This is a genomic window from Embleya sp. NPDC005971 (assembly GCF_040629175.1).
Taxonomy (GTDB): Bacteria; Actinomycetota; Actinomycetes; order Streptomycetales; family Streptomycetaceae; genus Embleya.
Genome location: NZ_JBEXUX010000036.1, coordinates 1 through 57,142, shown reverse-complemented (window position 1 = coordinate 57,142; position 57,142 = coordinate 1). Strand labels below are relative to the sequence as shown.

Here is a 57,142-nt window from a genome sequence, read left to right as displayed (position 1 = left end):
GGGGTGCGCGAGCACACACCGACCTCCTGTAAGCTTCCGCACGGAGGATTCGCCTAGTGGCCTAGGGCGCACGCTTGGAAAGCGTGTTGGGTTCACACCCTCACGAGTTCGAATCTCGTATCCTCCGCACTCGCCCACCTGGGCAAACGTCAGCCCGGACCACTTCGATGGTCCGGGCTGACGTCGTTTTTGGTTGCAGTTCTGGTTGCATTTATTTCGGATATATACGGCTAAATGCATCTCCGCAGCTCTGGTCTTCGTCCCACACGCCTCGAACCGGCAGCACATTCAGAGATCCGCAAAGCCTTCAAGTGCCACCTCGGCAAGAAGGCCCCGCCCCTGGTCATCTGAGTGGCGTAGTGCTGCCTCCAGGTGCGTGAGCAGCCGATCGCGCGGCTCACCCCATCGACGGGTGTGCGGTGCGGGAAGCCCCGGCAGCCGTCGCCGGCCCCACGCGGTCACATCAGCGCGCGGGCCCGGCGCTCCCAGTCCGCGATCCGGGACATCACGCCGCTGACCTGCTTGACCGCGGCCGAGATGTCCCGGCCGGGCGCCCGCAGCGCCCGGCTCATCTTCGCCACCCACCGCATGCCGACCTCGAACTCGCCGAGCACGCCGACCACCTCGTGGGTGGACTCGGCGATGCTGACCATCTGCTCCAGGAAGCCGGTCGCCGAACCGGCGCGCTGCTCGGATGGCATCGCCGCGATGACGTCGAACGCAGTCAGGACCGCCGCGTCCATCTCCACCATCTGCCCGGCGAAGCGGGTGCACGCCTCCCGGAGACCGGAGGCCGGCGCGGCCATCGCCTTCCCCAGTTCGGCCATCGCCGGCAACCACGCGCTCATCGGCGCCCCGGGCTGGGAGGCCCGCTCCATCACCGGACCGATCTGCACGGCGACTTCGGCGATCACAGTCATAAATCCAGCAATCGCCTCTGTGGTCTCGCCCATCGCCTCCATCTGCTCCTCCACCCGGGCGAACCGGTCGATCAGCCCGGGGGCCTCCGGGTCGTCCGGCTCCGCCTCAACCACGGCCGGCAGCGGCGCCGCCGGGAGCCCGAACAGGATCCGCGCCGGGGTCAGCGGCTCGAATCTGTTGTTCAGGGCACCTTCCAGCGCACTCTCCAGGTCCCGCCGCGCCTTGACCAGTCCGCTCCGGCTGCGCTTGAACATGATTGTCCGGATCAGTGATAGGTCGAACGGCAGTTGGCCACTCTCACCGATGTGGATGATGGGCTTTCCGGTCAGGTGCCGGATCCCGATCTCATAAGTGACATTGGCGTTGCCCCCGGTGAGGTCAGCGATCACGATGTCGTCCTGCAGCACGTGACGGCAGATCTGGTCGGTGATCTCGCCCGACTCGGCGATCCCGTCCGCCCGGACCGGGACGATGCCGTGCCTGGCGCAGGCGGGCAAGATCACCGTCTCGTAAATCTCCAGGTTCTCCTCGAACGCCAGGAGCTCCGGACTCCCATCCTGGGCGTGCTCGTTCCCGATGGGCGCGATGACGAAGCAGGTCGTCATCGGCACCTCCTCGGGCTCCGGAGCGGCGACGGCCACGATACTCATGCGTAGTCCTCCGTTTCGAACTGCGTTGCAAGATCGCGCTGTTCCGCGAAATCGGCACCGGCTCGCACGTCGGCCGGGTAGACGGGGCGCTCCTCGATCCCAAGCGCGCGAAGCAGGCCGGCGGTGGGGATCCGGTACTGCCATCCGAGGCGCAGGACCGGGCAGGGGAAACCGCCCTGGTGGATGAGCTTGTAGGCGGTGCCGGGACAAAGTCCGAGCGCCCGGGCGGCGGTGCGCAGGTCGACGACCAGCGGCAGGTCGAACGCCTCGCCGAACGACAGCCAGGTACCGGAGCGTGGGATCATGGTCGTCCTCCGGCCGGACGCAGAGATAGGGTGCCGATCCGGCTGCCTTCGCTTGGGCGCCGCGCCCGGTGCACTATGTCTCCGAGGCCCAGGTGGCCTGCCAGCTCGCCCAGTCGGAAGCTCTCCAGCCGCTCCGGTGCGACGCTGAAACGCACCGTCGCCGACAGGCCGTCAGGCCGGGCAGGCGGCGACACGTGTAGTTCCCAGCCATCCTGCCAATCGCCGACCGGCGACTCCGCAGGCGCCTCCACGGCGAGGTGGGTGGCGACCAGCGCCGCGATGTCCGCCACCGGCCGCTCCCGGACGCGGGCCCTGGCGAACGCCCAGACCCGGTTGATGGCTGGGCGCAGCAGTGCGGAGCCTGCCTCTTGGGCCTGCAGGTCCACGTCTGCGAGTGCCGCCAACAGGGCGAGCAGTGCTTCCGATTCGAGCTCCCGCCGGTCGATCGGCCACCGGATCGCGATCCGGTGAAGGGTGCGCCGCATTGCTGGCAGCGCCAGCCAGAGCGCCAGCAGTCGGTCCGGGCCGGCCGCGGTGGTGTCGCGCTGCGCTGCGCCGACGGCCTTGCGCCAGATCTCCTCTCGGAGCTGCGGGTCCGCCGACCTGCTGTACAGCGCCCGCCGGGCCGCGAGGGTGGAGAGCCGAGCCGGGCCCTCGGCCGTGGTGACCGGGAAGGGCAGGTCGGCGAGCCGGAGCCGGTGCTCCAGCACGTCGAACACCCGGTTGTAGGGGATCAGTCCCATGGTGCGCCTCCCGAGTCGTCGGTGTCGTCACGCAGGTCGTCCACGATGCGTGAGCAGGCCCGGATGATCCGGTGCAACTCCTCGCGCAGCGTCTCGTAGGGGGCCGGTGAGAAGCCGGCCACGCGCCGCCGCGCGCTTGCGATGGGACGGTGGTCGCCAGCGGCGTAGTAGTGCACGTCGCCTGTCCGGCCTTGGACCGAGAGGCCCTGGGTGCCCTGCTGGCGGTTGCTGCCTGCCGCGTTCCCGCAGGAGGTGCAGCCTCCGGCGGGCGGGTCGTCGCTCATCGGCCTGCCCGACCCGGCACCGCCTCGTGAACGACGGACCCGTGGATCACGCCGGCCTGGATGGCGGTGCCGTGGACGCCGTGCTGCACGAAGGTCGGCTGCTCCCGCTCCGCCGCTCGCGCCGGGGGTTGTGGCCCGCCCTCCGGCCCGCCCGGCCATGGCTCCTGCGCGTCCTGCGGGTCCGCTCCGGGCAACCGAACCCAGCCGTACCCGGCGAACCCCTTCTGCTGCACGTGGATGCGGCGGTACTGCTCCGGGTCGAGTCCGTAGAACCGCGAGCGCACCACGTCCTGGTAGAGCCGGTCAGAGACCACCACGGCCAGGCTCTCCGAGCCGGCGGCCGCCAAGGCCTGTTTCACCTCGGGGGCGTTCAGGTAGCGGGCCACCGCAACCGGGGCAGGACCGGAAAAGCCAAGAGCGGCCGTGGCGGCCACGCCGGTATCGATGGCCAGCCGAAGCCGCATCCGCCCAGCGGGCCGGCGGGTGGCGTTGTAGCCGCCGAGCTCGGCTGCCAAGTGCGTGACGTACTCGCCCAGCACCAGTTGCTCGGGAGTGCCGGGCGGGAGTACCGCGAACTCCAGGTCGCCCTGCGGCTGGGTGGACCACTTGCTGTGGTCCAGCCCGCTGCGTTCGGCTGCCGCCCTCAACACCCGGGCGAGTTGGGCTTGTGCGGCCCACTGGTCCGGGGTGTCGAAGCGACTGTACTGCTCGATGTCCGCCGCCAGGCAGAGGCGGCGGGTGAGGTCCGGCCGGGACTTGTCCCAGGGCCGTGCGGTCGGATGCGACGTCATGTGAACCATCACCTGCTCGATGAGAGTGGACAGTTGGCTGCGATCGACGCCAACTGTGCGGCCGGCGGGCCGGAGCCTCGGAGCAAGCCGCAAAAATGCGGGTTCCTAGGCGGTGTCAGCCACCGATCGTCGGCAGGCGTCCGATCATCCGGAGGCGGTCCGGCTTGATCACCTCCATCCGGCGGCTGCCGGTCGTGATGATCCCCTCGGCGCGAAAGCCCGCCAGCGCCTTCTGCACCGTCCTCAGCTGCGATCCGATGAACCCGGCGAGTTCGGTGTGCGTGAGGTCGACGCAGATCAGGGTGTGCGAGCGGACGGCCCGGCCGTAGTTTTCCGCCAGCTCGGTGAGCGCCCGGGCCAACCGCACTCGAGCCGGGAACTCACCGAACGCGATGCGCCGGGAATTTGCTGCGCGCAGGCGGCGGTTGCTGAGGCGCACGATCTGAATAGCGGCCTCGGGACACTTGTCCAGGAAGCTCCGCATCGCTCGGCCTTGGACAACGTGAGCATCGACGTCGTCGCACGCCGTTACTGTGGCCGACCTGGGCACGTCGTCGATCACGGCCATCTCCCCGACCACGTCTCCGCCGATCCGAATGGCGACCAGGGCTTCGTGCCCGTTGCCGAGCCTTCCGGTGACTTTCACGCAGCCGGTCTTCAGGAGCACCAGGTAATCGCCCAGCGCCCCTTCGACGAGGATCTTCTCCCCGAGCGGATACTGCTCTGGGGAACCGATGCTCAACAATTCCTCCCGAACCGGCGCCGACAGGCTGCCCAGGAACCGGTCGGGCCGTCGCTGACCGATACCGTCCGTCCCTCGCCATGCTGTCCGCTGGGTTACGTGCTCCATACACCACCTCATGGTCGAACCCGAGTGCCTTCCCGGTCAGGAAATCAGGCCAGGATTCGAGCCAAAAGAGCGTGCGAGGAGTATCCGGTGTGCGCGCGTGCATGGAGCGCGTCGGCGCCCTCACTGGCGGAATGCTCGAGCCGACGTCGGTCGTTGGGCCTGCGTGTAGTCCATGGTCTTCAACGGTGCTCGCTGGGCACTTCAGCCCGTACAAATTCGCCCCGGCCCCGGTCGGCACGACCGTGGCTTCGCAGCGTTTGCTCGGGTCAACCAACGACTCACGAACCGCAGGTCAAAATGCTGTTCACCGCGATGGAGCGCATCGGCCAAGTCCACCCCTTCGCCAAGGGCATGGCCATCACGGCACCGCAGATCGGGACCAGCCGGGCCGCCGCCATCGTTCAGTCCGCCGACCCTGCCACACCACCGATCGTGCTGCTGAACCCACGCATCACCGAGCGCGCCGACGAGACAGACGAGCAGTTCGAAGGCAGCCTGTTCATCTTTGACGTCTGCGGCCTGGTCCCCGCCCGCTGCGGAACACCGTGGAGAGCACCAACCTGGACGGCCAGGCGATGATCGCCACCTACGAACGGGGCCCCGCCCGCCTGATCCACCACCAGATCGACCACCTCGACGGCCTGCTGTACCGGCGCGGATGCGGACCCGGTCTGCACGCTATCGGCTGCGCCGCTTCCTGCCGGTGCGTGGCCGCTTGCGTGCGGAGGGCGGGCGCGGGTCTCTCCAGCTGGCTATGGACGCGGCCAGGGTTCCTTCGGCGAGCGCTTCCTGGAAACACCTGGCTGTGCTGACGGGCGAGGACAGGATGGTCTGGCTCCGGAGGGGCTCGCCGAGAGCGAACGCGTAGCAGGCAATGACCAGAGCCCTGCCGCGCCGCTGGACGGCCTTTTGCCAGGCAAGGTTGGGCCTGGCGTATATGCGGGTCACTACGCCCTCCTTGCTGTCGAGCAGGAGCAAGGAGGTCCCGCCGGGGCGCAGAGTCAGGTCTGCGCTCGAGGGAACCGCCTGGAACCCCCACAGACGGCGTAGTCCGTGCGCGCAAAACCAATGAAGTTGCGCGTCGACCATGGTGCCGTCGGCAGCACGAACCAGGTGCCGAGTTTCTGGTTCCAGCAGCACCAGAGGGAGCGGGCCGGACAAACCCGGGATGTTAGGGTCCAGCAGGTCGATGTTGCTGCGGAACCCGAGGGCGGCAAAGGCCGGATCGGTCGACAGGCCGAGGTACCCCAGCGTGGGCGTCTCACGAAGCGCCACATCGAGTTGCGCCGCCATTGAGGGTGGCAGCTCGGCAAGCGCTGCGCTCTCATGGGAGTGGATCCGGCCATGCATTGCTTCGCCGAAGCGGACAGTCAATCGGGTATGCAGTCCCCCGAAAATTACCTCCCAGGCGTGTGCGCGCAGCGGCGCATCCGCGAACGGCAGGGTAGCGATCTGCGACAACAGGGTCACGAACTCAGCAGGGCGCGCCGCTCCCGGGATGGTGGGCTCGTCGAGCTTGACGACCTCGTGTGCCGCGGCGTGTACGGCGCGCAGAAGTTGGAAGCGGGTGCGGTCATAATCGTTCTCGGCGAGATGGTCGTGATAGGAGCCGGTGTCCTCGACCAATCGGTCGAGTAGGGCGAGGGCTGCGTCGTTACCGGTGAGGACCCACATCATCGCGGTGCACTGACCGAGGTTGTGGACGAGGTAGTTCACCGTGAGGCGGTGCAGAGTCCGTGAACCGAGGTAGCGCCGGAATCGGGTGTACTCGGCGTCGGCCTGCTCCCATTTGTGTTGAAGGGCCAACGCTTCGATCAGCAGCCGACGGGCCTCTGCCGCCTGGCTGGTCCAGAGCGAGCCGATCAGGTCCAACGCTCTGATGGCGGCCTGCTCCGCATCGCTTGCTCGCCCTTCCTCCATGAGGGCGCCGAGAGAGACGAGTTGCTGCATGGCACGGATCGTCGGTGTGTCCGGCAGGGGATCGGCCAGTTCCTGAAACCTTGCCAGGAGCTGATCGATGACGATGCTGCGGGAAGTACGGCGGGATGCACGCTGCAGGAGAATCAGAGCCTGCGTGATCACATCGGCGTAGTTGCGGCGGTCCGCCGCAGGCAGAGCAGCGAGGTGATCCAGGACAGGGACGAGTAGGAGAACAGTCTGTTCGTCGCCATCCGCAGGGGCGGTTAGGTCAACCAGTGAAGCGAGTTGGAGCCGTGCCTGCGCAGCGACTCGATCCGCGTGGACACGGCCGCTGGCGAACCACTCCAGCTCACACTCCAAGAGCCGGCGGGCCAGATCATAACGGCCGTGATCGCTCTGGAACGCGGCGAGATTACCCAGCAGGAGTGCCGTGTGGAGTGTCGCGATATCGCTGTTCTGCACCTGATCAGCGAGGGCGGCGGCGTGCTGGGCCAGATCCCATGCCCGGTCGCTCTGACCGTCGTCAACTGCCTGGGCCAGCCACGCGTTGGTGTGGGCGCAGGCCCATTGCAGAATCTGGATTTTGTTGGGGCACTGGCTCAGCAGACGGTTCAGCACGAACTGGAGCACCGTATTCATCGACACGGTCTCGTCGCCACCGGGCACCGCATCGCGCAGCTCGTTGGAGGGCAACAGGGTATCGGGGCGCACGAAGGACAGCGCGAATAGTTCACGCAGGATGTCGCGCAGCGGTGAGGCCGCCTCATCGAGCATCAACTGTACTCGGGTGTTGGGCAGCTCCGTGTCTGGCACGATCGTACTCACGAATGCAAGGTGTACCGGAATGCGCTGGGCCGCGAAGCAGCAGAACGACAGCAGCAGGCCCTGGCACCCGACCAAGATCTCCGGGCTGCGACGGGCACTTTCGTACAGTCGTTCCAAGCTCAGGGTCACGGCGGCAACCAGTGTCCTCGGGTAGCCGGGCGGCAGCACCGTCTCGTCGTCCAGCGCGACGGAGAGCAACCGCGACTGGTATTCGCCGACCCGTTCGGGGCTGAGCCGGCTGTCCACGAGGTAGCCTGCGGCAAGTTCGATTGCCAGCGGCCACCGCCCCAATGCCTCCACCAAGCCGGTCAAGGCCTCTTCGTGATCGGTGTCCTGGTCGTCGCGCAGACCTAGGCGGAGCCGAAGCAGGCCAAGGGCCTGAGGCGGGTCCAGAGCGTCCACCTCCACCAAGCCCAGGGCGCCGCGCCACCGGCGGGAGATAGAAGTCACAAGCACCTGGCCCCGCCCTAGCGGAGGCAGCCACTCCTGCAGCATCCCGGGAGAGGCGTCATCGAAGACCAGCAGCCAGGGCCCCGGCGTCCGCTGCAGCAGAACATGCACTCGCTCCCGGACCAAGGCCGGGTCCTGCGCCGCATCGTTGGGAGCGCCCAAATGCGCGAGCAGCCGTGCAAACGCACCCGCCAGAGTCTGCGGAGTGGAGGCATCCATCCAGAACACCATGTCGTAGCGGTACGCCTGCGCCGCCACATATCCCGCTGCCACGCTCGACTTTCCGATCCCGGACAAACCGCTGAGGACACAGACGGCGACGCCTGTAGCAGGAGCAGCCGGGTGGAGCACCGCAGCGACCTGTTCCATCAGATGCGGACGGCTAATGTCCGGGACCGGCGGCAGCGGGCCGGCCACGACGCCGAAGTCCTGTCGGCCCAGCGCCGTCACCAGGACGTCGTCGTCAACCCGCACGCACGCCCGGAAGTCCTCCAGGTCCCACCCACTCGATGGCGGGTTCGCGGCCCGCCGAAGTACCTCAGCCACCAGGAAGCCCAGGACCAGGCCGGCAGAGCGGACGGACATCCCCCGTTCGCTGCCGTGCCGCAGCGCGCACAACCGATTGTGGAGATCAACGCGCAGGCCGTCCTCGTCCCGTGTGTCGAACACGATCCGCGCCGTCGCCAGCCGTTGCCACCGCTCCGGAGTCAGCGTTGCGAAACGTCGCAGCGAAGCCGGCGCCGCACTGAAGAAGTCCTCCAACGCCTGGCGCAGCCCTACCGGATCGCCATTCAGCGTCGCCAACATGTCGGCCAGGCGTGCGCATCGCTCATCGGGCCGGGCGTTGGTGATCAGTTCGTACCGCTGCGAGGCCAGGCCGGACACCAACTGGACGAGCACTTCCAGAGCCCGCGGCGCGCTAAGTGCCCGCCCTTGGCCGGAGCTCTTGACCTGCGCAGCCACCAACGAGCGGCCTGCGGCGTCCGCCAAGTCGAAATCGACTGCATCTACCTCGTGGAGCGAAGTGGCGGCTACTGGTCCCTCGATCCGACACGAAGCCACCGCCGACTGATCGGTCATCGAAGCAAGCAAGGCCTCCAAGGTCCGCAGATACTGGTACTGGAATCCCCGGGCAGCAATCCGCCCACCGTCCGAATCCGCACCCACTGCAACCCCCACCCCCGCGCTGGATGCCCGCGGTCAGGGCAACCGGTGTCGGCTGCCGCTGCTGACCATGGAGCGCAGCCTCCCCAAGTCTCGCCGCACGGAAACGCGGTGGGCCAGCGAGTTGCACGGGCCCCGACCGCGAGCTGCGGTCGGGCCCGCCGTCGTCTTGGTCTCAGTCCATGGCCGAGCGACGCCACTGCGGTGCTCGGGCATCCCCTTATCCGTCATCGTTCGCGCAAGTTCGCCAAACCGTTCCGCCCCGCGTCGCAAGTTGAGCAGGCCTGCTTGCGGCAGGTGCTTGAGGGTTGACCAAACATCATCCAGGTTTCACTACGCGTTGCTTCGGTGACTACTGACAGAACCCGGGTCGCCAACTGGGGTGGTCTTCGAGCCAGTTCAGGATCCCTCGAGCGTCCTTGATCACTTTCGTAGACGTTCCGTTCTGACCGTCGTCGTCCTGGTACTCGCAGTGCTCGCGGATGCCGACGTCGTCGATGAACGTGTAGGTGAACGTCTCGCGTCGTGTGTATCTCCCATCGGAGCTCCAGCTGTCATGGCTCGTGGTGCGGGTGTCCGTGCGGCCCTTGTAGATCTCCTCGTACTCGTCGAGGAAGTCGCTCAGGAACGTCGCCTCGTCGTCCGTCAGGCGCGTGCTGGAGACGTCCAGATGCTCGCCGATGTAGTCGCGGAGCCGCTTCTTCTCGCGTCGATCCACGTGTCCCTCTCTGTTCCCGGTCCGGTGGTCCGAAGGGATATTCGGAACGATGCCGATCAGGCCAGGCTCCAAGTCCAGCAGATCGAGCTGTGTGACAGTCTCCAGGACCTTCGGGAAGACCGTCAGCGGTTCGCAGTAGCGGACGCTGAGGATCTTCCAGAGGAGTACCAGAGCCGCCGCTTCACCTCGTGGTCGCGCTGGGTCACCCTGGCCATGCTTGCGCCACGCCTCCCTCACGGTCGTCCGGGCCGACGAGTACGCCAGCCGCCCCTCGGCAGCGATGACGATCGTGGCGTACCAATGTCCGTTGCGCAGAGCGAACTCCAAGCCAGGGCTTGTCAGCGCCGAGGTAAGGCACTTGGCGATCGGTGCTTCGGCCGGGCATGGCCTGTGCCAGCTTCCAGGTCAACCCGATCCCTGACCAGCGCAAATGCAACCGATACGCGAGCCATCTTGGTTGCAGTTCTGGTTGCATTCATAAGCGTACGGCGACGTTCAGAAATCCGGCAGCCGACTCCCTAGCTGCAGGTCAGGACATCGATGGCGCCAGCCGAACGGGCAGACGACCCCTTGGAAAGCGTGTTGGGTTCACACCCTCACGAGTTCGAATCTCGTATCCTCCGCCTTCACGAAGGCCCGGACCGCTCAGCGGTCCGGGCCTTCGTCGTTTCCAGTCTCAGGTCATTCGGTCGCGCTGGCGTGGAGGACCGCTCCAGCCGTGCGCTGAAGCCAGATGTCAGTAGCGCACGGCAGAATACGAGGACAACGCCGCCTACGGAACTCACGCGGGCGGATGAGAACCTCCGGAGAGACGGGCATGCCGAAGATCCCGAAGGGCCGGCGTGTAGGCCAAGCGGCCGTGAACGCGGTACGCGCCCTCCTCGAGGAGCACGACCACATCGTCCAGGAAATATCCGGACAGAACGACTTCGGCGAGGACCTCTACGTCACGTTCGTCGAGAACGAACACGTGACGAGCGACGTCATCAGGGTCCAAGTCAAGGGCGGGGACAAATGGCGCCGGGCCAACGGTTACGCCATACCTGTCAGCCACCACGGCGACACCTGGGCAAACGGGAACATCCCTGTCTACTGCGTGGTGTACGACCCGGACGGCAAGAAGCTCTTTTGGGCAAACGCAACGCAACAGCTCCGCCGATCCGGCCCGCTCAACCGCCCGAAGGTAATCGGTGTCAGTCCAAACGCGGTGCTGGCCGACACAACGATGAAGTCGTTCGTCGCGCAGGCCCGTCGCTACGTCGGACGGTACCGAGGCAGGCAGGCCGTCCTCACTCACCTGGGAGAGATGTCCGGGGTCGAATTCGACCCGACGGACCACGTGTTGCACTTCGTCAACGGCTACGACGAAGACCTCATCTTCTGGCGACGCTCGGGGGCCGAGTTCGCCACCCTGTTGCACAGCGCACTCGATTGGGAGCCGTATCTCGTCAGCCTGGCGTCCCTGATGCGCTCCGAGATGCCACCTCCGGACGTCGAGGTGGTTGGTGAAGCCGCAATTCGTCTCTGGAATGACCTCGACCTCTCGTCGGCCGAAGACTTGGAGTTGAGCCGGCCGGAGATGATGTGGGTGGCCTCCTGCTTCATGTCCACTCGGCAGGCAGACGAGGAGTCGGAGGCCATCTTCGGCTCTGACGAGTGCGCAGGGTGCCCAAGTTGTACGGGCGAGGACCCTCCGGAGCACGCCAACATCGCAGCAGATGTACTCCACCGATACGTCATCGACCGCATTATCGACCGAATCGAGGCCGAGCCGGACCTGCTCCAGCGCTCAATCTCGGCCCTGCGCGAGGATGGCAGCCTCGAGCCGGGAATTGTGGCAGAACTCGGGCCCCTCGAAGCCGATCCGCGCATCGTCCGGCAGGTGGCGAAACTGCACCGCTCGACCGTGGACAACCTTGAGCCGGAAGCACTCCGATTGGCCTTCCTGTACCTGATCCATCGTATCTACGTCGGCGCTCCCTCACTCCCCCTGGACGAGCAGGTCCAAATCATTTGGCGCATCCCCGAGCCCTGAGGCGAGACATCCGTCGAAGGCTGTTGAATCCGGCTTGACGAACGCCTCCGAACCTCTGTCCACCAAGGCGAACAAGTGACCTGCTGCCGGTGCCACAGCCCGCGTGGGTCGCCGGCACCTACTGCACCCCCGCGGCGGTGGCCTCGTGACTGTGCTGGAATCCGATTCTGAGCCTGCCGGGTAAGCGTGCGGGCATCCTCCCGGCCCCTGCGCCGTTGCCCAAACGGCCCCTCTGGTCTCAGTTCTGGTCTCATTCGCTCCAGTCCACCAGCGTTCGCAACGCCGCCCCAGATCCGCAACACCCCAGGCCAGGGCACCAGCACATCGTCCCGAACGCCCAAACGGCGACTGGTGGGTGACGTGTCGTCGGCTCGAGCGCGTCGGCAACTCGCGCCGGCGACCGATTCTCATGACGAAGTCGTGGTCGCAGAGCCACCATGGCTCTGCGACCACGACTGACCGAGAGGCGCCCTACGTCCGATCCGCTCACCACAGGCGCTTGTCGAGCTTGGCGGCAGTGTCGCGCGGCAGAGGATCGGTGACGTGCCGATGGCGCTTGGCCATCGTGGTCGAGGAGCAGCCCACAGATCGGTTGGAGTCGGGCTGCGGCAGCCGGACCCATTGCCATGGGCCTCGTCACCGAGCTTGGGTTTTTGGGATGGCCTCCCCCGCATGGTCGGCAATCGGTGCCGGAATCGCGCGCATCCACAGCGTCAGGGCCGAACAAAAGGGAAGGCCGTAGCGGCCACGGATACGCCCTCGGGGGATCAGTAAGCCTTTTGGAGTTCTTCCACAGCGCCCGTTCCGTCGAAGACCGGTCACAGGGCATCGAGGACATGCGGGCGATCTTCGGCTGGGTTCCGATCGACGATCGCCCTACACGCGTGCCTGTCAGGTACAGGAAGCGCTGACCAAGTGGGGCAGCAGCGCAGCGCGGGGGGAAGGGCGACGCGGATACGCGCTGCGTCGATGAGCATGATCCGGCCCGCCCGGTGCTCGGTCCACGGGTCGCCCGGTAGCCGCGCCCCTACTCGTGTGCGGCCGGGAAGGAGTGCTCCAGGAAATCCCATAGATCGCGGACGGCTCGGACGACGGTTGCCTGGCGGTCCTGACCGGGCATGAGGTCCGTCGGGGGCACGTGGACCTTCAGGAAATCCTTGTTGCCGCTGGCCTGCTTCTTGTTCCAGGAGAGGATTCCCGCGTTGATCATGGCACTTCTGACGCTCCGCCAGTCGGGATGTTGGACCACTCGACGCACATCGGCGGTGCTGTCGTTTTCGGTGAAGAGGTTGGTCTTGGCGAACAGCCAGCTCAGGTCGTCCAACAGGCTCACGATCTCGGCCTTCACCGGACGCAACGGAATTGATGTCCGGGCTTCGGGGAGCCGACATTCGGACAGGATCTCGGAGACCTTCCGGGGGTCGTAGACCGTGCTTTCGCCGGATTCGGCGTAGAGCCGCAGTGCCCGGAAGTCGTTCACCGGGACACCCGAGACGTCGAGCACGGTGGTGACACTGTCCACACCGACGCGTTCGAAGCTCAGTCGCTCGCCTGCACATCCGAACAAGTGGAAGTCCCGCAGGTCGCTCCCCGTGAAGGAGCAGTCTCGAAGTCGGGAATCCCTGAGCGTGATACTGCTCATGTCGCAGTCCACGAACCCCAAAAAGCGCAGCTCCATGTTTTCGAAGGGGCTGCCATGGGCGCGCATGATCCCGGCCGCGACGGCGCCGGCATTCTGGCGCACCTGTTCCGTGCTCGCATCCTGGCGTTCGCCGGCGGTCATGAGCAGGGCCAGGTATTCCGTGGCCCGATTCTGCAGGCGGGCACCGGCCATGGTGGCGGCCTCCGCCGGAAGTTGGCTGCGGCGGAGGGCCTGACGCAGTGGAAGCGGATCTCCCTTTCGGGTCAAATCGACGATGGGTCCGGCGAGGAAGTACGAGTAGTAGACGTCGTGTTCAAACCTCACCGCCCCCTTGTCGGCGGCTTGGAGGAGCGCGGAGTACGGGCCTCGGTCGACCACGGCCAGTTGGGCTTCCGCGGGAAGTCCAGCCACGTCGAGCCAGACTTCGAGCACTTCCCGCAGGGATGTCCGGGACAGTTCGCGGGTGTCCTGGCGCCACATCTCCTCGGCGATCTCGGAGAAGACCTCGCGCAACTGATCTGCGGTCAGATAGTTGTGCCCGGGGCTGTCCCGGAGCTTCTCCTCCGCCTCTCGCTTCACATAGCTGTTGACCAACTGCTCCAGTAAATCGGTACCCGACGAGAGCGGGGATCCCATGAGCGAAAGGTCCGTCACCCGGGAGACGAAGAACGGCAGGCCCCGCAGATGACTCACCGATTCGCCGGCGAACGCGGTGGACACCTTCTCCTCGAGCTCGGCGATGCGCGCCGGTGAGAGCCCGCGCTCGGCCGCCCGCTTCTCGACATACGCGTTGAGTTGACCCGGCGTCCATGGCTGCAAACGCACCCGGTTCACGATCCAGCCATCGGAACGAAAACCGATGGCCGAGTTGACCCGACCGACGAACTCCTGCTCGTAGTACGCGCTCCGTGCGGCCGCAACGACGCAGCCGGAGGAATGCAGTTCGTCCAGGAAACTTGCCAGGGAACTGAAGGACTCGTCGTAGCTGCCCTGAATCCCCAGCAGTTCGTCGAATCCATCGACGACCAACACCAGGCACCCGACTCGTACCAGCGACGCCACCGCATCGAACGAGAACTGGGCGCGCAGTTTCCCCAGTTCACCCGAAATGGCGTCGTCGAGTTTGGCCAGACGACGACCCTGGGCATCGACGTAGAGCCACAACGCGTCAGCTTGGCCGCTTCGATAGTCGTTGGCCACGGCCTGGACGACATGCCGCAGCAGACTCGTCTTGCCGACCCCTGCCTGTGCGGTCAGAAAGATGACGTTGGTCCGGCCGTCCGCGTCCTTGGCGATCCGCCGCACGAGGTCACTGGCGAGAACTTCGCCCTGGGCCACCTCGAGGCTGTTGTCGAGCACGGCGTGCGGCGCGACGTAGGTTTCTTCGACCTTGATGAGGTTGCACATGTTGGCTGCCAACCTGCGCAGGTTGGCCATGTCGGTGGCGGCCAGGAACGACCGATAGCTGATGTCCCCACCAAGCTCGGTGCGGACGATCACGTCACGCAGATCCGTGGCATCCGCCAGACGAAATCGCGCGCTTCGCTCCTCCCCTCTGATCACCCACTCGGCCTTGATCCAGCCGGTTTCGGCGGCCTTTATATTGACCGGCATACCCGGATCGGCAAACCCGGCGAGATCCATTCTGAGCTGATCTTCGAGCGCCTTGCTTGTTTCGTTGCCGCGGGCAGGTGCGGTCATGGTGACTCCGCGATGGTCATGGGTGAGTCAGCTCCAGGAGGGGGCTGTCAGGAGATCGACATTCAATGCTGCAAAGTGTGCATCGTGAGGGGTGGATGATCTTTTCCGCAGCCAGACGATCGGCTTCCCCCAGCGGGTTGCCGCCGCTATCATCGCCGGCACGTAGTCATCATCGTTTGCAATGACCAGAATGCGATCGTAGTCTTCTTGCTCGGAATAGTAGTGCGCATCCTGTGCAAGCATTTGATCGACCATCTTCTGCCCTTTGTTTTTATATGTCCCGGTCAGCATGGAACCGGGACTGCAGGCAAGGCTGGTGGCAAGCCGCGGCAGGATCCGGACCCCCTTCTCCAACGAAAGCACGGTGTCGAGCAGGGAGCTTGTGATTCGATACTTCTCCATATATCCCCCGGCCCGATTCAGCCACCCGTCATAGATCCTGCATTCCACCTCGACCGCATTGCGTGGGAGCGTTCCCATTCCCGGCGAGAAGATTTCCCTGACCAATTCGGCAGCCAGTTCGAGACCGTCCTGAATAGTCGGTCGCGTGGTCGCCCGCGGATCGAGGTTGTGGAAGTCGATAAGGGCCACGTTCAAGCCGGTTCCCCGTTGACCCACGCCAGCCGTCTGCATGGCCGCATGATAGGGCAGCCCGGTCGTGCGCGGCAGGCATGAAATCCATTTCGGGGAAAATGCCCGACCGATCCGCAGCCGACTGCGGTGATGCGGCATACCGACATCCGATCGCAGCGGCCCAAGCCGGCGGGCCGTGCGGACGTTCGTCGCTCGTTGTCTTCTCGCCCGTCGGGTTGTGGCCGGAGGGGCGGGTGGTGGGGGCGTACTCGGTCGAGCGGTGGGGAGGTTGTTGGGCATGGGTGCAGGTCGTTGACGGTGGGGTGGGAGGGGCGTACTCGGATGCGATGGATTCCTGGCTCGCGGACGGCTCTGGCGACTGCGGCGGGGGTCGCGGGCGAGCCGCTGGTGGCCGCAGTCATTGCGGCTGCGGTGGATGTCATCGGGCCTGCGGCGGAGCGCACGGCCGCGGTGGGTGTGCCGCGGTCGCATCTGGAGGAGTTGGCGCGGGCCGGGGCCTGTGGGCTGCTCGACTACGAGCCGATCGGCGCCGGCGGCGTGACCGGGGCGCAGGTGGTTCGCGAGGTGCACGAGGTGTTGTCCGCCGTCGACCCTGCCACGTGGTTCGTCTTCGCCCAGCACTTCGCGCTGGAGAAGGGGCTCGTCGCGAGTGGGAACGTCGAGTTGCGCGAGCAATGGCTGCCGGCTCTCGTCAAGGGTGAACGGTTCGCGACGGCGGGCTTCGCCTATCTTCGGCATCCCACGCCGCCGGTGGTCGCGGAGGGCGTCGGGGACGGCTGGCGACTTCGTGGGCGCATTCCGTGGATGACCGGGTGGGGGCTCGCCGACGTGGCCTTCGTCGGTGCCGTGACCTCGGACGATCGGGCGTTGTTCGTCGTGCTCGACTGCGCCGCGGCCGACGGCCTGGTCGCGGACGAAGGGCAGGCGCTCTGGGCCATGCAGGCCACCCATACCGCCGCCGTGGAGCTGCGGGACGTGTTCGTCCCGGCGAGCGACGTGATCGCGCTGGGGCCCAGGTCGCGGTGGATCCGCGAGTACGACGACGAGAACGCGAACGCGCATCCGGCGGTGTTCGGGCATCTGCGCGCCGCGTGCGACCTGCTGGTGCGATCCGGGCCGAGGGCGGGCACCGAATACGAGGATCTCGGCCTTCGGATCGCCGAGGAGGCCGCCCGCCTGCGGGCCGAGGCATACTCCCTGCGCGATCGACTCCCCGACGGGGAGGGGCTCGCCGCCCGGATCGCGGTCCGGGCGGCGACTCTCGATCTGTGCGCGCGTGCCGGTACGGCCTGTGTGGTCGCGACGGGCGGCCGGGCCATGAGTCACGGCGACCCGGCGGGGCGCCTGGCTCGGGAGGCCCAGTTTCACCTGATCCAGGCACAGACTCCGCAACTGCGGGCCGAAATGGGCCGGTTGATGCTCAGGAGGTTGTGAGGCGGGCCGTGCGCGCCGCGTCGGTCAGGTTTCGGATGCTTCGGTGGGCGTGTGGGTGCTTCAGGAGGTGCGTGGCCAGGCGCAGGCAGCGCTGCTCGCAGCGGGCCCGGGCATCGTCGGATTCGATGGCCCGGAGTTCGGCGACGTGCGCCATCCCGATGATGCGGCGGATGATCTCCGCCCCGCAGAAGCCGACGGAGTCCGTGAAGATCCCCGCCAGGTGGCGCTCGCGCTCGCCCGCCAGGACGTCCGCGTCGTCGAACAACACACGCGGGTAGGCGTCTCCTTGCCGAGGTTGCTCCCACGCCGCCGCCCAACCCCGGGCGAAGCCCGTCCAGACGTCCTCGACGACCTGTAACAGCCGGGTCTGCCGGTCGGTGCGCTCGGGATCGGCGACCGTCGGGCCGTCCTGGGCGAAGTAGCCGATCAGCAGATGCGCCAGCAGCGTGCCCACGTCGAAGCCGATGGGTCCGTAGCAGGCGAACTCCTGGTCGAAGACCCGGGTGTCGTCCTCGGTGACCAGGATCGACCCGGTGTGCAGGTCGCCGTGCAAAAGCGCCTCGGTACAGGTGAGATAGCGCACCTTCAGCCGGGCGACGGCGACCTTGAGGTCCACGTCGTCGCGCAACCGTGCGACGGTGTCGTCGAGTTGGGGGCTGGTCCACCTGTTGCGGCCGTGTTCGTGGTAGATCTCGGTGAAGATCATGTCCTCCATGATCTGCGTCATCTCGTGGTTGCCGCTGAACAGGGCGACGAGGGGGCGTTTGTCGATCGCGGCGTGTGCCAGGTCGCTCGTGTGGAAGAGCGAGCCCACCAGGTATTGCGCGAGGTGGTCGGCCAGGTGCGGATAGCGGTTGCCGCGTCGCAGTCCGTCGCGCAACACGACGTGTGGGGACAGGTGTTCGGTGACCAGCAGGTTCATTCGGGAGTCGTGGTGCAGCACTTCCGGCAGTCTGGCCGGGACGTGTCGGCCGTGTTCGACCAGTGCGCGGTACTCGTAATAGGCCCGGCGTGGGGTCAGTGGCCAGGACTCGCCGCTCACCCGGACGTAGGGCATCGCCTGCTTGACGCACACGCGGCCGGCGGGGCCGTGTACCGCGAAGACGTAGTTGACGTTGCCGTCGCCGATCTCTCGGACCCGCCAGCCGGACGAGTGGCCGCCCAGACGCTCGGCCACGGTCGGGATGGCGCTCAGGTAGGGCGGCAACGTCTTTTCGTCGAGCAACTCGGACGGCACGAAGTCGTTCACGATCCTCCTCGGGAAGGCGGGCGGAGACCGGTCGGTCGTACGCGGGCACGGTCGTGCGCGGCGGCGGGGCGGGGCCGGGTCACCCGATGTCCCAGTCGACCGGGTCCGGACGCAGCCAGCCGGGTCGGGGCAGCCCGAAGTGCTCCCGAAGGATGCGCTCGGCGGATTCCAGGACGCCCTGGACCGAACCGGGCCGAGGCGTCCACGAGTCGTTGACCCAGAACACCGGCTCGCCGGGCAGCGGGCGGCGCATCGTGGGGATCACCCGATCGGGGTCGTAGCCCGCGCGCCACACGGGCCAGGCACCGCCGTAGGGGTCGACGGACCAGTCCCGCCACCGGGCCGCGTCCGGCGGCGGGGCGTCGGGAACGCCGTGGATCTCGCGCACCATCGCATGCGCACTCTCCACCAACAGGCGGCCGGGCACGTCCGGGTGGTCGGCGGCACCGGGACCGGACCGGACCCGGTCGCGGTGGCGCGGTCCGCCATCCGACTCGGTCCAGTAGCGGCAGGCCGAGCCGTCGGCGTAGACCGCGAGCAACGCCCCCGGCGCCCCCGGGTCGCCGTGATCGGGCGAATCCCAGTACCAGAGCTGGCGGTTCGGCAGATCCGTGGTGCTTCGCCCCAGGCTCAGCCCCAGCCGGCACCACCACGCGGTCGGATAGCGCAGAAACACCTTCACGGCCGGTACCTGGTACGTGCTGTCGAGCCCGCGCCGGAACGCATCGGTGTCGGGCGGAAACACCCCCGGCTCCAGCTTGCGCACGGCGGGCGTGGGAAGCGCGAAAACCACGCTCCGGGCGCGTACTTCGACCACGTGGGCGTTCGCCGCGTCGGAGCGCAGGAAGGTCAGCCGATAGCCGCCCTCTCCCGACGCCCGTTCCATCCGTACCAATCGGTGTCCCAGGAACGTCCGGCCCCCCGCCGCCGCGAACCGTCGATGCAGCGTGGCGGGCAGGGCCTGAAAGCCGCCCCGCAGCCGCAGACACGGCCCCGTCCGCACGGCCTGGAACAGGCCGTCCAATTGTCCGGCCGCGCTGCCCCCGCACTCCCGCCGGTCGTAACCGCCGGTGTCATGGGCCAACGCCGCCGCCTCGGGGGTCAGCACCGCGTCCACCAGGGTCGCCCACGGGACCTCGTGCAGTCCCAGACCACGCCAGTTGGCGGCCCGCCGAGCCCGTCGATAGCGCGCGTCGATCACCGCGACCCGCTCCGAACTCCCGGTCCCCATCGCCTGATCGCGGCTCTCGTGCCACGCCGTGAATCCCGGCACGGCCGCCTCGGCGACGATGCCCGCCAGGCCGTCGCCACCCAGACCGCGCTCCGACTGCGCCAACAGATAGGGCAGTTGCGTGCTGTCCGAGCAGATCTCCCGCCGGCGCAGTCGGGTACTGCGGACATAGTCGAGGTTCTCCGGCCGCCCGAACCAGAACGGTTCGACATCACCCTGCAGGTCCAACCCGGCGATCAGATCGACGACGTGGTGCTCACTCCGGTCGAACCGCATCGCGCCGAACTCGGCCACCGGTCCGGTCAGATCGGGCAACGGGGACGACCACAGACGACCGCCGACCCGATGCGAGGCTTCGAACAGGGCCACTCGCCCGCCGGCCGGACCGGGTTGGCCCCGATCGCAGCCCTCCTGCAACCGCCGGGCCAGATGGCAACCACCCACGCCCGCGCCCACCACCACCACGTCCCACACCCGGCACTCCCGCCGTCGGACAGCGTTGTGACGAACTCTTGTACTACCCGAAACTATCGCCCAAACTGAAGTCGACTGATCACCGAGCGTAGACATCGGGACGGGTCGAACCAGGCACGTTCCTTGGACCACACAGCTCCGGCGACGCGCCGACCCCGCACCGCGGGCGAACGACGGTCGGCCGGGGCCGTTTCTTGTCCACGACGAAAGGTGTCCGACGATGGCATTCCGGCGGGACGTACCCACTGCGGCGGTCGAGGGTTACGGTCACATGGAGCAGTATTTCCGCGATGTACGCGCCTTCTTCGAGGTGCTCGGCGTGCGGTTCTCCATCCCCGAGTACGGCGTCAGCCTCCGGCCCATCGGCGGTCAGGCGCTGTTCTCCAACGCCAACTCGTACCTGCTCTCCGACGACAGCTCGTACCCGTTCTACCTGTGGCAGCCCACCTGGCTCGGACGCTTCTACGTGGACCCCTCCACCGTTCCGAACGGCGTCGACGCCACCGACTGCCCGATGGGCGAGGCCCGGCTCCTGGCCTTCGTCTGGCCCTGGTTGGGCTTCAACGACGCCTACCTCGGCGACGCGGCGGAGCCCGAGTGTTGGTTCGGCGTCTGTGATCCCTGTCCGGCCGATCCGCAGGAACGGGCCTACGACACCGCGGAGAAGATCTTCCAGTACTTCCGTCTCGAACGGACTCGCGAAAACGAGTTCGACGGTTGGACCACGGGCGGCTTCCGCGGTGCCGCGATGGGCTGTGATCTGACGGGCCATTGGTACCTGCGCCGGGTGCCGCTCTCACAACTCACCAGCTACCACGAGATCGAGACGAACATCGTCGCCCCGCTGGGCACCAAGTTCCACGAGTTGAGCAAGACGGCCCCCAGGACCCGGCCGGCCGAGGCGACGCCGGTCGATCCCCGGCGGGCGCGCAACGGCGATGCCCCGGTGGGGGCCTATTCGACCTGAGCCGTCGCCCCCTTCGGGTGAGCGGTGTGGCGGGCGCACGCCGACGGGCCGGGCCTACGGGATGCGCCATTCATCGCACCGCACCGACCGCGCATCGCCCGGGAGTCGAATCACCCGGCGGCGGGCGGCGATTCAACCGCTCGGCTTGATGTTCTGGTTGGCGTGGAAGAGGTTTTCCGGGTCGTACCGGTGCTTGATGCCACCGAGTCGGTCGTAGTGCTCGCGGTAGGTGGCCTTCACCCGGTCCTGACTCTCGTCGGCGCCGATGAAGTTGACGTAGGCGCCGCCCATGGAGTGCGGGTGCAGATCCTGCCAGTAGTCCACGCACCACCGTCGGATCGTCTCGGCGTTGGCCGGGTCCGGGTCGACGCCGCCGATCACCCCGGACCACGTGGCGTCCCGGTAGCCCCACGCGCTGTCCGCCGCGTCGACCCGATGTGCGGCCCCGTCGACCGGGTAGAGGTGCATCGTGGACAGCGCGGTGGGCAGGTTCTCCCCGTACTTGGCGTGTACGTCGATCGCCTCGTCCGGGATCGCGTCGAAGAAGTCGCCGCGCCAGTACCACTGCAGACCGGCGGGGATCAGTTCGTCGAACATGGCCTGGAACACGGGGTACGGCATCGGCGCGGTGAAGTGGAACGCCGGCGGGGCCGGTTCGCGCACCGCCGCGACGGCGCCCTCGACAGCATCCGGATCCCCGGTCCAGCACCACACGACACCGCACATCTTGTGGCCGTGGATCTCCTCGGGGAACGGCGGACCCGGCGGGACCGCCAGCAGCGCGAAGAACCCGCTCAGATCCTCGGGCGCCTGCGGCAGGAATTCGCGGTACCAGCGCAACACGTCGCGGGTCTGCTCGACCGGCCACAGGGTGACCCCGACGACCACGTCCGCCACCGGATGCAGGCGGAAGCGGAACGAGGTGACGACACCGAAGTTGCCGCCACCGCCGCGCAGGGCCCAGAACAGGTCCGGGTGCTCGGACTCGCTGGTGGTGACGAAGCTGCCGTCGGCCATCACCACGTCCGCCGCGATCAGGCTGTCCACCGTCAGGCCGTACTTGCGGGTGAGGTGGCCGTGCCCGCCACCGAGGGTGAGGCCCCCGACGCCGGTGGTGGACATGATTCCGGCGGGTACGCCCAGGCCGAACGCGTGAGTGGCGTGGTCGAGGTCGGCGAGCAGGCTGCCGCCGCCGACCCGGGCCGTCCGGGCGACGGGGTCCACCCGTACCCAGCGCATCGGCGCCAGATCCAGGGTGACCGCGTCGTCGACCAGGCACAGGCCCGCGCCGCTGTGTCCGCCGCCGCGGACCGCGAGTTCGAGGTCGTGTTCGCGGACGAAGTCGACCGCGTCCATCACGTCCCCCGCGTCCGCACACCGCACGATGGCGGCGGGGCGTCGGTCGATCATCGCGTTGTAGATCCGACGAGCCGAGTCGTACGCGGGATCCTGCGGCACCGTGATCGGGCCGCGCAACGCGCCGCGCATGTCTTCGAGGATATTGCCGTCCATGACCATCTCCCTGACGGGACGCGGACCGCAAACCCGCCCGGCCTTCCCACCGGCCGATCCTCGGTAAGCAATCGTGCGCCAACACCCCGCCGCCGTGGCCCGCAGGGTCACCGCACGCCGCGAGGCTCACCATCCAGCCTCTCGCCGAGTACACCGGGGCGCAATTTCGCGCGGGCCGCGGTCCCGGACCGCCGGTCGCCCTACGTCCGACACCGGTTGCCGCACGTCGCCAGACTGCACCAGCGGCGGCGACCGCTCGGGTCGGCGAAGAGCCAGCCGCAGTGCTCGTCGGGGCAGCTCCGGATGGTGAAGCGGCGTGGGTCCGCGAGGAGTTCGGCGGCGCTGCGGGCGGTGGCGTACAGCGGTGCGCGCAGGCCGGCCTCATCGGACAGCCGCCACCGGCCCAGGCCGTCCTCGCCCCGGGCGAACACCGCCGAGCCGGCCGCCTCGCGGGCGACGGCGGCCACCGCGTCGAAGGCGCGCGCGTCGTGCGGGTCGGTCAGGCAGGCGTACAGGTCGCGGCGGAACACCCGCGCCCGCGCGAGCGCCTCGGCGGCCCGGTCGGGACGCTCGCGGGCCCGTCGGCGCAGTCCGCGCACCAGCCGGTCGTCCAGCAGGTCCAGGTGGCCCGCCCAGACCGCGAGGGTTTCGTACCGGCGCAGCCAGTCCGCGCCCGCCTGCCCGACGCGGCCCCAGCCGGCGTACGTGTTGCAGAACTCCAGCGCCGGGTGTCCACCGGTGTTCCACGGCAACCACTCCTCGCCGACCCGCACCGCGTAGACGGGCGCCGACGGCCGGTCCAGCCGGGGGTCGGCGCGCAGGACCCGATCGTGCAGCGTGGCCAGTTCCGGTCCCGGGTCGATGCCCAGCTCGGCCACCAACAGCTTGCGGGTGTGCCGGTACACCTCCAGCGCCTCGGCCCGACGCCCGGCGCGGTACAGCGCGGTCATCCGCGCCCCGACCAGCCGCTCCCGAGTCGCGAACTCGTCCACCACCGGCGCAAGATCGGCCAGCACCCGGTCGTGCAGTCCCATCGCCAACCGGGCCTCGGCCCGCTGTTCCAACGCGGCCAGTCGAAGCTCGGCGTACCGGCCGCCGAGCCGACCCCGCAGCGGATCGTCGATCACGTCGGCCAGCAGCGGACCGCGCCACAACGACAACGCACGGTCGAGCAGGCGCACCCGCTCGTCGGGATCCCCGGCCGCCGACGCCTGCTCGATCAGGTCGACGAACTCCCACGCGTCCACCGCGTGCCCGTCGGGGTCGATCGTGTAGCCGTCGTGCCGGGTGTGCACGAACAGCCCGTACGGTCCGAGCCGCGCGCGCAGCCGGGCGATGTAGGTGTGCACGGTGCCCCGCGCCCCGGCGGGCGGCGCGCCGTGCCACAGCAGGTCGATCAGCCGCGCGGTGCCCACCACCCGGCCCGCGCCCAGCAGCAGAACGGCCAGCAGGCACCGCTCCTGGCGCCGACTGCCGACCGCGACCTCGGCTCCCTCGTGGCACGCCTGGAAGGGCCCCAGCAACCGAAACTCCATGGCTGCCACCTTCCCGCACCGCGTGGTGAGAATGCGGTCAGCCGCCGGCGCGAAGCTGGACCCGGGCCTTCGCCGGCTGTCCGTCCGCCACCTCTCCCGGGAGCAACCATGCACCGAACTCTCCTCGCCGTACCGGTACTTGCCGCCACCCTCGTGGCCGCGGCACCCGCCTCCGCGGCGCCGGAGTCCTCCCCCGTCCCCGTGGCAGGCCGCTGGGAGCCCGCGCCGCCGACGCCACCGTTCGACTATCCGGCCGGTGCGCGCTGTGATTTCCCCGTGCACGCCGAAACCGTGCTGGACGAGGTGGTGCAACAGGTGCTCGAAAGCAATCCCGACGGCAGCCACAAGTGGGTCGCGTACAAGGGGCCGCTGATCGTGCGGGTCACCAACACCGCGACCGGTGCGAGCCTGGACGTGGACGCGGGCGGCAGCGCGGTGGTCCGGGCCCGCCCCGACGGTTCCCAATCGTGGTTCGTGCTGGGCCCCGTCCTGACCACGTTCCGGGAGAACGGCGGCACGCTGCCACGCGGTCTGTACCGACTCGACGGGGCCTACACCCTCGACATCGACGCGAACCGCGACAAGCAGCTGACCATGCTGCACGGCACCGCCGAGAACCTGTGCCCACGCCTCGACCGCGCCGCCGGGGCGTCGTGACGAACCGAGGCGCTCCGGGCCTGCACCCGGGCCCGTCCCCGGCCTGAGGGCTCCCGGGCCGGGGGAGGTCGGATCGGGGGCTCCCGGCCCGGGCGATGCCGGCGCAAAACCGCCGGCCCGATCGGCGGGCGGATGATGAAGTGGGGCCATGACCAGCCTCCACGACACCGCCCTGACCTTCCGGGCGCTGCACACCGGTGCCGCGCCCCTCGCCCTCGCCAACGTCTGGGACGCGGCGGGCGCCCGACTCGTCGCCGACGCCGGAGCGAGCGCGGTGGCCACCACCAGCGCCGGGGTCGCCTGGGGCCTGGGCGCGGCCGACGGCGATCGGCTGGGCCGCGAGCGGGCCCTCGAACTCGTCGCCCGGGTGGTGGCCGCGGTCGACGTCCCGGTCACCGCGGACATCGAGAGCGGCTTCGGCGAGGACCCGGAGGGGGTCGCCGAGACCATTCGCGGCGTGCTGGCCGCCGGCGCCGTGGGCGTCAACCTGGAGGACGCCCTGCACGCCGGTCCGGTGCCGTTGCGGGCGGTCGCCGACCAGGTCGAGCGGATCGCCGCGGCGCGGGCCGCCGCGGACAGCGCGGGCGTCGCGCTGTTCGTCAACGCCCGGGTGGACACCTACCTGCGCGGCGCCGGCGGCCCCGCCGACCGGCTGCGCGAAACCCTCGACCGGGCGACCGCCTACCTCGCGGCCGGCGCCGACGGCATCTTCGTCCCCGGCGTCACCGACCCGACCACCGTGGCCACCCTCGTCGAGGCCCTGCCCGCCCCGCTGAACGTACTGGTCGGCCCCGGCGCCCCCACCGTCGCCGAACTCGGCAAGCTCGGCGTGGCCCGGGTCAGCCTCGGCTCGGCCATCGCCGAGGCGGCCTACGCCGTGGTCCGCCGCTCGGCCCGGGAACTGTTCGAGACCGGCACATACACCGCGCTCACCGACTCGATCCCCTACGGCGACCTGAACGCCCTCCTGGCCCGCTGACCCACCCCCACACCGCCGGCGCCCCCACCCACCCGGGCCGGGCGCCGGCGGGGAGCTACCCGAAAGCCAACGTGTCCGTGCCCGCCGGGCGGCGCAGCACGGTCAGCCGATCGGCCAGGTCGCTGCCCGGCGGCGGGGTGTACAACACCACGCGCCGGTTGTCCTCGGGGGTGATCAACACCTGGCAGTCCACCTCCACCAGGCCCAACACCGCGTGCCGGACCCGCATCCGGCTGTGCCGACGAACCGCGACCTCGTGCCGGTCCCACAGCTCGGCGAACTCCTCGCTGGCCTCGCGCAACCGGGTCACCAGGCGCCGCACCACCGGATCGTCCGGGCGATGCGCCGCGGCGGCGCGCAGGTCGGCGACGTGCAGCCGGCTGTGGTAGTCGTGCTCCTCGACCGGATACGCGGCACGCGGGCCGGTGTCGCCGAACCAGCGCCACACCACGTTGCGACCATGCTCGGAGACCGTGCACACCCCGCCCAACAGCGCCTGCGCCATCGCGTTCTGCGCGAGCACGTCACCGAGGTCGTCGAGCACCTGGGCCGGCGTCGCCGCCAACTGGTCGAGCAGGTGCAGCAGCGCGGGCGCCACCTCGTCCCCGGCGATCCGCACCGCGGGCGGTCGGTGGCCGGCCAGCAGGTGAAGGTGATCGCGTTCGTCGTCGCTCAGCCGCAACGCCCGGGCCAGCGCGCCGAGCATCTGGGTCGAGGGCTGCGGACCGCGGGCCTGTTCCAGGCGGATGTAGTAGTCGGCGGACATGCCCGCGAGGCGGGCCACCTCCTCGCGGCGCAGGCCCGGCGTACGGCGCCGGGAACCGGCGGGCAGGCCCGCGTCCTGCGGAGACACCCGGGCCCGGGAGCGGCGCAGGAAGTCGGCGAGTTCACCGCGAGCGATCGTCATATCGGTCATCGTGCCGCATCGCCCCGGTTGCCAACCTGGGACCGGCGATCCCAGGGTCGGCGAGGCTCTCCCGGCCCGATCCGCGCGACGGCAGAGTTCCGGATGTCGGGTCGTTCGGCTCGACACCACCCCACTCGAAGCGCCGGACCTGCGGATTCGCGGTCCGGGCCGCCCGAGCCGGTCCACCGGGAGCACCCCATGCCCATCGTCGAGGTCGCCGACGCCCAGGTCCACTACACCCTCTCCGGCACCGGGTCCGGCCCCGCGCTGCTGCTCGTGCACGGCACCGGATCCGTGGGCGCGCCGGTGAACTGGGGGGCCACCGTCCCGCTGTTCGATCACGAGCGGGTGGTGATCACCCCCGATCTGTCCGGGACCGACGCCACCCCCGACGCCGGCGGCGCGCTCACCGTCGAGATCCTGGCGGGCCAGGTGATCGCGGTGATCGAGGACGCCGGCACGGGAGCGGTCGACCTGCTCGGCTTCTCGATGGGTTCGACCGTGGTCGCGGCCGTCGCCGCGCTGCGCCCGGACCTGGTCCGCCGGCTGATCCTGGTCGCCGGGTGGGCGCACGTGGACAGCGACGAATACCTGCGCAACCTGTTCACCGTGTGGCGGCGGCTGGGACGCACCGACGCCGAGTCGTTCTCCCGGAACGTGACGATGACCGGCTTCAGCCGGGGCTTCCTGAACTCGATCGGTCGCGACGCGGTGGAGGCGATGCTGGCGAACATGCCGCCCACGCCGGGCACCCTGCGGCACGTGGACTACAACCTCACCGCCGACCTGCGCCCGCTGCTGCCCGCGATCGAGGCCCGCACGCTGGTCGTCGGCTGCACTCGGGACGCCACCATCCCGGTCGAGCACAGCCGCGCGCTGCACGAGGCGATCGCCGACAGCACGTACGCGGAGATCGACTCCGGACACGTGGTGATGTTCGAGAAGCAGGAGGAGTTCGTCGAGACGGTACGCGAGTTCCTCGTCGCCGGCTGAACCACGTGCCCCGGAAGCCCCCGATGCACTCCCCCCTCGTCCCGCCGCCGACCGATCGCGGGAAATCCCGCTGACCCGGCACCCCGCCCCGGCCCACAATGTGGATTCGGCGAGCGGGGTGGGGGCCGGCGCGGTGGCCGGCGGTGTCCCGGGCCGGCCGAACCGCTGTCGGTCGGCACTGGGATCATCGAACGACACCGAGGGGAGGTGACGGACGTGGCGTACGGCGAACGTGCCCCGCAGGCGCCGATCGTGAGTCTGACCGACCGTCGGGCGCTGGAGGCATGGCGGCCGGCCGACGACGAGGTGATCGCGCGGGCCCGCAAACTCAAGGAAGAGGCGCTGCTCGACTTCGGCATGGAACTGTCGGTCATCGCCTCGTGGTTGTACACCAAGTGCCACCACCACATCCCGACCACCGCGATCGACACCGCGGCCGTGATGGCCTCCGGCGACGGCACCTGTCTGCTCCTGTACAACCCGCAGTTCTTCTGCGATCTGGGCCTGGACGGCGTGAAGTTCGTGCTCTTCCACGAGGCCCGGCACCTGATCCAACGGCACCTGTTCGCCGAGTCCGAGTTGCGCGCCGACCCGGTGTTCACGCTCGCGGCCGAGGTGACCATCAACCACGTCGCGATGGCCCGGCTGGGCCGCAGCAAACTGCCGATCCTGCGCCGACTCGACCCGGACACCGGCGCCCTGATCGAGGACCCCACCGGCATCGACCCGAGGAGGGTCCACCGCGACTACGTCCAGGACCTCACCGACCAGGGCCTGGCCGCACTGTCCTACGACGACTTCGTGGACACCGACTCGACCGTCTACGCCGAGCTCAAGCGCATGAAGAACCCGCCGGTGCCGCCCCCGCTGTGCGTGCACGTGCTGCTGGGCGAGGGCACCGGCCACAACGACGGCATGGACGGCGAGACCGTCGGCCGGGTGGCCTCCGAGGTGCTGCGCAGCGTGCTGCTCGCCGCCCGCCGCGGCGAACGGCTGGCCCGACAGGAGTTGCTCGACCTGCTCGCCCGCACCGACGGCGCCACCGACCGCACCTCCAAGTTGTGGGGCGACCTGGGCGCCGGCTTCCTGCGCGGCGAGACCCAGCGCACCCGCCGGGTCGAGTGGTGGCAGCAGTGGCTGGTGGACGTGCTCGCGTCCAAGCTCCGCGAGGGCGAACGCCTGGTCTATCCGAAGAAACGCGGGGCGCTGCTGGCCGCGCTGGGCCACGACCCGATGCTCGCCCGACGCGGACTCGAACGCACCAAGGTCGTGGTGATCGCCTACGACACCTCCGGCTCGATGCCCGACCAGGTGGTGAGCTGGCTGACCGAGTTGGTCGGCAAGGCCGACGGCGTCGAGACGCACTGGCTCAGCTTCGACGGCACCGTGATGCCGTTCAAGCCGGGCGAACGGGTGCTGGGCGGCGGCGGCACCAACTTCCAGAACGTGGCCGACTACGTCGAGGGACGACTGGAGATCGAGGGGTCGGGCCGCTTCGACGAATCGGTCGACGCGGTGGTGATGCTCACCGACGGCTACGCGCCGCCGATCACTCCGGCCGACCCGGACAAATGGATCTGGCTGATCACCGAGGGCGGAGACGACTGGCCGGAGCGGCACCACCCGTCGATGGACTGTCACCGCGTCCTCACCGGCGACCACTGATCGGGGCCGGTCATGCCGACGCGCCTCGCCGAAGAGCCCTCCGCAGCACGCCGTGCGCAGCACCCGGAAGGAACCATGACGATCACCGCTGACCCCACGCGCGCCGGCCGCCCCGCGTCCGAGCCCAAGTGGAAGGCCACCGCCACCTACCCCGAACGTCCCAAGGGCTGGAAGGGCGTGTCCAAGCTGGAGGAGTTCATCGACGCGATGATCGACCTCGGCCAGACCGGCCAGATCTTCGGCGAGCACGGCATCGGCAAGACGGCGACCTTCTTCAGCCACATCCCCGACCGGCACGACGACACGATCCTGGTCTTCGTACCCGCCGCCAACCTCACTCCCGACGACCTGCTGATCAACGCACCCGTCCGGGACGAACGCACCGGCGAACTCGTGCTGCGCCAGCTCATCATGCGTCAACTGCGGCCCGGCAAACGGTTCGTGCTGCTGATCGACGACGCGCTGCAGGCGGGCGAGACGATCCAGTCGCAGCTCATGCAGGTCGCCTGCAACTGGACGCTGGGCGAACACGATCTGCGCGAACTGGGCTGTGTGGGCGTCTTCCTCACCGACAACGAGTCGCTGTCCGAGACCGCGACCCGGCGCACCGACCTGGCCATCCTGGACCGGATGGTCACCGTCAAGATCACCGCGACCGACACCGCGTGGCGGTACAAGCTCGCCGAGCGCTTCGCCGGCACCGACCTGACCCCGATCTTCCAGGTCTGGACGAGCCTGTCCCCGGCACTGCGCCAACTGGTGTCCCCGCGCACCCTGGAGCACGTGATCGACTGCGCGCTGGCTGGCTTCCCGCTGGTGTGGGGGCTGCCGTTGGTCAACGGCGAGCGGCTGGCGCTGACCGAGACCAAGAAGGACGGCTCCCCCGGCCCGGACCGCACCGACGAGGTGCTCGACCGGATCGCCGCGGGCCTGAACGTGCGCAACCCCGACCAGACGCCGGACTCGGTGCGCCGGATCGTCCGCGAGGCGATCCGGCGCCGCTGGTCGGTGCTGATCCAGGGCCCGCCCGGCTGCGGCAAGACCGAGGTGGTGCGGGACGTGGTGCGCGGCGAACTCGGTCGTGAGCCGCTCTACTTCTCGCTGCCGGTGACCAACGTCGAGGACCTGTGCGCACCGGTGCCCACGCCGGACGGTTCGCTGGAGAACCTGCTCGCCGCCAAGTTCACCGATCCCGGCGCCAAGGTGATCGTGTGGGACGAGTACAACCGGCCCAAGGACAAGTCGACCTTCGCCAAACTGATGGAGGTCACCCAGGAGTGGTCCATCGCGGGCCGCCCGATTCCCGGCCTGCGCGCGCAGATCGCCCTGCAGAACCCGCCGTACCACCTCGGCCGCAAGATGCTCGTCTCGCGCAACAACATCGCGCAGGCGACCCGCTTCACCGCGTCGCTGACCATCCGCCCCGAGGACATCCCCGCCAACGAGTGGTTGATCAGCACCTACGGCCCGGTCGCCGAGACGGTGCTGGAGTGGTGGAAGAACGACATCGACGACGAGGGCCGCGACTGGATCACCAAGCGCACCCTGGAGCGGCTGATCAAGCTGCACAAGCGCGAACTGCCGCTGGAGATGGCGAAGGTCTACCTCGGCGACGGCGAGTACGCACCGGTGCCGCTGAACGCGCTCGAGGCCCGATTCGCGGAGAACCCGGCCACCGGGCTGGGCGACATCTCGGCCAATCTGGCCGAGTGGGTGCGCCGACTGGAGGCCGCCAACGAGGAGTCCGGCGAGGGCACCGACGACACCGACATCGTGCACCAGGTGCTGGCCAACGCCGAGTTGTCGCAGTTGCGCGAACATCTGGACACCGTGGCGCAGTTGCTGGCCGGCCTGCCGCCGAAGCTGCGTTCGAGCTACCTGGTCGGCCAGTCCGCGGACAAACAGCGCTTCTGGATCGAGGCGTTCGCGAAGATGCCGAGGAAGTAGGCCGAGGATCCGGGTTGTCCGGCCGGCGCCGAGGAACCGGTCCCGGCCCCGTGGCCGAAGGCGTCGGCCCCGCCCGTCAGCGTTTGCGGCGGGCGGTGCCGAACAGACTGCGGGTGATCTCCCGGCCGATCTGGGTGCCCATCGAGCGCAGCACGGATTTGACCGCCGAGTTGCCCATCACCTGGCCGACCACGTCCGACTTCGGCTTGTCCGCGCGCCCGCGCCCGGCCGCCGGTTCGGGCGCGGGCGCCGCGTCCGGCTCGGCGGGCGGCGCCTGCGCGGCCGTCAGCTTCTCGAACGCCGACTCGCGATCGACGGCCGTGCCGTACTTGGCGAACAGCGGCGACCCGGCCACCGCCGCCGACATCGTCTCCGCCGGGATCGGCGCCATCAGCGACACCGGTGCCCGCAGCCGGGTCCAGGCCACCGGCGTCGGGGCGCCGCTCTCGCCGAGCACGGTGACCACCGCCTCGCCGGTGCCCGCCCGGGTGAGCACCTGGTCCAGGTCGTAGGCCGAACGCGGGAACGTGGACACGGTGGCCTTGAGCGCCTTGGCGTCCTCGGGGGTGAACGCACGCAGCGCGTGCTGCACCCGATTGCCCAACTGGGACAACACGTCGCCCGGCACGTCCCGCGGCGTTTGGGTGACGAACATTATTGATAGATTCCCCCCTATGACAAAACAACGAGCCGTCGGATACATCAGGCAAAGCCAGGAGCGCCGAGACCGTTCCGAAGCGTCGCCACGCGCCCAACGAGAAGGCATCCACGCCGAATCAGCAAGGCGAGGATACGAATATTTGGCCGACTACGAGGACAAAGACCTCTCTGGCTACAAGCAAGGAGTTGTACGCCCGCAGTTCGAGAAGTTACTCAACGATGCCCGGGCAGGGCTTTTAGACGTGATCATCGTATTCTACATCAGCCGGTTTTCACGACTGCGCCCCGAGGATGCCATCCCGGTTGTGATGGAGCTTCACCGACTCGGGGTGACGATCGTCTCTGTAAACGAAGGCGATTTCCCCCCGGGCGACACCATGAAGCTCATTATGCTGATCTTTCGGCTAGACGCGGCCCACCAAGAAAGCGTCAATAAGTCCGAACACGTGAAGAGCGCGAAGAAGATTCTCCGAAATGCGGGATCGTGGGTGGGGGGATTGCCCCCCTATGGATTCGAGACCAAAGAAGTTCACGAGAATGGTCTCACACTTCGGAAACTCGTTATCGTTCCGGAGGAAGCGGCAGTTATTCAAGCCGTAGTAGCAATGATTCTTGTCAGCCTCAATGTTCCGGCAAAGGCCGGAGAGAGACACCCCGGCTCCCTTGCTGGTATCTGCTCCGACCTAAACGAACATAATGTGCAGACCAAGACGGCGCGGCTCAACGGAAAATGGAGGGGTGCCGTTACTGTCAGCACCCCAGGCCGGGGCGTACCACCGCACTGGGAAGTGACCACGCTTAAACGGATCTTGCTCGATCCACGCCTGATCGGTCACGCGGTAGAACCAATCTACCAACGAACGGAAATGAAGGACGGACGGGTTCGCAATAAGATTACCGGATACCGCACTATCCGCGACCCTGAAACCCAGGAACCCATAATCAGCCATCCGGCAATCCTAGAGCCCGCTGATTGGTACAAAATTCAGGCTTGGCTCACGACCCGGGGCCGGGGCAAGGGCCTCAGCAGGGGAAGCAACCTACTTAGCGGTCTTGCAAAACTTTTCTGCGAAGATGGGTTCACGATGGCGAGCAACGGCGGGACCGGATCGGCGGGAAGCTATCGATGCAATCGCCCGAAAGGCTCTACGACCGTTGGCCATGCTGGCGGGAACAGCATCAACCGCGCACACGTCGAGGAACACGTGGTGCGCGCGGTGTTCACCAAGATCACTAATGCCGACGACGAAGACCCCGAGACTCTCGCAATCATTGCCGAGGCGTCACGCCGTTACGCAGCCACCGTCACAAATCCACAGGCCATAGCCGAAACCACGGATCTGGTAGTACGCAGGGCCGACAAGAAAGCGGCACAGGAGCAACTTTATGACGACCTTGAAAACGGGATCTACGATGGGAAGATCGGTCGAGGACGCTTCAAGGAAAGGAAAGCGCTTCTAGAGGCGGAGATTATAACCATTGAGTCCCGACTGGCAAATCTCGCTCAAATCGAGACCCCTATTCTCCCTATCGACCAATGGACTAACACAGATGACCCGGAGGGCGATCCCCTCGGACCCGGGTCCTGGTGGGATACAGCAACGCTAGTAGATCGACGTTCGTTCCTCTGTCTGTTCATCGATCGAATCGAAGTGGCAAAAGCAGCATCTCGCGGCAACAAGTGGATGGAGTACGACGCGAGTAAGCGCGTCACTATCAAGTGGGCCAGCAGGCCGCCGGAGGAGCCCGAATAGGATTCATGCACGGTCCGCCCGGAGAAGACTCCCGGGCGGACCTCGTTTCTGTGCCTTACTCAGTGAAAGCAAGAACCGGCTTGACATAGGTTACGCCAGTCGTCACCTTGACCTGATGCAAGGAGATCCGCCAGACGACCCCCTCATAATTGGAGCCGATTTCCTCTTTAAGAGCCATGGCATTTTCAGCGAATCGCCATGACACCGATCGCATTCGGAAAATTCCGACCCCCGGAGCGGAAGCCAGCCGGAAGGCGATAGTGACGTTTGGCTGCGGACCCATCCCAGAGCGAGTAAGGGCCCTACGGTCTATTGGAGACGACGGGCAGCCGCAAGAGCGCCCTTCACTCGAATCGGGCGACAGGAAATACCGCCCATCACAATGGTGAACCAATCCGCCATTGGCCCATTGCCGCATGTCGAATTTGATGGAGTGTGGACCATCTAGAATTATTCCTACGGTCTGCGCACGAGTCATCACTTCATAACGATCCTCACTACTCGTGTTCCATTCCGTCCATTCCCCATCGAATATTCGGGCCACGGCCGACGCCTCTTGTTTGTCGTGCAGTGTCAAACGCCATGTGCACAAGGCGAGTGGTCTACCGGCCATCATGCGACCAGAGCGCAGCCAACCAGCGAACTCACTGGCCATCAGACCACCGTTGTTCCCGTGACATCTCCCGACCGATGGTCAGGTCTTGGGCAATTCCGGCAGCCACCAGCGCGGCACCGGGTGAGTGACCCTGGACAACGAAACGCCACATAGACAACGTCGTCCGGTCGGTGCCATCCGGTAGAGAACCGTCAGCAGCGCGCCGATACTCGGCACGGGCCGCCCGCAATGCGCCGTAGGTGGTCGAGTAGACGCGCGACTTCGAGAGGGTGTGTCCCCGGAAGGCGATCGTGTGCGCCCAGGCGCGCATGCGCAGGTGGGCCAAGGCGGGCAGTCCGCCCAGGTCCCAGCAGGTGCGCAGAAGGGCCCTTACGTGGTCCGTGACGGGTAGGAACTCGATGGTGGAGCGGTGGGTGATGCGGGTGTCGGTGCCGCCGCCGACCACGGTGGACTTCGTGACGTACTTCGCCAGGTAGCCGGCCACCGCCTCATCCGAGAGCGCACCCGTCACCCGCAGCGGCCGGACGTCGAGTTGCCGCCCCCAGCGCAGGACGTACGAGCCGAGAGCTTGGGACTCCGGTGCGTACACCCGCACGGCAGCGGCAGCTTCGGGCACGAGCGCAGCCAGGAGTTCCGCCGAGGCCCAGGCTGGCGGAGGCGAGGAGGGCCCGTCGGGGCCGTCCAGGCGCACGACCGCATGCAGGTGGATCGCGCCGCGCGCTTGGTATTCGGCGACCTTGGCGAAGGCGAGCCGGACGTGGTCGCGCAGACGCGATCGAGGGATACCCGCCGCCGAGGCCAGGCGCCGGCGCACGGTGTGGGTGAAGCCGTCCCAGAGGGGCCCCACGTGTGCATTCCACAGCACGTGGTGCGGGTATTCGTAGCAGGCCCGGCACAGCGGCTGCCCGAGGACACGATCACCGGGCGAATGCGCACGAGGGCAGCCGCGGTGCCTACCGTGTTCGCAAACGTCGCCAACGCGTCTGGGTCGGCAGGGCCCCTCGGTCGTCGCGCGATGGACCGGCCCGAACGAGGGAGCCGTCAAGGTCAGGAACAGACTCGGATGCTCACGCACCAGGTCCGGGACACCCTTACCGCCGACCAGGCCCGCGCGGACGAGGTGGAAGGTGTCGCCCTGGTGTTCGTAGGAACACGGCGCACAGCGTGAGGCCCGCCTATTGCGGCAGCGCACGGCCAGCCGGCCACCAGGTTCGGTTTCGGTCGAGTAGGCGGAGACCACCGCCCCGGACGTGTCACGGGTAACGGTGGAGCCGCTCAGGTAGACGGGGTGTTCGCACCCGCCGGTTGCGCGGATCTGTTCGATCCAGCGTCCGAAGCCGGGCAGGTTGGCTATGCGGATCAGGTCTTGGTCGATGGGTGAAAGCGCGGCGAGCCGTGCCCGATCGACGTATCGGGCACGGCTGTTCACTCGGTCGGGATCGGGGGTGTGCGGGGTGGTGCTCTGCAAGGGTGGTGCCTCCAGGCAGCCGGAAGAGTGGGGTGCTCGGGTGGCGCCGAACGGCGTGGGAAAGTGGTCACGACGGGGGTCCTTCCGGTGGGTGGTGGCATGGTCGTGCAGTGGTCAGCGGGTGGTGCCTCTGCCCCGGCAGCACCGGCACTTGCGCCGCCGGCCGGTACGGGTGCGGGTACTGCGATCGCCGTGGCAGACGGGGCACAGGATGGGACGCATGCTCAAGTGGTGCGCTCCTTGCTGGGATGGTCAGCCGGCGTGGAAGACGACAGCCGCCAGGGAGGCGACCAGCGCCGAAATGGACGGCGCCAGCGTCGTTTGTGCGAGGTAGAACCCGAACAGGCTGACCACCACGACTTGCCAGACGCGCAGTTCGCCAGCGCGGACGAGCATGAACACGACCAAGGCGAACACGATGATCAGCGGGAACGTGGCTTGGGAGTCGGTCACGGTGCCCCCTTGCCGCAGCTCGCCAGGGCCGCAGCCAGCGCGGGCAGGTGGGGGGTCGTGTGGGCATGGGCTGCGCAGACACGCACTGCTTCCTTCGGGGAGACCAGGAGCGACCGGGCCCGCATCCAGTCGCCGCCCACGCCTGTCAGGATCGCCACGCCCGGCTCGTCGGCGGATATCGTCTGTGCGGCATCGATCGCGTCCGGGGCGAGGTCGCCAAGGACCATCTCGGCCGTACCGGAGTCGGACACGCGATGGCACACCCGGCCGGCCAGTTGCGCCCGCAGCGCTGTTGCCCCGGGCCCCAGGTCCGAACCCACCCGCTGACCGGCGACGACCAGGTGAACACCGAGCGCCGCGCCAAGTTGGGCAAGCCGCACCAGCGCCGTGGCCGCCCGCGCTGCTTCGTCCTTGTCCGCGCGCGAGGCCGCAAGGAACAGCTCCGCGACTTCGTCCACCAGGACCACGATGGGCATTGGCCGCTTGCCGCCGGGCAGTTCCCACACCGAGCGTGCGCCGGCAAACCGACAGACGGTCATTCTTAGTTGTGTCTCCACGACCAGGGCCTCTAGAAGCGCCGTGGCCTCTCGGCGCGTCGTGGCCAGCGCCGACAGACGCGGACCCACCGGCGACAGTTCAAGACCGCCCTTCAGGTCGATGCCGACCAGGGCCACGGGTTGCGGAGCGAGCCGGGTCACCAGCGCACTCAGCAGCGTGGACTTCCCCGATTGGGTGGCGCCGACGATCAGCCAGTGCGGCACGGCCCGGAAGTCGATCACCCATGGGGCCCCGTCCTCCCTACGGCCGACCCGGGCGCACATCAGCGGATCCGCCGACCCGGGTCCCACCAGTGCGCACGGGTCCGCCAGGGGATCGACCGACAGCGCGGTGAGGCGGACCCGGCCACGCTCCGGCGAGGTCACCCGCACCGCGTGCACGCGCCAGGCGTGCGCCAGGGAGTCCGCCGCAGCGGCGTAGCCGCCAGGGGTCTGCCCGGCGTGCATGCGCACCGTCACCACCAGGCCGCCCGGACGCGGCCGGGGAATGCCGATCCGGGGTGTGATGGGCCGCAGCGGCTGCCCACGCACGATGAGCGTCCCCAGCAGTGCCAGGGGCGGACGGCGGGTGATGGTCAGGCCCCGCTCGATCGCCAGCGGACGCCACGACCGCAGCACCCGCACCGCCACCGGCACGAACCCGACCGCGTACCACCAGCCGATCGGGAAGCGCCGCCGCAGCAGCGGAGCGGCGAGGACGACCCCCGCCACCAGGACGAGCAGGCACCAGACCAGTAACTGACGCAGCATCAGGCGTCACCCGCCTTGTCCTTGCCGCCGCGCAAGGCGGACGCGAGCGGGCCGCCGCCCGCAGGGTCGGCCGGTACCGCCGGGGCGATCGAGTCGGCCCGGAACGAGGTGCCGTGCCGGCCGCCCTGCTCCCAGGTGAACGCGATCAAGCCGTGTGCAACGACACGGACACCCTCCAGGATCCCGACCGGTTCGCCGGACACGGCGATCTCGATCACCGACGCGCGCCGGGTGTTCTGTTGCCGGACGGATACACCGACCGTCCAGACGGTTTCTCCGTCCTTGTCGACCTTGAGTTCACCGGTTTCCCGGTTGACGAGCTTGGGTTCCGGCCCGACGACGCACAGGAGCGTCCCGAGCCGGTTGACGTCCACAGGAATGGACTGCATGGGGTGTGGCCTCCAGCCACTCACGGACGCCCGTCGGTTGTCGGACGTCACTTGTCATGACAAGTGTCAAGCACAAAGAGGCGTGACGCAAGTGACTTGTCAGGACAGGTGACATCAGCATGGGTGGCGCCATACAGTCGGAAGCAGACGAACCCGCGCCCACGGTGAACCGCAGCCACCGACGAGGAGACCCCATGGATCTAGTCCGACCCGCCGCGCTCTATAGGCAGTTGGCAACAGCGATCAGGGGAGATATCGAGTCGGGAGAGTACCCCCCGGGGTCGTTGCTGCCGTCCGAGAGTGCCCTGACCGAGCGGTACGGGGTGTCCCGTCCGACCGTGCGCCAGGCTCTGGCCGCACTGAGGACCGAGGGATTGGTCACCGTCCAACGGGGCCGGGGATCGTTCGTGCGCGCCGCCCAGAATGCGCCCGCCGTGACCCTGGACCGGACGATCACACGCAGCGCCGGCCGCTACGCCGACCCAGGCACCGAGTGGTCCCAGGACGAGGAACCCACCGCCTACCGCACCACCACCGACGCCATCACCGGGCCGGCCCTGGGCATGAACGAAGGCGAAGCAGCGTTCGGCTGCGACCGCCTGATCACCCACCGGCCCACCGGCACACGGGCGATGGTCCGCACGATCGTCCCGTTCGCCACCGCCGCCGGCGCCGAACTCGGAAACGACCCCACCCGCCCGCAGCCGGAGCTATACGCCGCGCTCGAAGCGGCCGGCCACCGCCTCACATGGCACGAGACCGTCACCGCCCGGACACCCACCCCGGACGAGACCACCGCGCTACGGCTGCCCGAGGGCACCCCCCTGCTAGTCGTGCACCGAGTTACCGCCGGCACGGCCGGACCGCTGATTCTCGAAGAGACCAGGGTCGGCACCGCCGCAGTCGCCTACCCGATCGTGGCCAAGGGCCGCGCCAAGGCCACCGCGCGGGAATGACCGCCCCGACGCACGCTCGATCCGTTCACCCACCGACGAAGGAGTCACCGTGACAACGCCGAACACCCCCGACAGCCCCTCCGTGATCGTGATGGCCATGTCCCCGAGCGATTTCTCGCGGCTCTGCCAAGACGGACAGCCGTGGCGAACTGCTGCGCCCCACGACCCTCACCGGTTCGTCGTCGTCGACGACGCGCCCGAACTCGCCGACCACTGGGCCCGCGCGTACTGGGTCGGCGACAACTGGATTTCGGTGATGCTCATCCGGTCCTACCTCGAAGCCCGAGGCCACAAATTCCAGATCGTCCACGACGACACGGATATCACTCACGCCGGATACGTCGTACTCACGAACTACTACATTGCGGACGCCGGCTAGCGCTCAGGATTCTTTCCGATAGGACGACGGACAGTCGTCACTGCGGAGATCGAGACCGAACCACTGCAAGGACAGGACGTCTACGGGCTTTCCGTCCCTCGGGATGGAAAGCCCGTAGTTTCCGGCCTCGAATGATTGCCCGCCGCCGGCCCAGACGTCACGGCCGTAGAATTGTTCGTCCCCCCAGGTCCCATCCCAGTGCAGGCACGTGTGCTCGGGTGGCGTGAAAGTCCACGTCTCCGCCATGGCGCACGGCGCGAAACGGGTTCCGCTCGGCAGGACCCACACGGGCCCCGGATCATCCGGAGACTTCTCCGCCACTACGTGCACCCGGGTATCCCCCGCCCTGTTGTTGCGGGTCCGCCACATGCGTGATTTCGCCGCCGCCGGCCCGCTCGCCCCCCAATAGTCGGCGGGTACGTCCTTAGCGTTGAGCAGGTCCCCGAGCGCCCCGCAGGCAGCGTCCGCCCCGGGCACGGTGACCAGCGAAGTACCCGACGCGGGCAGCGGATCGCCGTTCACGTTCTCCGCCCACAACAGCGACGTGTGAACCGCCCGCCAGGGACCCTCGCCCCTGCTCTGGCGAAAGACCACATACATGGTCCGTTGATCCGAGAGGACCGATATCCTCTGACTGGAGAGGAAATACCGGTCCGCCCCCGGCGGAGTCTGCCCCGTGGGATAGACACGGATATTCTCCACCGACTTCGGATAGTAGAATAGCGTCGGACTTTTCCCGTACTTCGCCACTCGGGATATACGATTCGCGTCCGACCCGAGAATGATCCCCGATTCCAGATCCTTGAGCGGGGCCGCATTCTTCGTCTCGAAGGCCGTTTCCTTCGCCGCCCAAAACGCGACCACGGTCGCGCGCGCGTCGGATTCGGATATGGCTGGCACCGGCGCCGGAGGCGACGCCACGGGTGGTAAGGACGGAGCCACAGACGTGAGGGCCGGGGACGAGGACGAGCGTGCGGACCGCTCCGAGGGATCGCCACCCGCACACGAAACCGCCGCCACCGCCAAGATCATCAATAAACTCATTTTCTTTTTCCGGATCATGCACGGGAGCCTAAACACCGTGTCAACCGAAATACCCGCGCGTGAAGATCATTCCGTCGGCCGAGAAATCGACCGCAGACGACCGGCGGAAGCCCCGCCCTGTCGATCCGGGCGAGGCCACTCGCGCTCAGGCCGGGTCGATGCCGTCCGGGTCGATAGCGTCCTGGTCGACGTCGTCCGGGTCGTCCGGGCGTGCCGGCCACAGCACCACATCCCGGAAGTCGTCTTCCCCGTCGACGTGATCGCGGTCGTGCTCTTGGTCGTGGTCCACGCATCCTCCTGTGTCGGGCCCAAGCCCCAGAATGGCCGAGACTTTCTCTACTTACTCAAGCCCGGCGCGTTCCGCGCCGGGGGCGGGCCCGCCCGGGGCGCCCGCCCCGGGCGTGCGGCGTGGCCGCCGATCCCGGGTCGACACCCCGGCCGGCCCCGCCCCCGTACACGAAACCGACGCGACATCGAGCACCAGGACGTGCACGTGGTGCGGCCCGCCCGGTACACGAAGCCGGCGCGGCAGGTCCGGCACAGCGGCTGCCCGAGGACACGACCATCGAGCCGGCGCGCGAGTGGGCAGCCGCGGTGCCTGCCTTCACAGAGAAGACACCGGTACGTCTTCCCCCGGGAACACCTCGCTCCGTGGGGGCCGGCATCCGCAGTCTTGAGCCACCTCCTCGCACGGGGACCCCGCGTCGGGCAAGGCCGGGGGCCCTCAGTGGGGAATTCGGGTGGGGAGCGGTGCTCCCCACTGTGCCGGCCAGCGTACGGGCCCCCGACCATGCCCGACCCCCGCACGGGCAGGACACCGGCCCAACACTGCGGACGCCGACCGCGCGCACCAGGCCGACACGTCACCGGCGCGGGGTTCACAACAGAGGAGGCGGGGTGATCCCAGGTGGGACCCACCCGCGCACCGCCGATACGGGTCAAAGGTGCCGGCCGCCCATGCTCACCCGCGTTCGATCGGGTCCCACGGGACAACCGGTGCGTGCACGGCATGACGGGACACGACCGCAGACCGCGCCGGGCCCTATGCCGCGCGAGACACCCGCCGCAGCCGGCTGGCCACCATCCGAGCAACGGCCACCGGCAGCCGGACATCCACGGTGGCGCAGCCGTCCGCCCCGGACACCACCACCACCCGGGCACCGTTGATGCCCAACTCGGCGAGCACGACGTTCAGTTCATCCGCCGCAGCGGCAGCGGCACGCCACGCCCCCAGATAGTCCACCCCGGCCACCCACAGCGACGATCCGGGATCCCAGTCCTCAGCCACCCCGCAGCCGTCTAGGTGACCCGTCCCGTCCGCACCCTCGTCCATGTCCACCGTGTCTCCTCCCAACGCCCGCCCAGCACAAGGACCTTGATGGACCGTCACGCAGAACTCAGCGCGACAACCCCGGTACCATCGGTACCGGGGTTCCATCAGGGCCCCACCCGGACCACCCCCATCCCCGCCAAGGTCGCGGGGTGGTCCGGACTGAACTATTCGGTTGGTCCCGGGGGATGCCCGAGTCGCGTCAAGGCATCCCCCGGAGGTCGATGGCGGCACCCGCTTTGGACAGGCGCCGCCACCCGTCGCCGCCGCGACGGCCCCGGAAGGGGGGCGCGCTTCCGGGGACTTGCAAGGTGCCCGAAGGATCGAACTTCGGACACCACCCCGCCGGGTCCGAACGGCGGACGGATTGACACACGCCCGCCCCGGCGAGGCACCCGGAGAAGTGGAACCGGACACTCCTCCGAGAACTCGAAGCGGTGCCCGGACCGCTCGAAGTCCGGGCACCGCCGCCCCGCCACCAGCAACCCAGTTTGCGGGCAGGGCCCACGGAAGCGAGGGACGAATTCGCAACCGTGGCGATCAAGTGGCGCCCGGACCATGCAGATCCAGGCGCCGGACCCTGTCGTGAGTCGAGGAGGCACCACTTCCCCGCGTTCCGACAGAGCCGCCCCGGGGGGGGAAGGCTCAACAACCCCCCGGGGAAGCGGGAACCGCCGACCGTGCCTCAGCGCAGCGGCCCCCGCCGATCATGAGAGCCTCACGGCCGACCGTGCAGGCCATAGGGACCCAGCACGAAGCGCACCCACACGGATTTCCCGTACTCGCGCCGCTCCCAGACAAGATCGTCCGCGACGCAGCCCACGGCCAGCAGTCCCCGATGACCACACGGCAGGTGCGTCAAGTTGGACGCGGACGGACGTAGGACATCCGACGCCGGCATGGTGGGGAGGCAGGGCGACCCGTCGATGACCTCGATGACCAGCGCCCGACGCGTCCAGAGCCACGCCCGCACCGTGATCCCCACACTGGGATCCACAGGGGGAGCGTGTTTGACTGCATTCGTCACCAGCTCCGAGACGCAGAACTCGCAGTCATCGCTCAGGACGCACAGATCCCACCGGGACAGCACATCACGCGTCCACGCCCGCGCTCCGGCCACCGAGGCAGGCACTGACGCCCACACCTCATCCCTGCCGAACGCGAAAGCCCCACCTGGCACACACCCGGAGCTGCACCCGCCCGATCCGAGCGCCCACGACCCATTCCCCAGGTCAAGGTAGGGCGACCCCACGATTGCTGTCCGCTCGGCCGGGTCCTGCGTGATCATTAAGCCCCGAAGACCCGCCTGCTCTTGGTTCGTTCCGGCCATGCGACAAGCGTCATTGACTCGGAATCCAATCGTCAGCCCATGATGGGTATATCCCTCAGGGGTAGACTCTGGGCGAGCAATGATCAACTACGTGTGATCGAAGAGGGTTCTGTGGCCGATTACCCCATCTCACCAGCAGCGTTACCCCCGCAGGTTCTCGATCGAGACGAGATGCGCGAAGCCCTACGCATCCGAGATTTCGGTGCGGTTTTCAAGATTGCTCGCCAGTGGGGAGGCGTGAGCTTCCAGAAAATCGCCGAGGCATGTGGCATCAAACCCAACCGCGTGGGACTGCTGGCACGCGGCGAAGGTGAGATCACCACGATCGAAAAAATCGAGACGATCGCCGATGCTCTGCGAATCCCTGGGGACATGCTGGGACTTGCACCACGCCCGTGGGAGCGGGGTAGTAGGGAACCCTCCAAAGACGTCGCTCTCACAAGTTCAGCACATGAACAGACAAAAGAGTCCGAGATCGGACTCACGTACACACGTTCCCTCACCGATACGCTGACCGTTGTATCGACTCTGGGGAGCAGCGACATGAACCGACGGTCATTCCTCACCAACGCGACATTTGCCGTAAGTGCTCTGGGTGTACCAAGCCGTGATTGGCTGGTGGCTAGCCTTGAAGACTTGGACGGAGCGAAGCCCCGTCGGGTAGGGGCCGACCAGATCGAGACCATCCGCCGCGCTTTCGCCGGCTTCCAGGAGATGGACGTCATCGGCGGTGGAGGCGATACAGCACGGCGACTGGTCGCGCAGTTCCTCACCGAGCATGTAATGCCGCTTGTTGGGCAACCCCACGCACCAGCGATACAACATGCCCTCTACGAGGTGGCCAGCGAACAAACCTATCTCGCCGGGTGGATGGCATTCGATGCCGGGCGCCAGGGACTAGCCGAGCGCTACCTGATTCAGTCACTCCGGCTAGCTCAGGCATCCGGCAACAGAATGCTTGGGGCACACGTACTTGCAGGTCTCAGCGATCAGGCCACCCAACTCGGACATCCAGAAGAGGGGCTGTCTCTCGCCCGTGCCGGGCGCCAAGGACTACGTGGGATCACCGCGCCAGCAGCGACCACCGATCTGCTTGTCCTTGAAGCACGCGCCCATGCCAGTCTCGGCGACGTCATGTCAGCCGTACGTGCCATCGACAAGGCCGAACGCACCTACGACACCGTCAACCACCAGAACGAACCTGAGTGGGCCCGCTTCATTGACAGCGCATACGTCACCGGCGAGATTGCCGGGAGCTTGCGTGACATGGGCGACTCCGTCAACGCAGAAGCGTTCGCGCGCGAGTCGATCGCCGCCGCCCAAGCCCAGAAGCGCCCCCGGCGAGCATCCCTCAGCCAAGCAGTCCTAGCCGCAAGTCACATCCAGCGCAACGAATTGGATGCTGCCGCCACGGCCGCCCATCGTGCGCTTGACCTCTCGGCGGGCATTCCGTCCGTCCGGGTCAGTGCCGCCATGGACGGGCTTCAGATGCGGATGAAGGGCCATGCAAGTCAACCCGAAGTCGCAGCCCTCATGTCACGGTTTCAGTCCATGTGACTTCCGCCGAATGCCCCAGGCGCCGCCATCAGTTGGGCCCGGTCGGAGCACCCCGCCAAGTCCCCACAAGCGATGGGCCGCCCCATGCCAAGGAGCGGCCCAATGTGCCTTGCTTGGCTACTCGCCCACGTTCACGATCGGTGCATCAGGTGCGTTCTTCTTGATCGACGCGATTCCGTTGCGGCATCCCGCTTCACTTTCGTATGCCTCACCTACTGCGATGATCTCACCGTTCCCCGCCTTGAGTCGGAACCGATGCTTCCCCGCCTTGTCGGTGTAGATCTCAAACTTGCCAGCCATGTTCAGCCCCTCTTTCAGACAGCCCCCGCCACGGGCAGAGGATCATGAACCAGCGTCGCCGCCGGAACCGGTCGAACCGAGTCATTGCGCCGATCGATGGCAAGTCGCCGAGGACGCATCAGGCAGCCAATGCCCAACTGTTCATGCTGGTAGGCACGTTCCAGCAGGTCAGCGCCCAAGGGGGGGAAGTGACAACAGCTAAGAAGATTCCGACCCCCTTGGACCGGATCAACCGCACCGTCTGGGTGATCGCGGTCAAAAACGCCTTGGAGGCACCGGTGAACAGCAGGTGCGCCTCGTCGAAGAAGAACACCAGACGCGGCCGATCCGGATCGCCCACCTCCGGCAGGTCGTGGAAGAGATCGGCGAGCAGCCACATCAGGAAGGTGGAGAACAACTGCGGCTTGTCCTGCACCGCGGCGAGTTCGAGCACCGAGACCACACCGCGCCCGTCGGAGGTGGTGCGCAGCAGATCGGCGGTGTCGAAGTCCGGTTCGCCGAAGAAGGCCCCGCCGCCGTTGTTCTCCAGCGTGATCAGCGCGCGCAGGATCACCCCGACGGTGGCCGTGGACAGGCCGCCGATGCGCTTGAGTTCGGCCTTGCCCTGATCGTCGGTCAGGAACTGGATCACCGCGCGCAGGTCCTTGAGGTCGACCAGTTCCAGCCCGCGCTCGTCGGCGAAGTGGAAGATCAGGCCGAGCGAGGACTCCTGCGTCTCGTTCAGATCCAGCACCTTGGCCAGCAGGGTCGGCCCGAAGTCGGTGATCGTGGCCCGGATCGGCACGCCCGGGCCGATCCCGCCGAGCGCGTGGAACTCGACCGGGCAGCCGACCGGTTGCCAGTCCTGGCCGACCTCGGCCGCCCGCCCGGTCACCCGGTCGCCGGGCGTCCCCGGGGCAAAGATGCCGGACAGGTCGCCCTTGACGTCGGCGAGGAAGACCGGCACACCCTGCGCGGACAACTGCTCCGCGATCAGTTGCAGCGTCTTGGTCTTGCCGGTGCCGGTCGCGCCCGCGACCAGGCCGTGCCGATTGAGTACCGCGAGCGGGACACGCACCCGCGCCTGGGGATGCGCGGTGCCCTCGACCACGGCCGCGCCCAGTTCCAGCGCGGGTCCGGTGAAGGCGTATCCGGCCGTGATGGCCGCGATCGTGTCGTCCTGCTCGCTCATGCGCTCCTCCGCTCGCCGAGATGCGGAAGACGAATACACCGATAGGACGAGAAATATCCCGATTGCCCCGGCGGATCGGCCATCCGAGCCGGCCTGATCCGCACCCTCGCTCCCTCGCATCGGCGCCGGGTGGGGGTTAGGCGACCGTGATCCCGGTAGGCTGAGCCTGTGATCTTCAAGCGGATCGGTGACGGCAAACCGTACCCGGACCACGGGAGGTCGGGTGCCCGGCAATGGGCCGACATCGCCCCGCGGCCCGTGCGTCTGGACCAACTCATCACGACGAAGCGGCAACTCGACCTCGACACGCTGCTCGCCGAGGACTCGACCTTCTATGGCGACCTCTTCGCGCACGTCGTGAAATGGCAGGGTGACCTCTATTTGGAGGACGGCCTGCATCGCGCGGTCCGGGCCGCGCTGCAACAGCGCCAGGTGTTGCACGCGCGCGTGCTCGAACTCGGCTGAGCACGCAACCCCGGCGGCCCGATCAGGTGGTCGTCTCGCGTACGGCCGTGCCCGGATACGCAAGGTGCCACGTCGGCGCTAACCTCGACTTCATGGCGACCGGGATCACGGCCATGCCGTGCAGGAGGAGGACGGGGGCGCACCGATGAGCATGCTCACTCCCCGCGGCATGGGAGGCCAGTACAAGATCACTGGCAAGCTGTATCCGCGGATGACGCGGCGCAGGCGACGCATGCCCGTGGTCATCGCGATCGTGGTCGGCCTGGTGGTGCTGGCCACCGCCGGTTGGGGCGTGTACCACTTCACGTCCGACGACAGCGGCGACAAGGCCGCCGCGTGCGCCTCGCCGACGGCCTCGACCCCGCCGGCCGCCCCGCCCGCGGCGTTGCCCGAGCCCAAGACGATCACGGTGAACGTCTACAACGCGACCAAGCGCGCCGGCCTGGCCAAGACCGTCTCCGAGGCGCTCAAGGCGCGCGGCTTCGTGATCGGCAAGGTGACCAACGATCCGCTGAACCAGCCGGTCGCGGCCACCGCCGAGATCCGGCACGGCTTCCCCGGCACCACCCCGGCGAAGGTGGTCGCGGCCCAGGTGGCGGCGAGCACCGTCAAGGAGGACCAGCGCACGGACGGCTCGGTCGACCTGGTGATCGGCGACGGCTGGACCGACCTGGCCGCGCCGGAGCAGGTCGCCGCGATCCTGTCCCCGCCGCCTCCGCCGGCCCCGAGCCGCCCGCCGGGCTGCTGACCCGCCGAACGCGACCCATCCGCTGCCGCCTCCGCATCCCGCGCAGGCGGCAGCGGCACGTCGGGCGGGCCACACCCCGCCGCACCCCCGCCGGTCAGCCGTTGCCGGGTTTGCCGAACTCCTCGATCAGCACGGGGTACTGCTCCGCGCCGTGTCCGGCGGCGATCGAGCGGTCGGCCATCGCCTTGATCAACCTGGGCAGTTCGGCGTTGACCCCGAGCGCCTCGCTCTCCTCGATCAGGTGGGCCATCGCCCGCGCGTCGGTCTCCAGGGCCGACACCTCGGCCGGGAACGACCCGCGGTCGATCTGCTCGGCGTACCCGGGCAACCATTCGGCCACCCCGGCGGCGATCTGCCGGGCGAACGAGGCATAGGTCGCGGCGTCCACCCCGGCCGTGCGGACCATGGCCGTGCCCTGGAGCCAGGCGTTCAGCACACTCCACATCATGGCCAGGCCGGCCACGTCGTACAGGGCCGCCAGCCCGTGGTCCGCCCCGAGGTGGCTGACCGTGCCCAACACCTCCAGCGTCGAGCGATACGCCGCGAAGTCCGCCTCCGGCCCGCTGTGCAAAATCACCGCGTCGGCGGTCCCGATCCCCGACGGGATGGCCATGATCGCGCCGTCCAGGTAACGCGCGCCACGCTGCTCGGCCCATCGGGCGGCCTCCCGGGCCTGGGCCGAGTCGCCCGACGTGAGGTTGATCAACATCTTGCCGTCCAGCTCGGCGGCGCTCCCGTCGAGCAGCTCGTACACGGCCCGGTAGTCGGTGAGGCAGACGATCACCAGCGGCCCCGCCGCGAGTGCGGCGCCCACCGTCGGCGCCGACCGGGCGCCCTCGGCCACCAGGGTGTCGGCCTTGGCGGCCGTGCGATTCCACACGGTGGTGGGATGGCCGGCCCTCAGGAACGCCCCGGCCAGGGCCCGGCCCATCAGTCCGAGTCCGATGACGGTCACAGGGGTGCTGCTTTCGTTGTTCATGGCAGCATCGTCAACGTTGATACCGGTATGAAGGTCAAGTGAGGTTTCGATGCGGATCGGGGAACTGAGCCACCGAACGGGCGTCCACGCCCACCAGTTGCGCTACTACGAGGCCCAGGGCCTGCTGGAGGCGGACCGCCGCGCGAACGGCTACCGCGAGTACCACGAGACCGCGGTGCTGCGGGTGAAACAGATCCGCCACCTGCTCGGCGCCGGCCTGTCCTCCGAGGACATCGCGTACCTGCTGCCCTGCGCGGTCGGCGAGGCCCCCGAACTACCCGGGTGCCTCGAACTGCTGACCGCGATGCGCTCCCGGCTGCGGCGCCTGGACGACCAGATGCAGCGCCTCGCCCAATCCCGCGACGCCCTCACCGCCTACATCGCCGCCGCCGAACAATCCGGCGCCGACCACTACCCACCCTTCGACGAGGCCACCCCCCAGCCCATCCCCGCCTGACCCCGCACCCCACCCCGAAAACGACGAAGGACCCGACCACGTGCGGTCGGGTCCTTCGTATGTCCTGCTCAAGAGCGGTAGCGGTGGGATTTGAACCCACGGATAGCTTGCACCATCACACGCTTTCGAGGCGTGCTCCTTAGGCCACTCGGACACGCTACCGAGAGAGAGCTTACCGGATGCCGGGGTGTGCTTCGTAACCGGATTCCGGGGAGCGGGCGTGGGTGAAGAAGTCGTGCAGGACGGCGGTGCACTCCGTTGCCGCGACGCCGCCGACCACCTCGGGGCGGTGGTTGAGGCCGCGGTCGCGCAGGATGTCCCACAGCGAGCCGGCGGCGCCGGCCTTGGGGTCCCAGGCGCCGAAGACCACCCGGTCGACCCGGGCCAGCACGATGGCGCCCGCGCACATCGTGCAGGGCTCCAGGGTGACCACCAGGGTGCAGCCGGACAGGCGCCACTCCCCGACGGCCTTGGCGGCCTCGCGCAGGGCGAGGATCTCCGCGTGGGCCGTCGGGTCGCCGTGCGCCTCGCGTTCGTTGCGGCCGCGGCCGAGCACCGCGCCGTCCGGGCCGAGCACCACGCACCCCACCGGCACATCCCCGGTGTCGACCGCCAAGGCCGCCTCGGCCAAGGCCAGCCGCATGGCCGGCTCGTACCGGCGCAACGCCGGGTCGAACCGGGGCTCGGGCACCGGCGGGGGCATCGGGCTCAGCGGACCGTCTCCAACTCGTCCGCGCAGCCCAGGCGTTCGGCTATCACCGCGATGGCGTCCGCCGGCAGACCCGCCTCGCCCGCGAGGTCGGCGAGCAGTTGAGCCGACACCCCCAGGTCGACCAGCACCGTCTCGTCGCCGGCCGGGCCGGTCGGCAGCACGGCCTCGTCGTCCTCCTCCAGGCCGTCCAGCACGTCGGCCGTCAGCAACGCGTCCGCGTAGGCGCTGCGGGAGACCGCGGCCACGTCGGAGACGTAGATGCGCGGGTCCTCCTCACCGTCCACCCGGACGACCGCGAACCAGGTGTCCTCCTGTTCGACGAACAAGAGCACCGGCTCGTCGTCCACCGCCGCCGACCGTGCCAGCGCGGTCATCCCCGCCGAGTCCTCGACATCGTCGAGGTCGGCTTCACGGGCCTCCCACTGCTCGTCTGTACGTACGAGCACTGCGGCGAAGTACGCCACGGGACTCTCCAAGATCGTTCGCTTCGGCGTTGTCCCTCGCATCGTGGCAGATACCGGACCACGACGACGGGAATTGGCGCACGTTGACGAACAAGGTCACCGAGACGATCAAGGATCGGTCGAATTCAGTAACGGAACGTACGCATCCGCATCATCTGCCGTAGCCGCTCATTGCGTACGCGGCGGGGTTGGATGCGGGCCCGCAACTCGCGGGCCTCGGCCAGTTCGCGCAGGAAAAGGGTGCGCCGGCGTCGGCGCGCCGCCTCCTCCTCGCGGCGCTCGGCCGCCGTCGTCCGAGGTTCCCGACTCTCCATCACCATGCCCCTGGGCTCGAAAGGCCGCCGAAACCGACGTGGCAGTAGTTCCCGGGACACGCCGGCTCAGTCATCACACCGGTCGGATGACACCGGATGTGTGTTCGCAAATCGGTGTAACAATCTCAATTCGCCCGACATTCCCGCAAACGCGCGAGTCGCGCCGGTCGAACGACCGGCGAATGCCGCCGAACACGCCTCGAACCCGACAACCCGGCAGGGTCGCCGCCAGGTCAAACGGCTAATGTCGCAACATGCGGATTCATGTCGTCGACCATCCTCTGGTGGCCCACAAGCTCTCCACCCTGCGCGACCGGCGCACCGACTCGCCGACCTTCCGGAGGCTCGCCGACGAACTGGTCACGCTGCTCGCCTACGAGGCGACCCGAGGCGTACGCGTCGACCCGGTGGCGATCAGCACCCCGGTCAGCGAGACCACCGGCGTCAAGCTCTCCTACCCGCGTCCCCTCGTGGTGCCGATCCTGCGGGCCGGGCTGGGCATGCTCGACGGCATGGTGCGGCTGCTGCCCACGGCCGAAGTCGGCTTCCTGGGCATGATCCGCAACGAGGACACCCTGGAACCGTCGACCTACGCGACCCGGATGCCGGACGACCTCAGCGGCCGGCAGGCGTACGTCCTGGACCCGATGCTCGCCACCGGCGGCACCCTGATCGCGGCCACCAAGCTGCTGCTGGACCGCGGCGCGCACGACGTGACCGCGATCTGCCTGCTCGCCGCCCCCGAGGGGGTCAAGGTGATGCAGGAGGCGTTCCAGGACACCGAGGCCACCGTCACCGTGGTGACCGCCTCGATCGACGAGCGGCTCAACGAGCACGGCTACATCGTCCCGGGCCTGGGCGACGCCGGCGACCGGCTGTACGGCACCGCCGGCTAGGCGGCGCCCGGGCGGTCCACCCGACGCGGCGCCCACCTGCGGATACGCCGTCCGGGGGCGGATCGCGGCCGCGGGTCCCGGACGGGACCAAGGCCCTGCCACGTCAGGCCGAACGCCGGATGCGCGGCGACACACCTCGGCGCATGCTGGAAGTGTGCCGGGGGCTGGGCAGGAGCCCCGCAGGCACCCCGGGACTGTTTGCCGATGCTGCGAAGGTACGACCCACCTTTGCTCCGGCGGGGGTCCCACAGGGGAGAGTGAGTGGCCGGTCCCCCCGCGGCCGCTCCCTCTCCCCTATTGTTTCTCCCCGATACCTCATTCGGGGAGGCGGGGAGATGCAGGCGCAGACCAAAAGGATCCTGACGCTGCTCCTGATCGTTTTCGTCATCTACACGATCATCGCCACGCCGGAAAAGGCCTCCGACCTGGTCGCGCAGTGGTTCCAGGCGATGTCGTCCGCCGCCAAGTGGTGCGGCGATCAGATCAGCGGCTGGACGAGCTGAGGCGGGCACGTCGAGAGGTGGGGGCGGGACCGGTCACCGGCTCCACCGTCGACCCACACGCGATACGCAAGTACCTGCTGCCCACCGAGACCTGCGCGATAGCGGTGCGCCGGCACTGGGCCATCATCATGCGCCCGTTGGCCACCACCGCACTCGGACTGGCCTTCCTGCTCGTGCTGTTGTGGTACTTCCCGGCCGAGAACCTGGCGGTGCGCTACGGCGTGTGGCCGATCGGGGCGGGGCTCCTGCTGTGGTGCACGGGACACGTACTCACCTGGCGCAACGACTACTTCATCGTGACGGACAAGCGGATCATCCTGGCCACCGGGCTGATCGCCAAGCGGGTCAACATGATGCCGCTGACCCAGGTGACCGACATGAGCTATCGGCGCACCCCGGGCGGCCGAATACTCGGGCACGGGACGTTCGTGATGGAGTCCGCGGGGCAGGATCAACCGCTCAAGGAGGTCGGCTTCGTCCCCCGACCCGACGCCGTCTACCTCAAAGTGTGCGATCAACTGTTCGGTCCCGACGTCGACTAATCGGCACGACTGGCGAGTAACACGAAACGGATGGCAAAACCTCAAATTTTCTTTGCGGTGATTTACGGCTTTCGTACTGTCGACATGCCGCTAGATACACCCGCATCACCTGACAAATCGGGGATGTCGCAAGGGGTTTGGGGCGGTGACCCGCGCCGGTAAGGGGGTACCGAACGACGGCTGCCGTTCCACCATGGCCGGCAGCGGCCAGGTTCCGCTCCAGGACCGACGAGGAGGTGGGCTCTCCAGTGCTGCTGCGAGATGCTTCCCACGAGGGCACGGCCGGCTCGATCGCCGACCGGGCCGCGCCCGCGCGCCTTCCCCGTACCGGCATCCCCCGCGTCCGCGCGGTCAGGGGTTCCGGCACCGACACCCCCCAGGACACGCGCACGCTGTCCCGAACCCTCCTGCTCCGCCTCACCGATGTCGTCGAGGGATCGCCCGAGCACGCCTACGTGCGCAGCACCCTGGTCGAGCTGAACCTGCCCCTGGTGCGCTTCGCGGCCAACCGCTTCCGCAGTCGCACGGACCAGTACGAGGACGTGCTCCAGGTGGGCACGATCGGACTGATCAAGGCGATAGACCGCTTCGACCCGCATCGCGGCGTCGAGTTCCCCACCTACGCGGTGCCGACCATCATCGGCGAGATCAAGCGCTTCTTCCGGGACACCTCGTGGAGCGTGCGGGTGCCCCGCCGACTCCAGGAACTGCGCCTGGCGCTGGCCGAGGCCACCGAGCAGTTCAACCACAAGTACGACCGCGCCCCGACGGTGGTCGAACTCGCCAAGCACCTGAACCTCACGGTCGAGGAGATCCTCGAGGGTATGGAGGCGGCCAACGCCTACTCGCCCGCGTCGCTGGACGCACACGACCTCGACGACGATCGCGACAACGCGCTGATCGCCCGGCTGGGACAGGAGGACGAGGCACTCGACGGCGTCGAATACCGCGAGGCGCTGCGTCCGTTGCTGGCCCGGATGAGTCCGCGCGACCGGCAGATCATCATGCTGCGCTTCTTCGGCAACATGACGCAGTCGCAGATCGGCGAGCGGCTGGGGATCTCGCAGATGCACGTGTCCCGCCTGCTCGCCCGCGCGCTGGCACGCCTGCGCGCCGATCTGTCCGCCTGAGCGGCCGGACCTCGACCGCGGCCCGGCAAGGCCCCTGACTGATCGTCAGAGCCCTTGCCGGGGCGGCCGGTCGAACCCGTCCCGGCGGACGACCACCGGCGACTGCCGGCTCAGAAGGTGAGTAGCTGTGCCCGGAGCTTGAGTTCGGTGATCGGGTCGATGTTCAAACCCGTACGCAGGTACGCGTCGAACGAGCCGTACTTCTTCTGCACCTGCGCGAACGCCGTGTCCAGGTACGACTTCTGCACGTACAGGAGTGGGTCCATCAGGGTCGGGTCCTGCATCAACCCGGCGGCCTTGAGGCCGGCCTTCGTACCCTCGTTGCGGGCCCGGAGGTTGTCGTTGCTGGCGAGGAAGTCGCCGTAGACGGTGGCGTCGTCCACGCCGAGCGCCTTGAGGATGATCGCGGTCATCCACCCGGTACGGTCCTTGCCCGCCGTGCAGTTGTAGATCACCGACTTGCCGTCCGCGATGTCCCGCAGCACGGTGGCGAACTGCGCGCGCTGGGCCGGGTCGTCGACGAAGCCCCGGTAGACGTTCTCCAGCGCCGCCGCGGCCTTGCCGTCGCCCAGCAGTTCCTGCTGCTTGATCGGATCCCGGCTGCCCACCGCCGCGTTGGTGATGTTGGTCAGGTTGCCGTCGGCGATCGGCAGGTGCTCGACCGCGGTGCCGGCGGGCAGCTTGTTCGCGCCGTTGCCGGCGATCTCGGTGTCCGTGCGGAAGTCCGCCGACACGTCCAGGCCCAGGCTCGCGAGCCGGGCCACGTCCGCGTCGGTCGCCTTGCCGAGCGCGTCGGTGCGGAAGACCTGGCCGTACTTGACGCTCAGACCCCAGTCGGCGCGGTAGCCGCCGATGTCACGCGCGTTGGGCGCGCTCTGCAGGCCGAGCGAGCGCGGCGCGGTGACCACGCCGACGACCGGGCCGGCCGGGGTGACGTTGAAGTACCAGCGCTGCGCCGGGTCCAGGCCGGACACGGTCAGCGAGTTGCCGGTGACGGTGCCGACGATCCGGGTGAACCGGTCCACGTCGGTGGACGCGTACACGCGCATCGGGCCGGGCCAACGGTCCGTCCAGGTGATCGTGTGGGTACCGTCCGCGTTGGCCACGGCCGACGCGCCGGTGACGATGCCCAGACCGCCTCGGGCCGAGACGTTGGCGTCGCTGTTGCCCGCGTCGGCCGAGGCCGGGGACGAGGTCACCGCGACGGAGCCGCCGAGCGTGAGCGCCGCCGTGACGGCGATGGTCGCGAGGCGGGTGGTGCGTATGCGCATGCGGTTGTGCTCCCGAAGAGGAAGTGTTCGTGAGCGCGCGGGAACCACCTGGAAAACAACCGGTCGTTGCTACCGCGCGACGGGCACCACTGTAGTGATGAGCAGGTCGGGTACTCCAGACGGTGCCGTATGGAGAGACGAACGCATCACCGAGAAACCACACGCACCGCCGCCGCCGCGACACTCGCGCCCGCCGCCGGTCGACCCGACGGACCCCAACCATCGGTATCTTTGCGCCACTTCGTCGAGCGGGCGTTCGCCTCGCCCGATCCGGGACATCCGCGGCCGTCACGGGGAACGCCGGCACGGTGTCCGGGAGTTTCCCTGATACGCCGTCAAATAGGTACCGCGCGCCGGGATTCCGGGTAGGAGCCCGCCATCCGCACGGTGGTACGGGCGGCCCTGGGGCAAAGTGGGGACCAATGCGCGCGCGTGCGCACACGGGCACGGGCCGTGCACGCTATACCTGTTGATACCTGTCGCACGGGTGGGGGACGGTACGCCCACCGGCGACACGACGGGACCGGCTCGCCGGCCGGCCCGAGGCGAAGGAGGAAGCCGTGCCGGACGGTACCAGCAAGCGCCACACCCCCGGCGATGGTTCGCCGGCCGAGCCCATCCCGCGAGCACAGGGTCCACGACGTCCCGGCCCGACCGGTCGCGAACGTCCCGATCCCGACTACGATCGACGGCCGGATCCCGACTACGACCGTCGCCCCGACCCGGAGTTCGACCGCGACGGGATCGCGCCGGACGGATCGACGGGCTACCCGGAGAACGCCCCGGATCAGGCCGGCCGCCGCTCCGGGCGGGCGCGTCGGGTCGCGAACTGGTTCGGCTTCGGCGCACCCGCCGAGGAGGACGAGCCGGATCCCTACGACCGCCGACCCGGCTTCGGGCGACGTGATCCGTACGAAGCCGACGCCGGGGCCTACGACTACGGTCGCGACCAGGGCCCGGAGTACGACGACTACGACTCGGCCCCGGCGCCGACGTCGGGACGCACTCGGCGGCGGACCGGCTCCTCGCACTGGGAAGACGTCATGCTCGGCTCGTCGCCGTCCCCGGGCACGCCGATGTCGGACACCATTCCCGGCGACACGATGCCGCCCGACCGTCTGCACCGCGAGCCGCAGGGTGTGCTGCCGCCGTCACGTGGCACCGCGCGTCCGGCCCGCCGCGAGGATCCGACGCCGAAGTGGCAACCGGAGCCCGACGACGAGATCGAACCCGCGGATCCGATGGATCCGGTCGACCCGCTCGACCCGGGACCGCGCCCGTCCGCCGAACGCCGCCCGGCCTACCCTCCGATCCCCAAGCGCAGGCCCGCGCCGGCGGCCGAATCCGAGCGGGCCGGCACGGTCGACACGATGCCCGCCCTCGACGACGAGCCCGACGATCGACGCCGGCGCGACGACGCACCGGATCAGGACGACGACGGCGATCCCGGCACCTCGTTCGTACCGGCGCCCGCCGCCCCCCGAGTGCCCTACCGCCCCGGACCGGCCGCGGAGGGCGCGGTCGACGAGGTACCCCGAAGGATGTTGCGCATGTTGCCCCCACCCGCGCTCGCCGACGGCGGCGGCATGGTCGTCGACGGCGGCCGACTGGGCCGGTTGAACGTCCGTGCCGCCGGCGTCCGCGGCGAACTGCACCAGCAGCAGGGCCTGCCGAGGCAGAACTGCTTTGCGGTCGGCCCGGATCCGAGCGCGCGATGGACCATCGCGATCGTCTGCGACGGCGTCGACAACGCGCACGCGTCCGAGCTCGCCGCACAGATCGCGGTCCGCAGCGCCTATCGCACGGTCGCCAGGATGGTCGCGCGCGAGCGGCACGAGAACTGGGACTGGGCCGGGGTACAGACCGAGATCGAGGACGACCTGCGGACCAGGCTCGCCGGCACCGCGGACCGAGCACACGAGTTGGGCCGTTCGGAACCCGCCACGCGCCTGGCCATATTGGTCACCGCCGCGGATCCGTTGGAGGACGACCGGGTCGACATGGCCGTGCTGGGCGACAGCACCGTGCTCCGCCTGGCCCAGGGTGGCTGGCGCGCGCCCTTGGGCATTCGGGACACGGCGGAGGAGGCCGCCCCGGCGGCGATTCCCGACCAGGCCGGCGACGACCAGCTCCGGATCTGCCGCACCACGTGGCGACCGACCGACGTACTGGTCATGATGACCGGCGGCTTCGCCGAGGCACTCGGTCAGCCGACGGCCGGTCTCGCGCCGCGTCTTGCCGAGGATTGGCGTACGCCGCCATCGCTCTTCGACTACCTGCGCGACGTGGACGAGGGCCTTCGTCTGCGCGAGGACGACGGCTGCGTGGTCGCCCTGTGGCCGTCGACCTGAGCACTTCGGCCGAAACGACCGGACCCGTCGTCTCGACCGCTTGACGCACGGATCCGAGCGGTGACGACCGCCGCGGTGAATACGAATCGACCGCATACCTCGGGCGGGACCCCGAACGATTGGGGCCCGCCCGTCGGTATGTCAGCCGACGGCAATGAGCACGGCCACCGCGACCACGATGATCGCGACCACGACTCCGGCAATCAACATCACCGGCGGAGTGCCACGGCGGGCCGGCTCGCCGGGGGGCGCAGGGCGGTCCTCATTCACGAAAGCCCGGAACATCTGAGTACTGGCGGCAGGATCCATCTCGTTGTCAGGCATGCGCACGACCATACCGCCGCACTCGAAAAACGCAAAAGGCCCATCCCTGTTCGGGATGGGCCTTTCACACGTAGATTCCGGCGGCGTCCTACTCTCCCACACCCCTTCGAGTGCAGTACCATCGGCGCT

Annotated in this window: 51 protein-coding genes, 2 tRNA genes and 3 pseudogenes; 22 read left to right on the top strand and 34 right to left on the bottom strand. The window is 68.4% G+C overall.

Translation table 11 applies throughout. The features are described from left to right. Window positions 1-42 precede the first annotated feature (42 nt). Window positions 43-127 (top strand) — tRNA-Ser (locus tag ABZ374_RS28345). 331 nt (window positions 128-458) lie between these two features. Here ABZ374_RS28345 and ABZ374_RS28340 read toward each other — a convergent pair. The 6 genes from ABZ374_RS28340 to ABZ374_RS28315 all read right to left on the bottom strand — a co-directional run bounded on the left by ABZ374_RS28340 (window position 459) and on the right by ABZ374_RS28315 (window position 4,544). Next, on the bottom strand, window positions 459-1,571 hold the full coding sequence (locus ABZ374_RS28340) for a hypothetical protein (protein WP_360315953.1): 1,113 nt from the start codon (window positions 1,569-1,571) through the stop codon (window positions 459-461). Next, entirely contained in the window at window positions 1,568-1,876 is a 309-nt protein-coding gene (locus tag ABZ374_RS28335; RefSeq protein WP_360315951.1) for a helix-turn-helix domain-containing protein, read from the bottom strand. Before ABZ374_RS28335 ends, ABZ374_RS28340 begins: the two co-directional genes overlap by 4 nt. Beyond that, window positions 1,873-2,619 carry a hypothetical protein gene (locus ABZ374_RS28330; RefSeq protein ID WP_360315948.1) on the bottom strand — a complete coding sequence of 249 codons (747 nt, stop codon included), beginning with the start codon at window positions 2,617-2,619 and terminating at the stop codon, window positions 1,873-1,875. Before ABZ374_RS28330 ends, ABZ374_RS28335 begins: the two co-directional genes overlap by 4 nt. Further along, complete coding sequence (locus ABZ374_RS28325; RefSeq protein WP_360315945.1) at window positions 2,610-2,741, bottom strand: hypothetical protein; 132 nt, start codon at window positions 2,739-2,741, stop codon at window positions 2,610-2,612. Before ABZ374_RS28325 ends, ABZ374_RS28330 begins: the two co-directional genes overlap by 10 nt. A gap of 158 nt (window positions 2,742-2,899) precedes the next feature. Continuing rightward, window positions 2,900-3,694 (bottom strand): hypothetical protein, encoded by a 795-nt coding sequence (locus tag ABZ374_RS28320; protein ID WP_360315942.1) that lies wholly within the window; start codon window positions 3,692-3,694, stop codon window positions 2,900-2,902. A 115-nt stretch (window positions 3,695-3,809) separates the two neighbouring features. Then, the gene (locus ABZ374_RS28315; RefSeq protein ID WP_360315940.1) at window positions 3,810-4,544 is read right to left on the bottom strand and encodes a Crp/Fnr family transcriptional regulator; all 735 of its coding nucleotides are present in this window, start codon (window positions 4,542-4,544) and stop codon (window positions 3,810-3,812) included. A 297-nt stretch (window positions 4,545-4,841) separates the two neighbouring features. Here ABZ374_RS28315 and ABZ374_RS28310 point away from each other — a divergent pair. Beyond that, window positions 4,842-5,134, top strand: a pseudogene (locus ABZ374_RS28310) (peptide deformylase); the annotation flags it as partial. Between the two features lie 88 nt (window positions 5,135-5,222). On the opposite strand, the gene ABZ374_RS28305 reads toward ABZ374_RS28310, so the two are convergent. Further along, window positions 5,223-8,819, bottom strand: a complete 3,597-nt coding sequence (locus ABZ374_RS28305) for an ATP-binding protein (protein ID WP_360315938.1) — start codon at window positions 8,817-8,819, stop codon at window positions 5,223-5,225. A gap of 436 nt (window positions 8,820-9,255) precedes the next feature. After that, window positions 9,256-9,948, bottom strand: coding sequence for a hypothetical protein (locus tag ABZ374_RS28300; protein ID WP_360315936.1), 693 nt, complete (start codon window positions 9,946-9,948; stop codon window positions 9,256-9,258). A 490-nt stretch (window positions 9,949-10,438) separates the two neighbouring features. On the opposite strand from ABZ374_RS28300, the gene ABZ374_RS28295 reads away from it, so the two are divergent. Then, the gene (locus ABZ374_RS28295; protein ID WP_360315933.1) at window positions 10,439-11,656 is read left to right on the top strand and encodes a DUF4365 domain-containing protein; all 1,218 of its coding nucleotides are present in this window, start codon (window positions 10,439-10,441) and stop codon (window positions 11,654-11,656) included. A gap of 1,027 nt (window positions 11,657-12,683) precedes the next feature. On the opposite strand, the gene ABZ374_RS28290 is transcribed toward ABZ374_RS28295, so the two are convergent. Continuing rightward, window positions 12,684-14,999: an NACHT domain-containing protein gene (locus ABZ374_RS28290; protein WP_360315930.1), complete on the bottom strand. Its 2,316-nt coding sequence runs from the start codon at window positions 14,997-14,999 to the stop codon at window positions 12,684-12,686. 27 nt (window positions 15,000-15,026) lie between these two features. After that, on the bottom strand, window positions 15,027-15,632 hold the full coding sequence (locus ABZ374_RS28285; RefSeq protein ID WP_360315927.1) for a hypothetical protein: 606 nt from the start codon (window positions 15,630-15,632) through the stop codon (window positions 15,027-15,029). 282 nt (window positions 15,633-15,914) lie between these two features. Between ABZ374_RS28285 and ABZ374_RS28280 the strand changes: the two genes are divergently transcribed. After that, entirely contained in the window at window positions 15,915-17,027 is a 1,113-nt protein-coding gene (locus tag ABZ374_RS28280; protein WP_360315925.1) for an acyl-CoA dehydrogenase family protein, read from the top strand. Here the strand turns inward: ABZ374_RS28280 and mtnK are convergent. Together mtnK and ABZ374_RS28270 are read right to left on the bottom strand one after the other, a co-directional pair. Beyond that, the gene (gene mtnK, locus ABZ374_RS28275; protein ID WP_360315923.1) at window positions 17,014-18,276 is read right to left on the bottom strand and encodes an S-methyl-5-thioribose kinase; all 1,263 of its coding nucleotides are present in this window, start codon (window positions 18,274-18,276) and stop codon (window positions 17,014-17,016) included. The two genes, ABZ374_RS28280 and mtnK, sit on opposite strands and share 14 nt — an antisense overlap. A 79-nt stretch (window positions 18,277-18,355) precedes the next feature. After that, window positions 18,356-19,981, bottom strand: coding sequence for an NAD(P)/FAD-dependent oxidoreductase (locus ABZ374_RS28270; RefSeq protein ID WP_360315920.1), 1,626 nt, complete (start codon window positions 19,979-19,981; stop codon window positions 18,356-18,358). A gap of 220 nt (window positions 19,982-20,201) precedes the next feature. Here ABZ374_RS28270 and ABZ374_RS28265 point away from each other — a divergent pair, with 220 nt between their 5' ends. Continuing rightward, window positions 20,202-20,948, top strand: a complete 747-nt coding sequence (locus ABZ374_RS28265; protein WP_360315918.1) for a hypothetical protein — start codon at window positions 20,202-20,204, stop codon at window positions 20,946-20,948. A 132-nt stretch (window positions 20,949-21,080) separates the two neighbouring features. On the opposite strand, the gene ABZ374_RS28260 is transcribed toward ABZ374_RS28265, so the two are convergent. Beyond that, window positions 21,081-22,460: an FAD-binding oxidoreductase gene (locus tag ABZ374_RS28260; RefSeq protein WP_360315916.1), complete on the bottom strand. Its 1,380-nt coding sequence runs from the start codon at window positions 22,458-22,460 to the stop codon at window positions 21,081-21,083. 200 nt (window positions 22,461-22,660) lie between these two features. After that, window positions 22,661-23,995 (bottom strand): BTAD domain-containing putative transcriptional regulator, encoded by a 1,335-nt coding sequence (locus tag ABZ374_RS28255; protein WP_360315914.1) that lies wholly within the window; start codon window positions 23,993-23,995, stop codon window positions 22,661-22,663. 108 nt (window positions 23,996-24,103) lie between these two features. Between ABZ374_RS28255 and ABZ374_RS28250 the strand changes: the two genes are divergently transcribed. Both ABZ374_RS28250 and ABZ374_RS28245 read left to right on the top strand, forming a co-directional pair. Further along, window positions 24,104-24,652, top strand: coding sequence for a hypothetical protein (locus tag ABZ374_RS28250; protein ID WP_360315912.1), 549 nt, complete (start codon window positions 24,104-24,106; stop codon window positions 24,650-24,652). 148 nt (window positions 24,653-24,800) lie between these two features. Beyond that, entirely contained in the window at window positions 24,801-25,631 is an 831-nt protein-coding gene (locus ABZ374_RS28245) for an isocitrate lyase/phosphoenolpyruvate mutase family protein (protein WP_360315910.1), read from the top strand. Window positions 25,632-25,686: 55 nt separating this feature from the next. On the opposite strand, the gene ABZ374_RS28240 is transcribed toward ABZ374_RS28245, so the two are convergent. Continuing rightward, on the bottom strand, window positions 25,687-26,547 hold the full coding sequence (locus ABZ374_RS28240; protein ID WP_360315908.1) for a helix-turn-helix transcriptional regulator: 861 nt from the start codon (window positions 26,545-26,547) through the stop codon (window positions 25,687-25,689). Between the two features lie 189 nt (window positions 26,548-26,736). Between ABZ374_RS28240 and ABZ374_RS28235 the strand changes: the two genes are divergently transcribed. The 3 genes from ABZ374_RS28235 (at window position 26,737) to ABZ374_RS28225 (ending at window position 31,143) form a co-directional block, all read left to right on the top strand. Next, complete coding sequence (locus ABZ374_RS28235) at window positions 26,737-27,531, top strand: alpha/beta hydrolase (RefSeq protein ID WP_360315906.1); 795 nt, start codon at window positions 26,737-26,739, stop codon at window positions 27,529-27,531. A 207-nt stretch (window positions 27,532-27,738) separates the two neighbouring features. Continuing rightward, on the top strand, window positions 27,739-29,196 hold the full coding sequence (locus ABZ374_RS28230; RefSeq protein WP_360315904.1) for a hypothetical protein: 1,458 nt from the start codon (window positions 27,739-27,741) through the stop codon (window positions 29,194-29,196). A 75-nt stretch (window positions 29,197-29,271) separates the two neighbouring features. Beyond that, on the top strand, window positions 29,272-31,143 hold the full coding sequence (locus tag ABZ374_RS28225) for an AAA family ATPase (protein ID WP_360315901.1): 1,872 nt from the start codon (window positions 29,272-29,274) through the stop codon (window positions 31,141-31,143). A 76-nt stretch (window positions 31,144-31,219) separates the two neighbouring features. On the opposite strand, the pseudogene ABZ374_RS28220 reads toward ABZ374_RS28225, so the two are convergent. Further along, window positions 31,220-31,795 (bottom strand): annotated as a pseudogene (locus tag ABZ374_RS28220) (helicase HerA-like domain-containing protein); the annotation flags it as partial. Between the two features lie 22 nt (window positions 31,796-31,817). On the opposite strand from ABZ374_RS28220, the gene ABZ374_RS28215 reads away from it, so the two are divergent. After that, entirely contained in the window at window positions 31,818-33,557 is a 1,740-nt protein-coding gene (locus ABZ374_RS28215; RefSeq protein WP_360315898.1) for a recombinase family protein, read from the top strand. Between the two features lie 55 nt (window positions 33,558-33,612). Here the strand turns inward: ABZ374_RS28215 and ABZ374_RS28210 are convergent, their stop codons facing one another. The 5 genes from ABZ374_RS28210 to ABZ374_RS28190 all read right to left on the bottom strand — a co-directional run bounded on the left by ABZ374_RS28210 (window position 33,613) and on the right by ABZ374_RS28190 (window position 37,790). Beyond that, window positions 33,613-34,170, bottom strand: coding sequence for a hypothetical protein (locus ABZ374_RS28210; protein WP_360316063.1), 558 nt, complete (start codon window positions 34,168-34,170; stop codon window positions 33,613-33,615). 31 nt (window positions 34,171-34,201) lie between these two features. Then, entirely contained in the window at window positions 34,202-35,641 is a 1,440-nt protein-coding gene (locus ABZ374_RS28205; RefSeq protein WP_360315896.1) for a replication initiator, read from the bottom strand. Between the two features lie 252 nt (window positions 35,642-35,893). Continuing rightward, window positions 35,894-36,094, bottom strand: coding sequence for a hypothetical protein (locus tag ABZ374_RS28200; protein ID WP_360315893.1), 201 nt, complete (start codon window positions 36,092-36,094; stop codon window positions 35,894-35,896). Then, on the bottom strand, window positions 36,091-37,401 hold the full coding sequence (locus ABZ374_RS28195) for an FtsK/SpoIIIE domain-containing protein (RefSeq protein ID WP_360315890.1): 1,311 nt from the start codon (window positions 37,399-37,401) through the stop codon (window positions 36,091-36,093). The genes ABZ374_RS28200 and ABZ374_RS28195 overlap by 4 nt, the downstream gene beginning before the upstream one ends. Beyond that, window positions 37,401-37,790, bottom strand: coding sequence for a hypothetical protein (locus ABZ374_RS28190; protein ID WP_360315887.1), 390 nt, complete (start codon window positions 37,788-37,790; stop codon window positions 37,401-37,403). Before ABZ374_RS28190 ends, ABZ374_RS28195 begins: the two co-directional genes overlap by 1 nt. A 194-nt stretch (window positions 37,791-37,984) precedes the next feature. On the opposite strand from ABZ374_RS28190, the gene ABZ374_RS28185 reads away from it, so the two are divergent. Together ABZ374_RS28185 and ABZ374_RS28180 are read left to right on the top strand one after the other, a co-directional pair. Continuing rightward, the gene (locus tag ABZ374_RS28185; RefSeq protein ID WP_360315885.1) at window positions 37,985-38,746 is read left to right on the top strand and encodes a GntR family transcriptional regulator; all 762 of its coding nucleotides are present in this window, start codon (window positions 37,985-37,987) and stop codon (window positions 38,744-38,746) included. A gap of 49 nt (window positions 38,747-38,795) precedes the next feature. Further along, window positions 38,796-39,125, top strand: a complete 330-nt coding sequence (locus ABZ374_RS28180) for a hypothetical protein (RefSeq protein ID WP_360315883.1) — start codon at window positions 38,796-38,798, stop codon at window positions 39,123-39,125. Between the two features lie 3 nt (window positions 39,126-39,128). Here ABZ374_RS28180 and ABZ374_RS28175 read toward each other — a convergent pair whose 3' ends face one another. The 4 genes from ABZ374_RS28175 to ABZ374_RS28160 form a co-directional block, all read right to left on the bottom strand. Continuing rightward, complete coding sequence (locus ABZ374_RS28175) at window positions 39,129-40,025, bottom strand: hypothetical protein (RefSeq protein ID WP_360315880.1); 897 nt, start codon at window positions 40,023-40,025, stop codon at window positions 39,129-39,131. A 289-nt stretch (window positions 40,026-40,314) separates the two neighbouring features. After that, entirely contained in the window at window positions 40,315-40,458 is a 144-nt protein-coding gene (locus ABZ374_RS28170; protein ID WP_360315877.1) for a hypothetical protein, read from the bottom strand. Between the two features lie 753 nt (window positions 40,459-41,211). Continuing rightward, complete coding sequence (locus tag ABZ374_RS28165; RefSeq protein ID WP_360315874.1) at window positions 41,212-41,508, bottom strand: hypothetical protein; 297 nt, start codon at window positions 41,506-41,508, stop codon at window positions 41,212-41,214. A gap of 709 nt (window positions 41,509-42,217) precedes the next feature. After that, the gene (locus tag ABZ374_RS28160) at window positions 42,218-42,787 is read right to left on the bottom strand and encodes an ATP-binding protein (protein ID WP_360316060.1); all 570 of its coding nucleotides are present in this window, start codon (window positions 42,785-42,787) and stop codon (window positions 42,218-42,220) included. A 135-nt stretch (window positions 42,788-42,922) separates the two neighbouring features. On the opposite strand from ABZ374_RS28160, the gene ABZ374_RS28155 reads away from it, so the two are divergent. Next, window positions 42,923-44,386, top strand: a complete 1,464-nt coding sequence (locus ABZ374_RS28155; protein ID WP_360315871.1) for a helix-turn-helix domain-containing protein — start codon at window positions 42,923-42,925, stop codon at window positions 44,384-44,386. A 117-nt stretch (window positions 44,387-44,503) separates the two neighbouring features. Here ABZ374_RS28155 and ABZ374_RS28150 read toward each other — a convergent pair whose 3' ends face one another. Both ABZ374_RS28150 and ABZ374_RS28145 read right to left on the bottom strand, forming a co-directional pair. Next, a complete protein-coding gene (locus tag ABZ374_RS28150) occupies window positions 44,504-44,686 on the bottom strand; it encodes a YegP family protein (RefSeq protein ID WP_360315868.1) in 183 nt (60 codons plus the stop codon). A 202-nt stretch (window positions 44,687-44,888) separates the two neighbouring features. Next, a pseudogene (locus tag ABZ374_RS28145) lies at window positions 44,889-45,857 on the bottom strand (helicase HerA-like domain-containing protein); the annotation flags it as partial. 168 nt (window positions 45,858-46,025) lie between these two features. Between ABZ374_RS28145 and ABZ374_RS28140 the strand changes: the two are divergent. Further along, window positions 46,026-46,322: a type II toxin-antitoxin system VapB family antitoxin gene (locus tag ABZ374_RS28140; protein WP_020556786.1), complete on the top strand. Its 297-nt coding sequence runs from the start codon at window positions 46,026-46,028 to the stop codon at window positions 46,320-46,322. A gap of 145 nt (window positions 46,323-46,467) precedes the next feature. Then, window positions 46,468-47,070 (top strand): LytR C-terminal domain-containing protein, encoded by a 603-nt coding sequence (locus ABZ374_RS28135; RefSeq protein ID WP_360315865.1) that lies wholly within the window; start codon window positions 46,468-46,470, stop codon window positions 47,068-47,070. A gap of 94 nt (window positions 47,071-47,164) precedes the next feature. On the opposite strand, the gene ABZ374_RS28130 is transcribed toward ABZ374_RS28135, so the two are convergent. Continuing rightward, complete coding sequence (locus ABZ374_RS28130; RefSeq protein WP_360315863.1) at window positions 47,165-48,049, bottom strand: NAD(P)-binding domain-containing protein; 885 nt, start codon at window positions 48,047-48,049, stop codon at window positions 47,165-47,167. A 49-nt stretch (window positions 48,050-48,098) separates the two neighbouring features. Between ABZ374_RS28130 and ABZ374_RS28125 the strand changes: the two genes are divergently transcribed. Beyond that, the gene (locus ABZ374_RS28125) at window positions 48,099-48,506 is read left to right on the top strand and encodes a MerR family transcriptional regulator (RefSeq protein WP_360315860.1); all 408 of its coding nucleotides are present in this window, start codon (window positions 48,099-48,101) and stop codon (window positions 48,504-48,506) included. 75 nt (window positions 48,507-48,581) lie between these two features. Here ABZ374_RS28125 and ABZ374_RS28120 read toward each other — a convergent pair. The 4 genes from ABZ374_RS28120 to ABZ374_RS28105 all read right to left on the bottom strand — a co-directional run bounded on the left by ABZ374_RS28120 (window position 48,582) and on the right by ABZ374_RS28105 (window position 50,002). Continuing rightward, window positions 48,582-48,668, bottom strand: a tRNA-Ser gene (locus ABZ374_RS28120). Between the two features lie 10 nt (window positions 48,669-48,678). Beyond that, entirely contained in the window at window positions 48,679-49,209 is a 531-nt protein-coding gene (gene tadA, locus ABZ374_RS28115; RefSeq protein WP_360315858.1) for a tRNA adenosine(34) deaminase TadA, read from the bottom strand. Between the two features lie 5 nt (window positions 49,210-49,214). Further along, window positions 49,215-49,682 carry a tRNA adenosine deaminase-associated protein gene (locus tag ABZ374_RS28110; protein ID WP_360315856.1) on the bottom strand — a complete coding sequence of 156 codons (468 nt, stop codon included), beginning with the start codon at window positions 49,680-49,682 and terminating at the stop codon, window positions 49,215-49,217. 125 nt (window positions 49,683-49,807) lie between these two features. Continuing rightward, the gene (locus ABZ374_RS28105) at window positions 49,808-50,002 is read right to left on the bottom strand and encodes a hypothetical protein (protein WP_020556779.1); all 195 of its coding nucleotides are present in this window, start codon (window positions 50,000-50,002) and stop codon (window positions 49,808-49,810) included. A 248-nt stretch (window positions 50,003-50,250) separates the two neighbouring features. On the opposite strand from ABZ374_RS28105, the gene upp reads away from it, so the two are divergent. The 4 genes from upp (at window position 50,251) to ABZ374_RS28085 (ending at window position 53,067) form a co-directional block, all read left to right on the top strand. Further along, entirely contained in the window at window positions 50,251-50,892 is a 642-nt protein-coding gene (upp, locus tag ABZ374_RS28100; protein ID WP_360315854.1) for a uracil phosphoribosyltransferase, read from the top strand. Window positions 50,893-51,227: 335 nt separating this feature from the next. Then, a complete protein-coding gene (locus tag ABZ374_RS28095; protein WP_020556777.1) occupies window positions 51,228-51,395 on the top strand; it encodes a hypothetical protein in 168 nt (55 codons plus the stop codon). 17 nt (window positions 51,396-51,412) lie between these two features. Then, a complete protein-coding gene (locus ABZ374_RS28090; protein ID WP_360315851.1) occupies window positions 51,413-51,937 on the top strand; it encodes a PH domain-containing protein in 525 nt (174 codons plus the stop codon). Between the two features lie 248 nt (window positions 51,938-52,185). Then, on the top strand, window positions 52,186-53,067 hold the full coding sequence (locus ABZ374_RS28085; RefSeq protein ID WP_360315849.1) for a SigB/SigF/SigG family RNA polymerase sigma factor: 882 nt from the start codon (window positions 52,186-52,188) through the stop codon (window positions 53,065-53,067). Window positions 53,068-53,177: 110 nt separating this feature from the next. On the opposite strand, the gene ABZ374_RS28080 is transcribed toward ABZ374_RS28085, so the two are convergent. Beyond that, window positions 53,178-54,338, bottom strand: a complete 1,161-nt coding sequence (locus tag ABZ374_RS28080; protein WP_360315846.1) for a tyrosine-protein phosphatase — start codon at window positions 54,336-54,338, stop codon at window positions 53,178-53,180. 560 nt (window positions 54,339-54,898) lie between these two features. Between ABZ374_RS28080 and ABZ374_RS28075 the strand changes: the two genes are divergently transcribed. Beyond that, on the top strand, window positions 54,899-56,689 hold the full coding sequence (locus tag ABZ374_RS28075; protein WP_360315843.1) for a protein phosphatase 2C domain-containing protein: 1,791 nt from the start codon (window positions 54,899-54,901) through the stop codon (window positions 56,687-56,689). A gap of 141 nt (window positions 56,690-56,830) precedes the next feature. Here ABZ374_RS28075 and ABZ374_RS28070 read toward each other — a convergent pair whose 3' ends face one another. Next, window positions 56,831-57,013 carry a hypothetical protein gene (locus ABZ374_RS28070; protein ID WP_360315841.1) on the bottom strand — a complete coding sequence of 61 codons (183 nt, stop codon included), beginning with the start codon at window positions 57,011-57,013 and terminating at the stop codon, window positions 56,831-56,833. Window positions 57,014-57,142 lie beyond the last annotated feature (129 nt).

Coding starts and splice junctions, on each gene's coding strand:
- ABZ374_RS28340 (WP_360315953.1), bottom strand. CDS start 1,571: ATGAGTATCGTGGCCGTCGCCGCTCCGGAGCCCGAGGAGGTGCCGATG.
- ABZ374_RS28335 (WP_360315951.1), bottom strand. CDS start 1,876: ATGATCCCACGCTCCGGTACCTGGCTGTCGTTCGGCGAGGCGTTCGAC.
- ABZ374_RS28330 (WP_360315948.1), bottom strand. CDS start 2,619: ATGGGACTGATCCCCTACAACCGGGTGTTCGACGTGCTGGAGCACCGG.
- ABZ374_RS28320 (WP_360315942.1), bottom strand. CDS start 3,694: ATGACGTCGCATCCGACCGCACGGCCCTGGGACAAGTCCCGGCCGGAC.
- ABZ374_RS28315 (WP_360315940.1), bottom strand. CDS start 4,544: ATGGAGCACGTAACCCAGCGGACAGCATGGCGAGGGACGGACGGTATC.
- ABZ374_RS28305 (WP_360315938.1), bottom strand. CDS start 8,819: ATGACCGATCAGTCGGCGGTGGCTTCGTGTCGGATCGAGGGACCAGTA.
- ABZ374_RS28295 (WP_360315933.1), top strand. CDS start 10,439: ATGCCGAAGATCCCGAAGGGCCGGCGTGTAGGCCAAGCGGCCGTGAAC.
- ABZ374_RS28290 (WP_360315930.1), bottom strand. CDS start 14,999: ATGACCGCACCTGCCCGCGGCAACGAAACAAGCAAGGCGCTCGAAGAT.
- ABZ374_RS28285 (WP_360315927.1), bottom strand. CDS start 15,632: ATGCAGACGGCTGGCGTGGGTCAACGGGGAACCGGCTTGAACGTGGCC.
- ABZ374_RS28280 (WP_360315925.1), top strand. CDS start 15,915: ATGCGATGGATTCCTGGCTCGCGGACGGCTCTGGCGACTGCGGCGGGG.
- ABZ374_RS28265 (WP_360315918.1), top strand. CDS start 20,202: ATGGCATTCCGGCGGGACGTACCCACTGCGGCGGTCGAGGGTTACGGT.
- ABZ374_RS28260 (WP_360315916.1), bottom strand. CDS start 22,460: ATGGACGGCAATATCCTCGAAGACATGCGCGGCGCGTTGCGCGGCCCG.
- ABZ374_RS28255 (WP_360315914.1), bottom strand. CDS start 23,995: ATGGAGTTTCGGTTGCTGGGGCCCTTCCAGGCGTGCCACGAGGGAGCC.
- ABZ374_RS28250 (WP_360315912.1), top strand. CDS start 24,104: ATGCACCGAACTCTCCTCGCCGTACCGGTACTTGCCGCCACCCTCGTG.
- ABZ374_RS28245 (WP_360315910.1), top strand. CDS start 24,801: ATGACCAGCCTCCACGACACCGCCCTGACCTTCCGGGCGCTGCACACC.
- ABZ374_RS28240 (WP_360315908.1), bottom strand. CDS start 26,547: ATGACCGATATGACGATCGCTCGCGGTGAACTCGCCGACTTCCTGCGC.
- ABZ374_RS28235 (WP_360315906.1), top strand. CDS start 26,737: ATGCCCATCGTCGAGGTCGCCGACGCCCAGGTCCACTACACCCTCTCC.
- ABZ374_RS28225 (WP_360315901.1), top strand. CDS start 29,272: ATGACGATCACCGCTGACCCCACGCGCGCCGGCCGCCCCGCGTCCGAG.
- ABZ374_RS28215 (WP_360315898.1), top strand. CDS start 31,818: ATGACAAAACAACGAGCCGTCGGATACATCAGGCAAAGCCAGGAGCGC.
- ABZ374_RS28210 (WP_360316063.1), bottom strand. CDS start 34,170: ATGGCCGGTAGACCACTCGCCTTGTGCACATGGCGTTTGACACTGCAC.
- ABZ374_RS28195 (WP_360315890.1), bottom strand. CDS start 37,401: ATGCTGCGTCAGTTACTGGTCTGGTGCCTGCTCGTCCTGGTGGCGGGG.
- ABZ374_RS28190 (WP_360315887.1), bottom strand. CDS start 37,790: ATGCAGTCCATTCCTGTGGACGTCAACCGGCTCGGGACGCTCCTGTGC.
- ABZ374_RS28185 (WP_360315885.1), top strand. CDS start 37,985: ATGGATCTAGTCCGACCCGCCGCGCTCTATAGGCAGTTGGCAACAGCG.
- ABZ374_RS28160 (WP_360316060.1), bottom strand. CDS start 42,787: ATGATCACGCAGGACCCGGCCGAGCGGACAGCAATCGTGGGGTCGCCC.
- ABZ374_RS28150 (WP_360315868.1), bottom strand. CDS start 44,686: ATGGCTGGCAAGTTTGAGATCTACACCGACAAGGCGGGGAAGCATCGG.
- ABZ374_RS28135 (WP_360315865.1), top strand. CDS start 46,468: ATGAGCATGCTCACTCCCCGCGGCATGGGAGGCCAGTACAAGATCACT.
- ABZ374_RS28130 (WP_360315863.1), bottom strand. CDS start 48,049: ATGAACAACGAAAGCAGCACCCCTGTGACCGTCATCGGACTCGGACTG.
- ABZ374_RS28125 (WP_360315860.1), top strand. CDS start 48,099: ATGCGGATCGGGGAACTGAGCCACCGAACGGGCGTCCACGCCCACCAG.
- tadA (WP_360315858.1), bottom strand. CDS start 49,209: ATGCCCCCGCCGGTGCCCGAGCCCCGGTTCGACCCGGCGTTGCGCCGG.
- ABZ374_RS28105 (WP_020556779.1), bottom strand. CDS start 50,002: ATGGTGATGGAGAGTCGGGAACCTCGGACGACGGCGGCCGAGCGCCGC.
- upp (WP_360315854.1), top strand. CDS start 50,251: ATGCGGATTCATGTCGTCGACCATCCTCTGGTGGCCCACAAGCTCTCC.
- ABZ374_RS28095 (WP_020556777.1), top strand. CDS start 51,228: ATGCAGGCGCAGACCAAAAGGATCCTGACGCTGCTCCTGATCGTTTTC.
- ABZ374_RS28080 (WP_360315846.1), bottom strand. CDS start 54,338: ATGCGCATACGCACCACCCGCCTCGCGACCATCGCCGTCACGGCGGCG.
- ABZ374_RS28070 (WP_360315841.1), bottom strand. CDS start 57,013: ATGCCTGACAACGAGATGGATCCTGCCGCCAGTACTCAGATGTTCCGG.